This window comes from Pseudomonas sp. YuFO20 (assembly GCF_035064975.1).
GTDB lineage: Bacteria > Pseudomonadota > Gammaproteobacteria > Pseudomonadales > Pseudomonadaceae > Aquipseudomonas > Aquipseudomonas putida_AE.
In genome coordinates this window covers 1-56,665 of record NZ_JAXDEO010000034.1, presented here as the reverse complement: position 1 = coordinate 56,665, position 56,665 = coordinate 1, and the positions used below count along the sequence as shown (strand labels likewise).

Genomic DNA, 56,665 nt, shown 5'->3' with positions numbered 1-56,665 from the left:
TGAAGGCGCGTATGGTAACGGCTCAACACCGGTCAGGGAACGTCAATAGCCTTCCGTCTGTAGGAAATTTCCCAAGAACAGCTCATTACGCGCCAGGTAATTGGCAAACAATGGGCGGAATCCGTACTATCGCGCCCCTTCTAGTCAACTGTTACGGGAAGTGGGCAAGGATCGCGCCGCCTTCACGGGTGTGTCAGGCAAAAAATGGAAGATTGCTTACAGTTGGAACGCATGGGTATCGAATCGAACATCACTACACTCGTCAGAAGCAGGAATGTCTACTGGTTGAGCCGCTCCACGCTGGAAAAACGGTTGAGCTTTTTCCTGCCTTTTTATCGTGTGGGTGGCTTTAGCATCGTCACCACCGACCTGGCGTCCAATGCCTCGTTCGTCAGTTACGTGCGCCATCACCGACTGACGGATCTCGATACCGGAGCCACGGTTGATGTGATCGAAAAGTCGATTCGCAAAATTCTCTTTATCCCCAGCCTCGAGTCACGCTTCTATCGGGAGCGCAACGTGCTATGGGGAAGCGTTCATTTCAAGCATCCCATTTGCCTGGGCGTCATTGAGACGCCGTGGGAAAGCCTGATTTTTACCAGTTACGTGCAAGGGCGTCCGCCACGCCTGGCAGCTATCGCCAAGATCATGGCACCGGGCATTGCCGAGATCGAGAATCTGTCCAGCCGTTATCTGGGGTTCTCGGCCTGGTGGCAGGCTCCCAAGTTCTGGACCATGGATTTTTTTCGGCCTTGGTATCTAGTGCGGCCGCGCTTCAATTTCGAGCGCTATTTGCACTCCCTTGACGAACTGGCTCGGGACGATCAGCGTTTTGCCGACCTGCCAAATCGGCTCCGCGCGTTGCGGCCGATCTTGCGTCGCGAGGCCAAGGGGGCAAAAAACAGTCAGCGCTGTTTTTGCCATATGGATTACTTGCGCAAGAATTTCTTCCAGTCGCCCCAGGGTCTGCAGATGATCGACTGGAGCGAGTTCAAGATCGGGCGTGTCGGCTTTGACGGTGGTTCCTATGTGAGTGCGGTATTTCGGCGCAGCGACATGGAACGCTTCATGACCGTTCGCGCCGAGTTCCTCGCTACCTATGTCGAGGTGCTGGACTCGCGGTTCGACCGGCAACAGGCGCTGCGCAACCTGGATTACTTGTTCCTGCAAAACTCCCTCTGGTATTTCCTGCGGCCTACGACCATTGCTGACTATAAGCGGCGGGGCAAGATGGATCTGTTGCATGCGAAATACGAGTATTTGCTGGCGCTTCCATTTTCTGGCCGTTAGGCGAGTCAATACGGTCGTTGAAGTGAGGACGCCTTCGCTGGCAAGCCAGCTCCTACAAGGATGCGTAAGGCGTTGGCTTTGTTTATTTGCGGTTGTCAATCGCACTGTGAGAGCCACGGATGCCGCTCATCGGGCCGTTGGGTGGACGACCTGCTGGCATTTAATCAAATCTCGATTTATGTGAAAAAGTCGCCAGATTCTTCGTACTTTTGTGAATGGCTACCCTCCATTTGTATTATCATTCGAGTCAAATTTCATTGAGCATCTCCTGCAGGCACACGCACTGATGCATGCCTGACTATGAGTGCGCCCGTTACGGATATCCGCTGTTTTTTATGGACAATGCCGCTCCACCGCGTCGCTTTTTGCTGATTCTGTCTAAAGGTGCGCAACAGATCCCTACCCTCCCCGCCTTGCTGCCCGAGTATCGGCTGCTGTGTGGAACGGTGGGCGACATTGCCCAGGCTGATGAGGTATTGGCGTGGGGACGCAAACCCAGCGCGCTACGTGCAAAGGCGGCTGCCGATGCTGCCGGGTTGCCGCTGATCACGGTCGAAGACGGTTTTTTGCGCTCGGTGGGCCTGGGGGCTGAAGACCCGCCGCTGTCGCTGATCGTCGACCCGCTGGGCATCTATTACGATGCCAGCAGCCCTTCTCGCCTCGAACAACTGATTCCCCTGCCGCTGACCCAGGCACAGGTGCTGCGTGCCCGTGCCTTGCAGGCGAGCTGGTGCGAAGAGCGTGTGTCGAAATACAACGGCGCGCGGATCGATCGTTGTGTGTTGCCGCAGCCCTGCGTGCTGGTGGCCGATCAGACCCGTGGCGATGCCTCGTTGCAAGGCGCCACTGCTGCCGATTTCCAACGCATGCTCGACGCCGCGCTGACCCGCCATCCGCAGAGTACGGTGGTGGTCAAGGTGCACCCGGACGTGGTGGCCGGGCGCAAGCAGGGGCACTTCGACCTGGCGGCGTTGCGCAAACATTCTCGGGTGCAGGTGATCAGTGACAACGTGCACCCAGCCGAGCTGCTCTCTGCTGTCCAGGCGGTGTATGTGATGACCTCGCAATTGGGCTTCGACGCCCTGTTGTGGAACGTGCCGGTGCACACTTTTGGCATGCCGTTCTATGCCGGCTGGGGTTTGACCCTTGATGCGCTGCCCGCGCCTGAGCGACGCCGGCCGGTCAGTCTTGAGCAATTGCTGCATGCCGCGCTGGTGGAATACCCGCGTTATGTCGACCCGGAGACGGGGACGCCGTGCCAGGTCGAGACTGTGTTGGAGTGGCTGGGGCTGCAGCGAAGAATGCGCAGTCGATTGCCCCATGCCTTGCAAATGGTCGGCTTCAGCAAGTGGAAACAACCCTTGGTGCTCGACTTTTTCAATGGGTCGTCCATTCGGTTTCTCGGGCGTTTCTCCCGTCGTCGCGTGGCCGCTCCGGTCATCACATGGGGTTGCCAGCACGACACGCCCCTGTACGCAAAAGCGGGTAGCCACCTCGGCCGCGTCGAAGACGGCTTCCTGCGCTCCGTCGGCCTGGGCGCAAAAAAAACCCGCCCGTTGTCCTGGGTCTTCGACGACCTGGGCATCTACTACGACGCCACCCGCCCCTCCCGCCTGGAACACATCTTGCAAAACGAGCCCTGTGCACCGGGCTTGTTGCAGCGGGCGGCGGCCTTGCGCGAAGCGATCTGCAAGGCCGGCGTGACCAAGTACAACCTGCCCGGCACCCCGTGGAAACGCCCCGCCGGGGTCGAACGGGTGATTCTGGTGCCGGGCCAGGTAGAGTCCGACGCGTCGATTCGTTATGGCGCGCACCGGATCCGCCGCAATCTGGATTTGCTCAAGGCGGTGCGCGAGCGTCATCCGATGGCGTGGCTGTTGTACAAGCCGCACCCCGAAGTACTGGCCGGCACTCGCGAGGCCGGCGTAGATGAAGAACGCACCAGCGACTGGTGCAACCAGGTGGTGGGCGATGTGCCTTTCCACTCACTGTTGTCCGAGGTCGACGAGGTGCATGTGCTGACTTCGCAATCGGGATTCGAAGCTTTGTTGCGCGGCGTGCCGGTGACCACTTATGGCCAGCCGTTCTATGCCGGTTGGGGGTTGACCGTGGATCGCGACCTGAGCCCGGACGTCCAGGCGCGCCGCACGCGGCGCCTGAGCCTGGATGAGCTGGTGGCCGCGACCCTGATCCGCTACCCGACTTATGTCAGCCGCATCACCCGAAAATTTACGACTCCTGAACGAACGCTTATCGAGATCCAGAACTGGGATGAAGTACCAACGCAAGGAAGAACTCCAACATGGCGAGAGATGATTCAGCGTTTGCTCCTTACGGTTTTGAAACCACGCCTTCGCAAATCCTAGTTCCCCTGCAGCGCTCCCCACGCCCGGTACGGGTGAAGCCGCGTAACTCGTTCCTGTTCCTGCAGGGCGTCAGTTCGCCGTTTTTTTCGCGCCTGGCCCAAGCCCTGCGCAACGAAGGTCAACGGGTCAAGTCCGTCAGCTTCAACATGGGCGATACCCTGTATGGCACCGGTGCGCGCGTATTTTATTCGGCGCGCCCCGAGCAGTTGGCGGATTTCTACAGCCACTGCTTCAAGGCAGAGCACATCACCGACGTGGTGTTGTTCGGCGATTGCCGTCCGGTGCATCAACCGGCGGTGGAGCTGGCCAGGTCGCTGGGCATTCGCGTGCACGTGTTCGAGGAAGGTTACTTTCGCCCCTACTGGATCACGCTTGAGCGCAATGGCGTGAACAATCACTCGCTGCTGCCCCGGGATCCGGAGTGGTATCGGGAGGTGGGCAAGTACATCCCGCGTTACCACAACGGCAATGCATTTCGCCTGTCCTTTGCCTCCCGGGCCCTGCACGACGTGATGTATCACGTCGGCGGCGCGCTGAACAAAGTGGTGTTCCCCCATTACAAGACCCACGCGCCGTTCAACGCGGCGGTGGAATATGCGGGCTACGTTCGCCAGGGCATTCGCCTGATGAGTGCCAAGGGCCGCGACTCCGAGGTGATCAGTGAGGTGGCGCGCAATCGCCACCGCACCTTCCTGTTGCCCCTGCAACTGGACAGCGATGCGCAGATCCGCGACCACTCGCCGTTCCGGCACATGAAGGATGTGCTCAAGCACGTGATGGGTTCGTTCGCCCGCCATGCCGGCAGCGATGCGCGACTGGTGGTGAAGAACCATCCGCTGACCCCCGGTATCGTCAATTACCAGCGCATCACCCGGCGCATTGCCCACAAGCTGGGCATCGCCGACCGCGTGGACTTCATCGAAAGCGGGCACATGCCGACGTTGCTGTCCCACGTCGCCGGCGTGGTCACGGTCAACAGCACCGTGGGCGGCTCGTCGCTGATGCACAACGTGCCGACCATCGCCCTCAGCGACCCGATCTACAACCTCAAGGGGCTGACCCACCAGGGCGGCCTCGACGAATTCTGGAACCACCCGGAACCACCTGACTCCACGCTTTTTCAACGCTTTCGCAGCACGGTGATTCACACCACGCAGGTCAACGGCGGTTTCTATACCCGCTGTGGTATCGACATGGCGGTGAACAACTCCCTGGAAGTGTTGATGGCCAAAACCTCGAAAATCGAACAGTACCTATGACGCTGCACAAGTCTCCACGCTGCATTCTCATCACCGGTGCCACAGGCGGCATCGGCGGTGCCCTGGCGCCGGCCTATGCGGCGCCGGGAGTGACCCTGATCCTGCAAGGCCGGCGCCTGGACCGCCTGGAAGAAATGGCCGCGCAATGCCGCGCCCTCGGTGCCCGGGTGTTGCTGCAACCGCTCGACGTGCAGGACCTGGAGGCCTTGCGGCGCTGGATCGGCGAGATCAGCGTGAGCGAGGCACCGGACCTGATCATCGTCGGCGCCGGGGTCAACACCTCCACCGGCGATAATGGCGAGGGCGAAATCTGGGAGTTGTCCCAGGCGCTGATCGAAATCAACGTGCTGGCGGCATTGGCCACGGTGCAGGCGGCGCTGCCGTTCATGCGTGCGCGCAAGTCCGGGCAGATCGCCCTGTTCAGTTCGCTGGCGGGCTGGCGCGGGCTGCCGGCCACCCCGAGCTACAGCGCCAGTAAGGCAGCGATCAAGGCCTACGGCGAAGCCATGCGCGACCTGGTGGCGGCGGACGGGGTGAAGATCAACGTGATCATGCCCGGCTACGTCGAATCGAAAATGTGCTTTGAAATGCCCGGGCCAAAACCCTTGCTCTGGGTCCCGGAGAAAGCCGCGCAAAGGATTCAGCGCGGCCTGGCGGCGAACCAGGCGCGGATCAGTTTTCCGTTCCCGCTGAACCTTGGATGCTGGGCCCTGGGGGTTATCCCGCCACGGCTGTCGTCGATCATTTTGCGGTGGCTGGATTACGGTGCCTGATGTGTTGAGTAGTGCGTTTGGTCTGGTGGTGGTGTTCGGGTTCGTCCTGTCGTGCGCCTTCGAAAAACTCCTGGTGCCCTGCCCCGGCTGGCGTCGCCCGTTGCGCGCCTGGCTGTTGCATGCCGGCGCCTGGGCGTTCGCCGTCGGCTTGCTGTACCTGATCACCGGCCGTGCCTGGTTCAGCGCGGTGAACGTGCTGGCCCTGTGGCTGTTGATCGTGCTGGTGAGCAACGCCAAATACCATTCGCTGCGCGAACCCTTCGTCTGCGCCGACTTCGAATACTTCAGCGATGCAGTGCGCTATCCGCGCCTGTACCTGCCGTTCTTTGGCATCGGCAAGGCCATTGGACTGGCCTTGCTGTTTGTCGCCTACCTGGCCTGCGGGCTGTATTTCGAACCGGTTGGCGCCAACGCCCGCGCCGTGGCGACGGGCACCTTGCTGGTTGGGTTGGCACTGCTCTGGCTGGGCGGATTGAAGCCGTTGCAACCGACCTTCGACGCCGCGCTTGACCTGGGTCGCTGGGGCCTGGCGGGCAGTTTGTGGACGTACTTTTTTGCCGCCCGGCGTCCCGTGGCGCTGGCGTCATTGAACTCGCCGTTTCTTGGCGAGGAGGCACTCCCCATGGCCGATGCCACCCTGGCGGACCTGGTGTCGGTACAGAGCGAATCGTTTTTCGATGCGCGCCGACTGTGGCCCGGCATTCGTGGGCAGGTGCTCAGCCAGTTCGACACCTTGCGCGATGAAGCGCTGGCCCAGGGCCGGTTGCAAGTGGCTGCCTGGGGGGCGAATACGGTGCGTACCGAGTTTGCCTTCCTGACCGGGATCAAGGTCGACCAGCTCGGTGTCCACCGTTTCAACCCTTATCGCCATCTGGCGCGCCAGGGCGTTGCCAGTATCGCCCTGGAACTCAAAAGCCGAGGCTACCGCACGGTGTGCGTGCATCCTTATGTGGGCAGTTTCTACGGTCGAGACAAGGTGTTGCCGGCGCTGGGCTTCGACGAATTCATCGATGTGCGCAGCTTCACAGAGCAGCAGAAGGCCGGGCCGTTTATCGGTGACTGCGCGGTGGCCGACAAGATCAGCGAACTGCTCGATGCCCCGGGTCGCACGCAGCCGTTGTACATCCATGCCATCACCATGGAGAACCATGGGCCGTTGCACTTGGAAAGCGTCGCGGCAGCCGATCTCGGACAATGGTTCGACCGTCCCCTGCCTGAAGACCTGCGCGACCTCGCCCCGTATGTGCGCCACCTGAGCAACGCCGACCGCATGCTCGGCCAGTTGCGCGAGCACTTGTTGGCGCGCGGCACCCCGACCGGGCTGTGTTTCTTCGGTGACCATGTGCCGATCCTGCCCGACGTCTATGGCGCCCTGGGTGAGCCGGATGGCGATACCGAGTACTTCATCTGGTCCAATACCGCACGTAACGGAAGTGCCCCTGCGGACCTGGGTGTCGAGCACCTGGCCAAGGCGTTCATCGACCACCTGGCGGCGGCGCGCGATGCAGCGTGAGCCCGTGCAAATCCTCCTTGCCTCCAGTACCTCGGAGCACACGCCTGCGATTGCACGCTGGATCACCTCGGGGCGCGGCTCGCTGGCGTTCATCCTCGGCGACGAAGATTGCCGTTTCCGCCTATTGGCGGACGGGATCAATTGGGACCGGGTAGTGCTTGCCTATCGCAGTGATGGCGCCGTCGGTTATGCGACGTTCAAACACCATCGACGCGGGCCGTTTTCACCTGGGTTGCGGCCCTTCGTGCGTGAGTTCGGCCGGTTGGGCGGCACGCTGCGCTACGGGCTGTTCATGATCAGCGAGTGCCGCGAGTGGTCCTACGGGTTTTACCTGTACGGCTTGCGCGTGCACAAAGTCGCCCGCCGCCAGGGCGTCGCCAGCACCTTGTTGCAGGCGGTGTTCAAGCAGGCGCTGGGCAGCGGCCATGAAAAAATCGAGCTGGAAGTGCAGGCGAAAAACCTCGCCGCCCGGGCGTTTTATGTCCACCACGGCTTTGTGTCGATACGTACCAAGAGCTGGCTCAGCCGCCTGATGCCGATCCCCACGGTCATCAATCTGCGCCGCAGGTTGTCGTCCCGCCCATGAGTGCCCACGAAATGCATCGACCCGTCGCCCTTGAGTCCCTGGTGGAAGGCCCCGGCTGGGTGGGCATCATGTCGCAGTGGGTGATGTGGAAGGTCTTTCACCTTAGCGAATTCCTGGACCCTGAAGGGACGCCGCAGTGGCTGTGGCGACGCGGTCAACAGCGGCCGGCGGGATTGAAGGCGATTTCCGGGATCGGCTACAAAAGCTCGTCCGACCATGCCCGGGTGTTGTGCAAGCGCTGGGGTATTCCCTATGTGGCGCTGGAGGACGGCTTCTTGCGTTCTTCGTCGCTGGGGGTGGAAGGCGATACGCCGATGTCGATGGTGGTCGATCCGATCGGTATTCACTACCTGGCCGATCGGCCTTCGTTGCTGGAAAACATTCTGCAGGCGCCTCACAGCCTGAGCGCAGAGGATCTGGCCACCGCACAGGAGTTGATTGCGCTGATGCGCAGCAGTGGCATCGGCAAGTACAACAATGCGCCGGACCTGGGCGATGACGATCCGCTGGGTCGGGATCGGCCGTTGGTGCTGGTGGTGGATCAGACCTTCGGCGATTTTTCGATTCCCGGTGGCGGGCTGTGTGAAGCGGACTTTATTCGAATGCTCGATGCGGCCCTGGCGGAAAATCCCGAGGCGGATGTGCGGGTGCGGATTCACCCGGATTGCGTCAGCGGCCATAAGAAGAGCTGCCTGCTCGATGCCGCGCTCGAGCGCGGCCTGGTGCTGGAGAGTCGTCATGTGTCCTGGGCCTCCCTGGCGCGCCGGGCCCAGCGGGTGTATGTCGGCACCAGCCAGGCTGGGCTTGAGGCGTTAATCCAGGGCATCCCGGTGACCTGTTTTGGCCTGCCGTTCTATGCCGGTTGGGGTTTGACCGATGACCGCCTGGCCCTCCCCCGCCGCCAGGCACGCCCGACCCTGGAGCAATTGGTGGCAGCGGCGTATATCCGCTATTGCCGTTATGTCGACCCTTTGACCGACCAGCGCTGCGACGTCATGACTGTGGCCCGGCAATTGGCTCGGCAGAAGCAGCAGGACAGTCAGTTTGCCGGGAGCGTGACGGTGGTTGGCGTGCCTCGGCGTGAGCGGTTGGCGATGCGCAGGTTGCTGAATAGCCGCTGGGGGGTGTTGACGTTTGCTCGCGATAACGCCGAGTTGCTCCCGGCGGTGGCTCGTGAAACGGGCAAGTTGTTGGTGTGGCATGCGTGCCAGTCTGGCGACCTACAAGTTCGTGCAGAGGCCCATGGCGTGCCGCTGTGGCGTATCCGCCCGGATGCGTTGGAGTTGCCGTGTGGCGAAGAACAACCTCTGGCACAGATCCGTGGATTGCCTTGCAGCCCGCAACAGGCTCAAGCTCACAACGCCCGCCCGAAAACCAGCCTGCTCGAGGGCTGTGCACGGTATCGACAGGTTCGTCGGTACCTCAAGGGTATGCTCTGACGATTGTCGGCTGTCTTGATTCTTGTATCGGGCTTGAGGGCCTCTTCGCTGGCAAGCCAGCTCCTACAAAAAAATCGTGGCATTGCCCGGGACCTGTAGGAGCCGGCTTGCCGGCGAAGGCGGTCTTGAATTTTGTATTTGGCTTGAGGGCCCCTTCGCTGGCAAGCCAGCTCCTACAAAAAAATCGTGGCAATTCCCGGGACCTGTAGGAGCCGGCTTGCCGGCGAAGGCGGTTTTGAATTTTGTGTTGGGCTGGCGGGCCTCTTCGCTGGCAAGCCAGCTCCTACAAAAAAACATCGAGGTAATTCGCAGAAACTGTAGGAGCCGGCTTGCCGGCGAAGGCGGTCTTGAATTTTGTATCGGGCTTGAGGGCCTCTTCGCTGGCAAGCCAGCTCCTACAAAAACATCGTGGCATCTGGCTTAGTCATATCCGGAACCAAACCTTTTCAATGTTAAATTTCCTGCGCACTAGCCTTACCTTTTTCGACTGATCAAGGAGGGCAAGGGATTGTCCATTCGATCACATGCCAACCATCTGCGCTCCGGGCGCTACTCGCAGTCCGGACAGATATACCTGCTCACCGCCGTTACCCGCCTGCGCGAACCGCTCTTCAGCGATTGGCGTGTCGGACGGTTGGTGGTCGAGCAATTTCGTCAGGCCCAGACAGAGGAGCAGGCCAATTCCCTGGCCTGGGTGGTGATGCCTGACCATTTTCACTGGCTGATCGAGCTCCAGAACAACACGCTGGCTGGCTTGATGAGGGCGACCAAATCCCGTTGCGCGAGGGCCGTGAATGCCCGCTTAGGTCGGTCGGGGCAGATGTGGCAGAAAGGTTTCCATGACCGGGCGATTCGTCGCGAAGAGGATTTACGGGCCGTGGCGCGTTACATCATTGCCAATCCATTGCGGGCTGGCCTGGTCAGGCGGGTACACGATTATCCATTGTGGGACGCCATTTGGTTGTAGGAGCCGGCTTGCCGGCGAAGGCGGTCTTGAATTTTGTGTTGGGCTGGCGGGACCCTTCGCTGGCAAGCCAGCTCCTACAAAAAACATCGTGGCATTGCACGGGACTTGTAGGAGCCGGCTTGCCGGCGAAGGCGGTCTTGAATTTTGTATTTGGCTTGAGGGCCCCTTCGCTGGCAAGCCAGCTCCTACAAAAAAATCGTGGCAATGCCCGGGATTTGAACTGCCCCCCAAAAGTTGGACACCGATCCTGACTTTTGGGGTGTTCCAATGGGCAAGTATTCCGTTCAGTTCAAAATCACAGCTGCTGAGGCCTACATCCACGGCGACGATGGGTTTCGAAAAATCGCCAATCGCTACTCAATTGATTGCAGTCTCCTGCGTCGTTGGGTTGCCGCTTTCCAAGCCCGAGGCAGCGCGGGTCTGCAAGCGAATGGTCACCACTACAGTGCGGCGTTCAAGCTTTCGGTCGTTGAATGTATGCACAAAGAACGACTTTCCTGTCGCGAGGCCGCCACCCGTTTTGGGCTCGGTCAGTCTTCGCAGGTGGGCATTTGGGAGCGCCAGTATTACAGTGGCGGTCTTGATGTACCCAAGAGAAAAAAGACTGTCTCCATGCCAAAAAAATCGCCCGTCCCCCCTCAATCCCCGCTCGTAGATGATGATTTGAAAAGTCGGGAACAACTCAAGGCCGAGCTTGAATATCTGCGCATGGAGAACGCCTATCTAAAAAAGCTCGAGGAAATAAGGGAGGCTCCGAACAGGAGCCATCCCCCCAAGAAAAAACGCTCACCGTGATGGCGCTGCGCTCGAGGTTTCCTTTGGACGGCCTGCTCAGGCTGGCCAATCTCGCGCGCAGTACCTTCTACTATCAGGTCGGCGCGCTTCAGAAGCCTGACAAGCATGCAGACCTGAAAGCCACCATCCAGAGCCTCTACCATGAGCATGAGGGGCGTTTCGGCTATCGACGTATTACCCTGGCGATCCGCAAAAAAGAGCCGGTCAACGAAAAAAGGGTTCAGCGTTTGATGGACGACATGAACCTCAAATCGCTGGTGCGTCCAAAAAGATATCGGTCTTACAAAGGTCTGGTCGGCAAAATAGCGCCGAATTTGCTGGAGCGTAACTTTCTCGCGCAACGGCCCAATCAGAAGTGGGTGACCGATGTTACGGAGTTCAAAGTCGGGCTGAAGAAGCTCTATTTGTCGCCCATCATGGATCTGTACAACGGCGAGATCCTGGCCTACCAGATCGCTACGCGACCGAGTTTTGCCTTGGTAACCGAGATGCTGGATAAGGCTATTGAACAGCTGCAAGGCCCGGTGAATCTGGTGCTCCACTCCGATCAAGGTTGGCAATACCAACAACCGCGATACCAGCGCGCGCTGAAGGATCGAGGCATAAAGCAAAGCATGTCGAGAAAAGGGAACTGTTTGGACAATGCGGTGATCGAGAGTTTTTTCGGAACACTGAAGTCCGAGTTTTTCCACCTCAAGCGTTTTGAAAGTGTAGAAGAGCTCCAAACAGGCCTGGACAAGTACATCCATTACTACAACCATGACCGAATCAAGGCAAAACTTGGCGGACTGAGTCCTGTGGAATACAGAACCCGATCCGTTGGCTAGCGACAAAGACCGTCCAACATTTGGGGGTCAGTTCAGGTTTGTTGGGTGTGAATGTTGAACTCCCGATCCTGGGGCTGACTCCTAATTCACAACACACTGCACATGACCCAGTTGTGGCGATGACCCACCAACAAGCCGGCGCGATATTCCAAACCGATCTTCCAGCCCGCCTGGACCGCTTGCCGTGGGGCCGCTTTCACACCCTGCTGGTGGTCGCGCTGGGCATCACCTGGTTGCTCGACGGCCTGGAAGTGACCCTGGCCGGCTCGGTGTCCGGCGCGCTGAAAAACAGCCCCGACCTGCGCATGAGCAACTTCGATATTGGCCTGGCCGGTGGCATCTATATCGCCGGCGCCGTGGTCGGTGCCTTGCTGTTCGGCTGGCTGACCGATCGCCTCGGGCGGCGCAAGCTGTTCTTCATGACGTTATGGCTGTATGTCGGCGCCACGGCGGCCACGGCGTTTTCCTTCAATCTGGAAAGCTTCCTGCTGTTGCGCTTCCTCACCGGCATGGGGATTGGCGGCGAATACACGGCAATCAATTCGACGATCCAGGAATTCACCCCGGCACGCTATCGCGGCTGGGTCGACCTGACCATCAATGGCACCTTCTGGTTAGGCGCAGCCCTGGGCGCCGGCGGGGCCATTGTCCTGCTCGACCCGCAGGTGGTCGGCGGCGACCTGGGTTGGCGCCTGTGCTTCGGCATCGGTGCCGCGCTGGGCCTGGTGATCCTGGTGATGCGCCTGTGGCTGCCGGAAAGCCCGCGCTGGCTGCTGATCCATGGTCGGCACGATGAGGCGCGACAGATCGTCGAAGGCATCGAAGCGCGTCTGCGCGAAGAAGGCCATGAACTGCCGGCCGTGACCGCCCAACCCCTGCGCCTGCACGCGCGGGACCATACGCCGCTGGCGGAGATCTTCCATACCCTGTTCGTCAGCTTCAGGCGCAGGGCGCTGGTGGGGATGACCCTGATGGCTGCGCAGGCGTTCTTCTACAACGCGATCTTCTTCACCTATGCGCTGGTACTGACCGATTTTTACCAGGTGCCCGCCGAGCAGGTCGGCTGGTACGTATTGCCCCTGGCACTGGGCAATTTCTGCGGGCCGCTGCTGTTGGGGCGCCTGTTCGACGTGATCGGCCGACGGGTGATGATCAGCTTCACCTACGCGACGTCCGGGATCCTGCTGGCGCTCAGTGGTTATGCCTTCGAGCAGGGCTGGCTGGATGTCACCCAGCAAGCCGCGGCATGGATGGTGATCTTCTTTTTCGCCTCGGCAGCGGCCAGTTCGGCCTACCTGACCGTGGCAGAAACCTTCCCCCTGGAAATCCGCGCCTTGGCCATCGCCGTTTTCTACGCCTTTGGCACTGGCCTGGGCGGCATCATCGGGCCGATGCTGTTTGGCCAACTGATCCAGACCCAGCAACGCGGCAGTCTGTTGATCGGTTACCTGATCGGCGCGGCGTTGATGTGTGTGGCGGCGCTGGTGCAAGGGGTTTGGGGCGTGGCGGCGGAGCGGCGGGCGTTGGAGCAGGTGGCCCGGCCGTTGTCCCAGGCTGCGGACCCATGAACAGAATCAAAGCCCACCGCCGAAGCGATACTGCCAGATCATGCCAACAGCATCGAATTCGCTGCCGGTGCGGGTATATCCGCCATTACTTGCATTGAGCTTGATCGAATGGTTGCGGTTCAACGGCAGCGTGAGGGTGCACCCGTAGCGGGAGTTTTCCTGATAATCGTGGTTACTGACCCCATCAACCGAGCTTTTACCACCTTCGAACCAGGTCGCATCCAGCGAAGCCCAGACACCGTTGTCAAATGCATAGATAAGATGCCCCTGTACCTGGTAAATCGGGTCCTGGGACAGTACGCGGTCGCCGAGTAATTGGTCATTGTCGGTGAAAAACGTGCCCGCGCCCGACAGTTCCAGGGTCACTTGCCCCACACGCTTGGAAACCCCGAGTTCAGGCTTGAACGACCAGCGATTGTTGCCGAGATTGATCAGCCGGCTGTTGTCGTATTGGCCCAGTGGCGCCGTGACCGCCAGGCTGGCGCCGATGATCACATCCTGTTGGTAGCTGGGGAACTCGGCCAGGGACATCGCCGGGGCGCCATACAGGTTGACCGAAAAACGAAACCTGGGGTCGATCAACCCGGTGACATCACGCTTCCTGGGCTCGCCGGCAAGCAGCGCAGAGCCGGTCAATTTCGCCTCGGGCACGACGACATCGAACTTCCCCGAACGACCCCAGACGTCCAGGGACCGGGCAAAGGCGAACACGACCGTCTCGATCTTGAGCTTGGCATCTTCGAGCGGAATCGAGGGATTGGCCGTCACGTTGCCATGCAGATCGCTGTAGCCGAGGAGCAAAAAATTGATACCGACCGGCGTATTGGCATAGGACCTGGGCTCGAGATCCTCTGCCACTGCACCGGTGGCGAGCATGACGAGCGAAGCGGATGCGAACCGAATCAACCTGACGACGCAGAGAGTGTGTTTCATCCACATTCGCTCGCTTGCTGTGAGGACCTCCGGGGTTCTATGAGTTGTAGCGCATCTGCATTTGTTTGGCACTGAGCAAGCGGTTAATGATGCGATGCGGGGAAGGGGCACTGTTGGTGCCCCTCGTGAATCAGCGCACCAGGCAAGGCTGCTTGTTGTTGAAGCTCCACCCAGGAATCAGGAACTGCATGGCGACGCTGTCGTCCCGCGCACCCAGGCCCATGCCTTTGTAGAGTTCGTGCGCCTTGGCCACGGCGTCCATGTCGATGTCCACGCCCAGGCCATGCCGGGTCGGAACCTTGACGTAGCCACCTTCGATTTTCAGCGGCTCCCGGGTCAGGCGCTGGCCGTCCTGCCAGATCCAGTGCGTGTCGATCGCGGTGATCTCTCCCGGTGCGGCGGCGGCAACTTGAGTGAACATGGCCAGGGAGATATCGAAGTGGTTGTTGGAATGAGAACCCCAGGTCAGACCCCAGTCGTGACACATCTGGGCGACACGGACCGAGCCCTGCATCGTCCAGAAATGCGGATCGGCAAGCGGGATATCGACCGATTGCAGTTGAATGGCATGGCCCATTTCGCGCCAGTCGGTGGCGATCATGTTGGTGGCGGTCTTCAGGCCCGTGGCACGGCGGAATTCGGCCATGACCTCGCGGCCCGAGTAGCCGTTTTCCGCACCGCACGGGTCTTCGGCATAGGCGAGGGCGTGGTGCTGGTCCCGGCACAGGCGGATGGCTTCCTTGAGCGACCAGGCGCCATTGGGGTCAAGGGTAATGCGGGCGTCAGGAAAACGTTCGGCCAGCGCGGTGACCGCTTCGATTTCTTCATCGCCACGCAGCACACCGCCCTTGAGCTTGAAGTCGTTGAAGCCGTATCGGGCCTTTGCGGCTTCGGCAAGGCGCACGACCGCTTCGGCGGTCAGGGCTTTCTCATGGCGTAGCCGCAACCACTCGTCTTCAGCGTCGGACTCGTTGCGGTAGGCCAGGTCCGTGACAGTGCGGTCGCCGATGTAGAACAGGTAGCCGAGCATTTTCACCGCATCGCGTTGCTGCCCTTCGCCCAGCAATGCAGCCACCGGAACTTCGAGGAATTGACCCAGCAGATCGAGCAACGCGGCTTCCATCGCGGTCACCGCATGAATGGTGATGCGCAGGTCGAAGGTCTGCAGGCCGCGACCCGCCGCATCACGGGAAGCAAAGGTGCTGCGCATCTGATTGAGGATGCGTTGGTACTGGCCGATGGGCTGGCCGATCACCAGGCTGCGAGCGTCTTCCAGGGTTTCGCGGATGCGTTCGCCGCCCGGTACTTCGCCCACGCCGGTGTGACCGGCACTGTCCTTGAGAATGACAATGTTGCGGGTGAAGAACGGCCCGTGGGCACCGCTCAGGTTGAGCAACATGCTGTCGTGCCCCGCGACGGGTACGACCTGAAAACTGGTGACGACAGGGGACTGGGTGGTGTTGGCAGTATGTTCAGCGTTCATGGCAAATTCCTGCGTAATAAGGTCGGTCAGCGATCAATGGGTTCAGTGAGCTTTGCTCAGGGTCGCACCCGTTGCAGCGGCGTTTGGCGGCGTCAGCAGGGACGATGCTTTCGGCGAAGTCCTGGCGAAGAACACCAGGATCGCGGCGAGTACCGAAGTGCCGGCCAGCCCATAGAGGCCGCCCTGGATCGACCCGGTTGTCTGTTCCAGGAAACCGAAGGTCGTGGGGGCGACGAAACCACCCAGGTTGCCAATCGAGTTGATCAGCGCGATGACGGCGGCGGCGATGCGGGCATCCAGGTAGCCCTGGGGGATTGGCCAGAACAGCGAAGACGCTGACTTGAAGCCGATGGCCGCGAAACAGATGGCGACGAAAGCGAAGATCGGCCCGCCGGTGGTGGACAGGAACATGCCAGCCGCTGCAATCAGCAGGGCAGTGGCGACCCAGGCTTGCTGGAACTTGAACTTGCTCGACAGGGCGGCAAACGAGTACATGGCGATGATCGAGATCAACCAGGGAATCGAGTTGAAAAACCCGACCTGCACATCGCTCAGGTCGCCCATCTTCTTGATGATGCTGGGCAGCCAGAAGGTCGCTGCGTAGATCGTCAATTGAATGCAGAAGTACAAGGCGCAAAACAGCAGGATCTGACGATCCTTGAGGAGCTTGCCAATGGTCGGTTTCACGGTGGTCAGCGCTTCACGCTCGCGTTGCTCCTGATCGATGGCACCGACCAGTGCGTCTTGCTCTTCACGGGTCATCCACTTTGCATCATGAGGTTTGGAGTCAAGCCAGAACCAGACGAAAAAGCCCAGGAATACCGAGGCCAGGCCTTCGATGGCGAACATCCATTGCCAGCCGTGAAAACCGAAACCTTCGATCTGCAGCAGGGCACCCGACAGCGGGCCTGAAATCAGCGAGGCAACGGCCGAGCCACTGAGGAAGATGGCGATGGCCTTGCCGCGCTCGACGCCTGGCAACCAGCGGGTGAAGTAATAGATCACGCCAGGGAAGAAGCCTGCTTCGGCGACGCCCAGCAGAAAACGCAGGATGTAGAAGTGGGTTTCGTTCTGGATGAAGGCCATCAGCGTGGCCACGATACCCCAGGTGAACATGATGCGGGTCAGCCAGATGCGGGCACCGACTTTTTGCAGCAGCATGTTGGAAGGTACTTCGAACAGCGCATAGCCAATGAAGAACAGGCCTGCCCCCAGGCCGTAGGCGGCAGCGCCTATACCGAGGTCATGTTCCATGTGGGTGCGCACGAAACCGATATTGACCCGGTCGATGTAGTTGAGGATGAACATGATCACGAACAGCGGGAGTACATGCCTCTTCACTTTGCTCACGGCGCGCGCGAGAACCGAATCACTTTCTGGAACCACACATGCATTGCTTGAATTGTTCACAATTCAAATCTCCCACTGATTATTTTTATGCGGGTTTTAGCGTCACACCGGCGGCTTGTTGGGATCTTTGATGCGCCTCGTGTTGATAGACATCATACAAGTGGTTTTTCTAGTTCGCAATGCGATGGTCTGCGTTTTTGTCGTCGTGCTGCGCGATGAGAAATAGCTTGGTGTGAATTTCGCCCAGTATTATCTGGTGTTTATGCGCCTGAATTGAAGTTGTGCGGTGAGGTTTTTCACATCGGTCAGAGGAGAGGCTGTCACTCGGTTTTCGATTGATTAGGTGTGTTGTCATACAAGCTAGGGCCGTGTTGGCCCAACGAAGTACGTGCACAGTTCGCCAGGGAGTCACGGGTGGGTGTTAAGCTCTCAAGAGCGAAATTCTGTGGACTCAAATCTATGCAAATTGAAAGCGGAACCCCTGTCCGTAGACGATCCGCCAACCTGGCCCAGGGTGTGGTCGAAGCACTGACCCAGCGTATTTTGCTCGGACAATTGAAACCGGGCGAAAAGCTGCCCTCGGAATCCACCATCGTTCTCGAGCATGGCGTAAGCCGCACCGTTGTCCGGGAGGCGATCTCCAAGCTGCAAGCTTCGGGGTTGGTCGAGACACGACACGGCATCGGCACGTTTGTGCTGGAGCAGAAATCGCAGCCAGGGCTACGCCTGCATGTGGATACGGTCGCCAGTGTCAGGAGCATGCTGGAGCTGAGGCTGGGCCTGGAAGTGCAGGCTGTTGCGCTGGCGGCTGTTCGTCGAACTGACGATCAGCTCGCTCGCATGCGCCAGGCCTTGAATGATTACCAGGCTTCGCTGGCTAACAACGACAGTTGCGTCGAGGAGGACAAGCGCTTTCACCAGATCATTGCCGAAGCCACCGGCAATACTTTTTTCACGGAAATCATGCAGCACCTGGGCAACGCCATGATTCCTCGTAACCAGGTGAAGGTCGACGAGCGTGGAAGCGCGGACTTTTCACAATTGGGGCATCTGGCGAGTCTGGAGCACGAAGCGATTTTCAACGCGATCAAGCGCCAGGATCCCGATGCAGCTCGGGCTGCGATGGTGCTGCACTTGACCAATAGTCGGGATCGGTTTTCGGGAAACTGAAAAATTGTTGCGCCAGATGGCGAAATTCAGCACGGCGTTCAGGCCCGTGCCAGCGGCTGAATGACGGCTTCCCGGCAAAAAGATGGGATTCTGGCCGCAAAGGTGAAAGGGGATCAGACAGCTGCGTGCGGTCCATAGTGTTTCGGATGCACGCAGCTTGCTCAACTCGACAGCACTACAGCAACGAAATCGAGTAGCTGATAAACAGTCGGTTTTCGTCAAACTCATTGGTGCTGAACGTTTTGCGAATGCTGGAGTTTCGCCATTTCACGGTCAGGTTTTTCAAGGCACCCGACTGCACGACGTAAGCCAGTTCCGATTCCCGACCCCATTCCTTGCCATCGGTAATAGCGCCCGAGTGCACGTTGTCGCCACTCAAGTAACGATTCATCAGGGTCAGGCCAGGGACGCCGACCGTGACGAAGTTGAAATCGTGACGGACCTGCCAGGAGCGCTCCTGGGCGTTATCGAAACTGGAGTTGTAGCTGTCGTTGGCCAAGGTACCGCCGCTGGCACCGTTGACCCGCATCCACGCGGTATCGCCGGTAAGCTTTTGCAGGCCGACGTAAAACGTATTGCCGCCCAGTTTTGCCGAGAACAGGCCGAAGGCGGTCTTGTTGTCCATGTCGCCAGCCAGATGGGCACCGTCTTCCTTGCCGGTGAAAAAGCCCATGTTGGCGCCGAGCGTCCAGTCGCCCACGGGTTGGCTGTGGCTCAGGCTGAAGTACTGTTGCTGATAGATGTCCTTGAGTTCGTCGTACCAGAGCCCAACGGTCGTGCGCTTGTCGTTGAAGGTGTATTCACCGCCACCGAAGTTGAATCGATCGGAGGTGAACGCCGCTTTGCCGTTCATGGACATGTCTTCCATGCTCGCATCATTGCGCGGGCTGTTCTGTCTGATCTGACCGCCATACAACGTCAGCCCGCCGATTTCCTGGGAGGTGACCTGCGCGCCACGAAAGGTCTGCGGCAACGAACGACCATCATCGGAACGCAGGATCGGCAGGGTGCTGACCCATTCGCCGACTTTTACCACCGTTTTTGAAACCTTGGCCTTGGCGGCAACCCCCAGCCGTCCGAAGTTGTCAGCGGGGCGCCCATCATCATGAACCGGCAAAAGCTGAGTGCCGGCGGTGCCTTTGCCGCCGTCGAGCTTCTGCGAATAAAGCCCCAGCACATCAACGCCGAACCCTACCGGCCCAGGGGTGTAGCCGGAGCGTGCATCGAGGATAAAGTTTTGCGTCCATTCCTCCGCCTTGTTCTGCGGTGCGGCACTGTTCGGGTAGGCGGGATTGACGAAGTTGCGATTGATGTAGGCATTGCGCAGATTGAGCGTGGCAGTCGAGCCTTCGATGAATCCGCTGTTTTCATCGGCGTGAGCGACAGTCGCCGAGCCGGCACTGAGTGCCAGGGCCAGGCCGATCAAAGAGTAAGGTGCGGGCACGTTGCGGCTGAAACGGGTGTGGCGCATGGGGGATGTCTCGCGGTGAATTATTATTTTTTTCAGGGTTTTTTGCAGTTGGCGACTGAATTTCAGGCGCAAGCGGCCCTGGCAACAATCTGCCAAGGGACCGCCGTGTGAGCGTCTGGGGAAGGGGTGTCAGTGGTTGGCAACCTGACGACGCAGCAAGTCGTCAATGGCCCGGATGGCGAGGGGATATCCATCGGCGCCCATGCCGCAGATCACCGCATTGACCACACCCGACATGATCGAGTGGCGATGCAGTTCGTCCCGTGCATGGATGTTCGACAGGTGCAGCTCAATCAGTGGTGCGTCGAGCAACTTCAGCGCATCCAGGACCGGAATCGAGTGAAACGAAAGGCCGGCCGGGTTGATGATCACGGCAGCGCCTTGCTCGAAGGCCTCTTGAATCCAGTCGACCATTACGCCTTCGTGGTTGGTCTGGCGAAAGTCGATGACCAGATCAAGCTCTTCGGCCAGCCTCTCACTGCGTTGGCGGATTTGTTCGAGTGTGGTGTGGCCGTAGATGTGCGGCTCACGACGACCCAGCAGGTTGAGGTTTGGGCCGTTGAGGATGAAGACGGTGCGGTTCATGGTCGTCCTGCTGCGTTATTTGGAAAGAATGGCGGTAGCGCGAGTGTCGATCTCGTCGTCTTTGGCGACAGCGTTCAGGTCGATGCCGCGGGTTTCCGGGCCGATGACGATCATGGCCAGCGAGATCAGGTTGATCACCGCACACAGCGTCACCAGAGGCCATGGCGAGTTGTTCGACTGGCTCATCAGATAGACCGCGATCATTGGCATAGGGCCGCCGATCACCAGGTTGGCGCCGGTGTAGGCCAGAGCCGAGCCGGAGTAGCGCACCTGGGTCGGGAAGGCTTCGGCGAAGGCCACCGGCTGGATGCCGCTCTGGAACTGGGTGAAGCCCAGGAACAGCCCCATGATTGCCATGATGGCGGGAACGTTCAGTGTGTTGAGGATCGGGAAGTACACGAACAGGATCAGCAAGGTCATGCACGAACCAAATGCCAACGCCTTTTTACGGCCCCAGCGATCGGACAGATAACCACCGGCCAGCGCACCGAAAATCGCACACATGTTAGCCACCATCAGCGACATGAAGCCTGTCGACTGGCTGAAGCCCAGATGCTTGGTCAGGTAGCTGAGGGAGAAAATCACGATCAGGTAGAACAGTGCAGCGGGCGAGCAGAAGAAAAACATCAGGCGCAGGATGGTTTTGTAATGGCTGCCCAGTGCGGATTTGAGCGGGCTCTTTTCCTGTTTGACCGGGGTCTTTTTCAACGCGACGAAGGCCGGGGTTTCATCGACTTTCAGGCGGATGAAGATCGCGACCACCACCAGTACGAAGCTCATGAGGAAGGGAATTCGCCAGCCAAAGCTTTCGAACTGCTCGCTTGAAAGCGTCGCCGCCAGGCCCATCAACACGCCGTTGGCCAATATCTGACTGAGCGGTGAGCACAGGCCGAGCATGCCGGAATAGCGGCCGCGGCGATCGGGGGTGGCGTGTTCCAGCGCCATCAGTTGCGCACCGGTGGACTCCCCACCCAGCGCGAAGCCCTGGATAATCCGCAGCAACACCAGCAGGATCGGCGCCCAGATGCCAACCTGACCGTAGGTGGGCAACAGGCCCATCAATACCGACGCCAGGCCCATCATGCTCACGGTGGCCAACATCAGGTTGCGCCGGCCCAGTTTGTCACCGAGGTAGCCGCAGGTAATGGCGCCCAATGGCCGAGCGGCCAGGCCGACACCGAAGGTTGCCAGCGACGCGAGCAGGCCGGCTGTCGGCTCCATGGCCGGGAAAAACAGCTTGGGCAGGATCGTCGCCGACACCGCGCCGTATAGCGTGAAGTCAAACCATTCCAGGGCGGTGCCGATCGTTGCGGCGGTCACCGCTTTGCGAGGCATGCGCGAATCATGAGTCTCTTGATGGGGTGTGCTCATAAAGGTGCTCGTCATTGTTTTTATGGTGTCGGGATACCCATACGATTTCGATGCAGCTGCAAGGAATCGTCGAAGTGAGTAGACGTTAGCGCATCCCGCTTGCAAAATAATTATCGAAATCACGATAAATAGATAAGTCAGCCTTATGGGTAGCGATTATGGAACTGCGTCACCTGAAAGCCTTTGTGATCGCCGCCGACCTGCAGCACTTCAGCCGCGCGGCTGAACAACTGGGTATCGCGCAACCGGCCCTGAGCCAATTGATGCGCACGCTTGAGGCGGAGTTGGGGTTGGCATTGTTCCGGCGGGAAAACCGCGGCGTGGCGTTGACCGCTGCCGGCGAGGCGTTCCTGCCCCATGCCCGGCAGTCCATCGAGGCCAGCGAGCTGGCGATTGCCGCCGCCCGGCGTGCCCGGCGCGGTGAAGTCGGCGAAATCAATATCGGTTATCACTCGGCCCTGTTCGAGGCCAATTTGCCGCAATTGCTGCGCCATTACTTCAGCACGTTTCCCGAAGTCAAAGTGTCCCTGGTGGACGCCGGTATTCGCGCGCAGTTCGACATGTTGCTCGACCACAAGCTTGACCTGGCCTTTGCCAGGGTGTTCAAGGATCACCTGCCGGACCGGCTGCGCACCCATCACTTCAGCCAATCCAGGCTCGTCCTGCTGATCCCGGACAACCATGAACTGGCGGACAGTTTTACCGGTGAACTGGCGACACTGCGGCATGAGAAGTTCGTGTTCTTGCAGGACAGCGCCGGCATTGGCCTGACCTCCCACACGCTCCAGGCCTGCCGGCAAAACCAGCTGCACCCCGAGAACATCATGCATGTGCCATCGCTGATGAGCATTCCCGGGCTGGTGGCCGCGGGTATCGGCCTGAGCATCGTGCCCGAAACGATGACCCGGCTGACCATGCCCGGCATACGGATCGTGCCCCTGGCGCAACCGGAAATGGTCAGTGAACTGTCGCTGATTTCACGGATTGATGAACGATCGAGCGCGGTTTTGCATTTTATCGAAGAGGCCCATGGGTGGGGGTGACCTTTCCCATGGGGCGGTGTTCACTGTCATGCGTCGTCAGAAGTCGAAGAACACGGTTTCCGCTTCGCCTTGGACATGGATATCGAAGCGGTACGCCAGCTGGCCATCGACCGTGCAGCGCCGGGCGATCAGGGATTCGCGCCGATGGGGTTGTTCGATCAGGTTCAGCACGGGATCCACGGCATTCGCCTCGGGTTCGTCGTCGAAGTACAGTCGGGTCTGCAAGTGAATGTTGATGCCCCGGGCAAACAGCGCCACGTTGACATGCGCAGCCATGGCCACGCCCGAGGCGTTTTTCACCACGCCAGGCTTCACGGTCTTGATCGTCCATTCACCGACATCGGTCGTCGCGGTGCGGCCAAAACAATTGAAGGGTTTTTCCAGGTCGAAAGCGCTGTCGTAGACGCCTTCGTGATTGGCCTGCCAGCACTCCAGGAAGGCGTCACGAATCAGGTGACCATTGCCGTCATACACGTGGCCCAGCAATAAAATGTGCTCACCTGGCGCGCCGGGTCTGGCCATTTCATTCCAGATCTCCTGCTCACGCGGCGCGTTGCCGGCAGCTTCCAGCGCCAGGCCGATATGGACATAGGGGCCGGCGGTTTGCGACGGGGTTTCAGGCAGCAGTTGAACGGGCATGTGCAGGCCTCCTCAGCAGTTTTCGAAGTGGGTCTTGCGCTGACCGCGCAGGACGATATCAAAACGATAAGCCAGGCAATCCATGGGATTGGCCATGCCCATGTCCAGCCGGGCGATCAGACTCTGCACCGCGTCCTGATTGGCGATCGACTTGACGATCGGGCACATGGGGATCAGCGGATCACCTTCGAAATACAGCTGGGTAATCAGGCGCGTGGCAATCGACGGGCCACTGATGGAGACATGGATATGCGCAGGGCGCCAGTCGTTGGGGCCGTTGCGCCATGGGTAGGGGCCGGGTTTGACGGTGCGGAAGCTGTAGTTGCCATCGCGGTCGGTCAAGGCCCGGCCAACGCCGCCGAAGTTCGGGTCAAGCGGGGCCAGGTAGCTGTCTTTCTTGTGCCGGTAACGACCACCGGCATTGGCCTGCCACATCTCTACCAGGGTGTTGGGAATCGGCTTGCCGTACTGATCGCAAACCCGGCCCGCCAGGATGATGCGTTCGCCGATGGGCAGGCCGCCATGATTGAAATTCAACAGCAGATCGTTATCGTGCCGGCCCATTTGCAGATGGGAAAAATCCGGGCCGCTGGTTTCGGATAAGGATTGCGGGATGCTCACCAGTGCCTGGCGGGGAGAGCGCAGGATCGAAGTCTTGTAGTCAGGCGTCAGGGCCTTGGGATGCCAATTACGGTCACGAATGACGAAGCGGCTGTCGTGCGCATCAGACATGTCGTTTTTTCCTGTTGTTATGGGTGGACAGAAGCCGGTACTGCGTTGGCAGCGTTCCCAGTTTCCGCTTGTACAACCCATCGCAAAATTGAAAAAATCGACCTTATGCATATCCAGATGGTTATGGATATTTGCCCTCACGATAGTCCTGCCCGACCTCGCGCAGTGCCTCCACACACCACTGCGCCGCTGGCGCCAGCGCCAATGCGGGATTGGTGCAGAACCCCACGGAACCACCGGGCTCACGCATCCCCAGGTCCAGCTCCACCAGCTCGCCTTGCCTCAAGTCCTGCCTGACAGCGTCCAAAGGCGCGACCCAGATGGCCTGGCTGCTTTGTACGTAGCGCCGACTCAGGGCCACCGACAGGGTTTCCAGGCGTTGGCGTGATGGGGTTATCCCGTGTTGCACAAACAGGCTGTCGGCGAATTTGCGGATCGTCGTTCCCGCCGACGGCAGTACCAACGGATAGTCCTCGAGATTTTTCTGCCCGGGCAGATCGGTGAGCACCGGATGGCCGCTACGCACCACCAAGGTCATGGATTCGCTGTAGAGGTGCTCGAACGCCAGCCCGAGAATCAGTGGGCTATCGGTCATCCTGCCCACTACAAGGTCCAGCTCACCGACACGCAACCGCGACAGCAGGTAGGCACTTGGGCCGGTCACGACACTGACCACCAACGCCGGGTGGCGCTCGTGCAGACGGCACACCACTTCAGGCACCAACAGGCTTTCGACGGTGGACAGCACACCAAGCTGCACGCTGATGGGCTCATGCACACCAGAGCGCAAACTGTTGACCCCGTCACGCAACGATTGCACGCTCGGCCCTGCGTAGCGCAAAAAGGCCACGCCGGCCTCGGTCAACGTCGAGCCCTTTTTACCCCGTTCAAACAGCGTGGCATCCAACAGGTTTTCAAGCTCCTTCAGGGTCTTGGAAAGCGCCGGCTGGCTGATTGCCAACTTGTCGCAGGCACGCGCCAGGCTGCCCTGGCGCGCCACCTCGAGAAAACACAGCAGATGACGGAATTTGATGCGGGTATCGATGTTCAATCGGTTCTCTGCCTTTGTGGTTTGGCCTCTATTATTGTTGGATTAGCAGCGTTTGTGTGGGTTGTCACCCGACCCATTACGCAATTCAGGCGTATATTGGTGGTGTCGATCCAGACATTCGAGACGATAGTCAATCGTCGGTGGTGTGACACGCGATCGCGCAGGGGGACCAGATTTCCCGGAGCGTTTGGAGGTGTTACGTGAGCCAGTATCAACGACTCTTACTGATAGCCGGTCCAGCCATGCGCCACACCCCGGCGTTGGAGCGAGCTGTCGCCATTGCCGAAGCCACAGGCGCTGCCCTGCATATCACGGTGTTTATCGAAGACTCCAACCTCCTGGGCTTGAGGAGCGCGGGTGCACGTTTTCGTGAAGCCTGCCAGCAAGAGAACGAAATATGGTTGAAGGATGAGGCCGATCTATTCCGCGAGCGCGGGGTCAAGGTGAGTACCGAAGTGCTTGTTACGCGAACCGCGCTGCAAGAAATACTTCTGCACGTGGCAGAAATGCAGCCGGATCTGCTTATCAAGGACGTGCAGCACGAGTCAGCGCTCAAGCGCGTTTTCATTACGCCTCTGGATTGGCACCTGTTGCGTGAATGTCCGGTGGCTGTGCATCTGGTCAGCGAAGTCAGGTGTCCACTTCCGCGGGTGGTAGTGGCGGCGGTCGATCCATCACAACCCGAGACTCAGATCACTGGCATCAACGAACGCATCATCCAGGCGGCAAACGGATTGGCGATGCAATGCAGTGCGCAACTGCATCTTTTGCATGCCTACGATCCATCGTCGACCCATATATCCGACGCAGGCGCCGGTGCCGTGACGATGCCCGGTTTCAGCAGCGAAGTGCGCAAGTCACTGCAAAAGAAATTTATCGCATTGGCCGACCACTACGGTGTGCCCACTGAGCGGCAACACTTCGTTGAAGGTCCACCAGGCAAAGCGCTGGCCGACTTTGCAGCGCATCACCGGGCCGATGTGATCGTCATGGGAAATGCCCACCGCAAGGGGCTGGGTAAATGGGTGGGCAGTACGACGGAGCATGTGCTGTATCAAGTGCCCTGTAACATTTTCGCCGTTACCGGGTCTGCGGATGAGTGAATGGATTCGCTATGAAATGACTCGCAAAGAGCGCCTCAGCGACTGGGGCGGGATTTTTCGTGGGCTATTCTGCTCGCTGTGCAATTCACAGCTTGTAGCCTATCTGCCGCAACAGGTTCTTGCGCCACAGGATGTCTTCGTCGCCCTCAATGTCAGTGGCACAGAAACCATCCCAGCCCACGCTGGCCAGCCCGCTGCTGGATTTGAGTTTTCAGGCCGCAGCCCTCACACCTGCGCCTTTGCCCTCTACCGGAATGTCATGCAGGGAAATCCGTGATGTCTCAGGCAATGCCAGTCCCCCCGCCAGCGCCAGCAAGGCAATGGCGATCAGGTAGAACGCCGGCGACAGGTTGCTGCCGGTGGTGCTGATCAGCCACGTGGCCACCAAGGGCGCGGTGCCGCCGAAAATCGTGTAGGCCATGTTGTAGGTGATTGCCGAGGCGGTGTAGCGAGTGCGGGTCGGGAAGGTTTCCGAAAGCAGGGCCGCGGTGACCACGCCACACAACACCGCGCCGACCGCCAGGAGCATCACGCCGGCGACGGATGCTGCGAATGAGCCGGAGCTGGCCATCAGGAACGCCGGGTACACGGCCACGATCAGCAGCGCGCACGCGGTCATCACCGTCATTCGCCGCCCGACCCGGTCCGAATACAGACCGGCCAGCGGGCAGATCGCTGCGGCGAACAGCAAGGCGATCAGTGACACCAGCAAGGCTGTTGCGCGACTCAGGCCACCCGCGACCTGCAGGTAGGTCGCGAAGTAGGTGGTGAACATGTAGAACGACAGCGCTGTGAGCGACACGAAGGCGCCCAGGCAACAGATGGCCGCGCCATGGTTGCGCAAGGTTTCCTTGAATGGGGAGTGGGCGACGGCATGTTCCTCGGTCACCGCCTGGAAGGCCGGTGTCTCATCGAGCTTCCAGCGCAGGTACAAACCCACCAGGCCCAGCGGCGCGGCAATCAGGAACGGCAGGCGCCAGCCCCAGCTGCCCATCGCTTCGGCGGATAAAGACGCCTCGAGTGCGTAGGCCACCACGGCTGCCGCGGCGAAGGCGGAGAACGTCGATACCGGGATGAAGCTGCCGTACCAGGCGCGTTTATCGTTGGGTGCATGTTCCATCAGATAGGCGCAGGCACCGGCGTATTCACCGCCGGCGGAAAAGCCCTGGGCGCAACGGATCAACGACAGAAGAATCGGCGCCGTGACCCCGATCGCGGCATAAGTGGGCAGCAGGCCGATCAGGGTCGTCGCACCGGCCATCAGCAGAATCGTCATCGCCAGGGTGCGCTTACGGCCGATCCGGTCGCCCAGCATGCCGAAGAAAATCCCGCCGAGGGGTCGAAACGCAAACGCCACGGCAAACACCGCAAAGGTCTTGAGCAGCGCGGCACTGGCATCGCCGCTGGGGAAAAACTGCTGGGCGATGGTCGTGGCCAGGAAGCCGTAGACGGCGAAGTCGAACCACTCGACGAAATTGCCGATGCCGGCAGCCACGATCACTCTTCTCAGGGTTTTCGGGCTGACTTGTTCCGTAGTTGTGCTCGTCATGCTTGACCTCGACAGTTCGTCAGTAAGCTAACGATTATCGAGGCAGGCGCTGCAGCGGTTGGCTTCAAAAGTGTCATCCACGTAGTCAGGACCGACTTCGCCGGCATCAAGTGTGCGAAAGGTTGAAATCACTGCTTTGGCTTTAATGGATCCATTAATAGTCAAAAATCAGCAAAAAGCTTGACGTATGTCAGGATTATCCGCTCAAATGGATCCATAAAAACAAGCCTGTCCGGAGAATCCCTATGTATCCGAAAAACACCTGGTATGTCGCCTGCACCCCTGACGAGATCGCTTCCAAGCCCCTGGGGCGGCAGATATGCGGTGAGAAAATCGTTTTCTATCGTGGGCAGGAAGGGCGGGTGGCCGCCGTTGAGGATTTTTGCCCACACCGCGGCGCCCCCCTTTCGCTGGGGTATGTCGAGAACGGCAACCTGGTCTGTGGCTACCACGGGCTGGTCATGGGCTGTGATGGCAAGACCGTCGAAATGCCGGGGCAGCGCGTACGGGGTTTTCCGTGCAACAAGACTTACGCCGTTGAAGAGCGATACGGTTTCATCTGGGTCTGGCCGGGTGAGCAGGACAAGGCTGACCCTGCGCTGATCCATCATCTGGAATGGGCGGTCAGCGATGAATGGGCCTACGGTGGCGGGCTGTTCCACATCAATTGCGACTATCGACTGATGATCGATAACCTGATGGACCTCACCCACGAAACCTACGTGCACGCCTCGAGCATCGGCCAGAAAGAGATCGATGAAGCGGCGCCGGTCACCACCGTCGAGGGTGACGAGGTGGTCACCGCGCGGCACATGGAAAACATCATGGCGCCGCCGTTCTGGCGCATGGCCCTGCGGGGCAACAACCTGGCCGACGACGTGCCGGTAGACCGTTGGCAGATCTGCCGCTTCAGTCCACCCAGCCACGTGTTGATCGAGGTGGGCGTGGCTCACGCCGGTAAAGGCGGTTACGACGCCGAGCCGCAACACAAGGCTGCGAGCATCGTGGTCGATTTCATTACCCCGGAAACCGAGACGTCGATCTGGTACTTCTGGGGCATGGCGCGCAATTTCAATCCGCACGACGAAGAACTGACCGCGACCATCCGCGAGGGCCAGGGCAAGATCTTCAGCGAAGACCTCGACATGCTCGAACAGCAGCAGAAGAACCTGCTGGCCAATCCCCAGCGCAACCTGCTCAAGCTCAATATCGATGCCGGTGGTGTTCAGTCCCGGCGCGTGCTGGAGCGCATCATCGCCCGCGAGCGCGCGCCGGCAGTCGAGCTGATTGCCACGGCCAACTAGTCCTTGGGCGCTACGCCAGTCCTTTCCTATTGATCTTGTTCTCGGCCACTGCGGTGGCCGGTCCTGAAGGTGCACCATGATTGAAGTCGTCGTGACATCCCGCAACAACGAAGCGCTGGATATCTGCAGCTACGAGTTGGCCTGCGCACAAGGCGGGCAATTGCCCGGTTTCAGTGCCGGGGCCCACATTGACGTGCACTTGCCTGGCGGGCTGATCCGCCAGTACTCGCTGTGCAATCACCCGCAAGAGCGCCATCGCTACCTGATCGGCGTGCTCAAGGACACCGCCTCGCGCGGCGGTTCCCAGAGCCTGCATGAGCAGATCAACAACGGCGACCGACTGTTCATCAGTGAGCCGCGCAACCTGTTCCCGCTGGTGGCCGAGGGGCAGCGCAGCCTGTTGTTCGCCGGTGGCATCGGCATCACCCCGATCCTGTGCATGGCCGAGCAACTGGCCCACAGCGGCGCCGATTTCGAGCTGCATTACTGTGCGCGCTCCAGCGAACGTGCGGCGTTTGTCGAGCGACTCAAAGGCGCCTCCTTTGCCGATCGCGTGCACCTGCATTTCGACGAAGAGGCCGATTCGCGCCTGGATGCCGCCAAGGTCCTGGCCAATCCGCGGCCTGACCTGCACCTGTATGTCTGCGGGCCTTCAGGGTTCATGCAGCATGTGCTCGACAGCGCCAAGGCCCAGGGCTGGAGCGACGAGCAGTTGCACCGTGAGTACTTCGCCGCGGCGCCGGTGGATACCAGTGCCGATGGGGCGTTCCAGGTCAAGCTGGCCAACAGCGGGCAGGTGTTCGACATTCCGGCCGACAAGACGGTGGTCCAGGTGCTGGAAAGTCACGGTGTCGAGATTGCGCTTTCCTGTGAGCAGGGCATCTGCGGCACCTGCCTGACGCGTGTGCTGGATGGGGTGCCGGAGCACCGTGACCTGTTCCTCACTGAAGAAGAGCAAGCAGCCAATGATCAGTTCACGCCTTGCTGTTCGAGGTCCAAGTCCAAGCTGTTGGTGCTGGACCTCTGATCCCGCCGATCACTCGCCGCGGGCGATCACTTTCATCCGGTCGCTGTTGCTGATCGCCCCGAAGACCTCGGCGTAACGCAGTGTCGCATTGGCGTGTTCGCGCATGATGGCTTCTGCGCGTGCGCCCTGGCGGCTGACCAGCGCGTCGAACACCGAGTGGTGTTGCATGTGGGCGAAGTTGAAGCGCCGGTATTCGCGCGCCAGGTCCTGGCGATCGATCGCCAGCGCCGACACTGAAGCGAAGGGGCGATGGTCGTTGCGCGCCAGGGCTTCGGCAATCGCCGGGTTGGCGCTGCTGTCGACGATCACCTGGTGAAAGCGCATGTTGAGGTCATGGAACGCCTCGAGGTCTTCTTCCGTCACGTAGCCCTTGTCGAACAGCGCATCGCCTTGCACCAGGCATTCGCGCAGCGCCGCCTGTGCTTCTTCACTCAAGCCGCGTTCGGCGCTCTGTCGCGCCGCCAGACCTTCCAGTACCCCGCGCACCTCCACGGCGCCGGCGATATCGTCGGCACTCACCGAACGCACCTGATAACCCCGGCCACCATGGCGCACCAGCAAGCCTTCCTGTTCCAGGGTCAGGAACGCCATGCGCACCGGCATGCGCGAGACGCCGAAGCGTTCCGCCGTCGGGATCTCCATCAGCCGTTCGCCGGCCGCCAGCTCGCCTGAGGCAATCATTTTGCGCAGTGCGACCAGCACCATTTGACCCGGTTTGCTCATGCAGGCGACTTCCAGAAGTTGGTTCGCCATAGTAACGCAAGGAGGGGAGAGATACAGGGGCGACGAGCGCCCCTGGCGGGAGGATCAGAGGGAGAGGGGGTAACTGACGATGACGCGGGTCTGATCGAAGTCGCTGTTGAAGCTGCGCCGGTTGGTGGCGTTGTTGACCCGCACGCTGAGGTTTTTCAGTGGGCCGCTTTGCAGGGTGTAGCTGACCTCGGTGTCGCGTTCCCATTCCTTGCCATTGCTGCCGGCCTTGGTGGTGGCGTTGTCGCCGTGACCGTAGCGGGTCATCAGCAGCAGGCCGGGGAGGCCGACGGCGACGAAGTTGTAGTCATAACGCGCTTGCCAGGAACGCTCGTCGGCGTTGCTGAAGTTGCCGTTGAACATGTCGTTGCCCAAGGTGCGCCCGCTGCTGCCATACACGGACATCCAGCCGGTATCGCCGCTGACCTTCTGCAGCCCCAGATAGAGGGTGTGGCCCCCCAGGTTGGCCGAGAACAGCCCGTAGGCGGTATGGCTTTGCACATTGCCGATCAGGGCGCTGCCGTCATCCTTGTCGATGAAGTAGCCCAGGTTCGCACCGAGGGTCCAGTCACCGACTTTCTGTTTATGCAGCAGGTTCAGATAGCTTTGCTGATAGATGTCTTCGAGCTGCGAATACCAGGCGCCGATCTGGGTCTGTTGTTCGTTGAAGCGGTATTCGGCGCCCGCATAGTTGAAGGCGTCCGACATGACGGTGGGCGCAGCCCAGGCCGAGAGGTCTTGCATGTTCGAGGAGTTGCGCAGGCTCACCGAGGTGTATTGACCGCCTTGCAGGCTCAGGCCGGGAAGCTCCCGGGACACCAGCATGGCGCCCTGGAAGGTCTGCGGCAGCAGGCGTCCGTCGTCGTAGCGCAGCAGGGGAATGTCCGGCATGAGCTCGCCAAGCATCAGCTCGGTGTCGGAAATACGCATTTTTGCCGCCAGGCCCGCGCGCCCGTAGTCGTCGGCGGCGCGACCATCGTCATGCACCGGCAGCAGCTCCGAACCACTGCGTTGCGGGCCGCTGTCGAGCTTGACGCCCAGCATCGCGATGCCGTCCAGGCCAAAGCCGACAACCCCCGGGGTATAACCGGAACTGAACTTGAGGATCGCGCCCTGGGCCCATTCTTCGATCTTGCTCTTGCTGGCACCGGGATCGTTGAAGTCGCGATTGAAATAGTAGTTTCGCAGCGTCAGGCTGGTCTTGGAATCTTCGAAAAAACCGCTGCTTTCAGCGTGCGCCGAAGGCATCAGGGCAAACGCTATTGCACCGCCGAGCAGGGCCCGGGGCGGGAGAGGGAAGCAAGTCATTATTGTTGTTTTCCTGGAGGATGTTGTCAGTAGCGAGGGCAGGGCCTCGCTACCGCTTGGTAATGTTCAGGCCTGGCTGGGTTGGGTGGCCGGTTGCGCCGGGGCGTTGGGCCGCAGTTGCAGCAACACGGCAGCGGCAATCACGAAGACCACGGCAAACACCCCATACAGGTGCAGTGGCTGCCAACCGCTGTCGAGCAACAGGCCGGCGACGGTGGGCGACAGGATCGCGCCGATGCGCCCGATACCGATGCCCCAACCGACCCCCGTGGTGCGCACGGAAGCGTCGTAGACAATCGGCGACAGCGCGTACAAGCCCGCCACGCAACCGTTGGCGAATAGTCCGATCAGCAGGCCCAGGCCCAGTGCCATGGATACCGATGAAGCGGAGCCGACAAACAGCACCAGCAGGCCCGCGGTAATCAGCATGAACAGCGACAGCACCCGGGTCAGCCGCCAGCGCGAGGCCAGGCCGCCGATCAACGCGGCGCCGAAGATACCGCCGACGCTCAGCAGCACACCGCCGCTGATGCCTTGCTGTGCCGACAGCCCTGCCGAGACCAGCAGCTTCGGCGTCCAGCTCATCACGAAGTAGAAGCCGAACATCACCAGGAAGAACAACAGCCAGATCAACAGGGTGGTGCGCCGTGAATCCGGCGAGAGCAACTGCGCCAGGCGGCCACGGCCTGAAGTCGGTGCCGAAAGGGCCACGGGCAGTTCGCGCAATGCGGGCTGGCCGAGGCGGGCGGCCAGGCGATTGATGCGGACCAGGGCATTTGCGGGGCGACGGGCGATCAGGAAGTCCAGGGATTCAGGCAAATACAGCAGCACCAAAGGAATCACCGCCAGGGTCACGGCGCCCCCGAAGATGAACACCGAACGCCAGCCAAAGTGCGTCAGCAACCACACCGACAACAGCCCGCCCAGGGTCGCGCCCAAGGCATAACCGGTGGATTGCAGGCTCACCGCCAGCCCGCGCCAGCGCTTGTTGGCATATTCGCTGGCAATCACGTTGCTGCTGGCCAGGATTCCGCCGATCCCCAGGCCGGTCAACCCGCGCAGCAGCGCCAGTTGCAGCGGCGTCTGGCTGAGGGCCGACAACAGCATGCCGGCACCGGAAAGCAGCAGGCAAAACAGGATCAATGGCCGACGTCCATAACGATCCGCCCACGGCGCAATGAACAGCGAGCCTGCCGCCATCCCAAACAATCCGGCACTCAGCAGCAAACCGATCTGCGCGCCATTCAAGCTCCATTCGGCAGACACCGAGGAAGCCGTGAAGGCCATCACCAGCACGTCGAAGCCATCGATCATGTTCAGGACAATGCAGATGCCCACGGCCAGCCACTGGAAGCGCGCCATCGGGCGCTCATCTACCACGCTCTTCAGGTCGACACTCATGGCTGCCCCTCGAGACGAGGCTGGCTAAAGGTAAAGCGAGAAAGGCACACGAAGCTGGGTGCAAGCCGAAGCCCGAACCCGATTGAGAAGTCATTCATCCCGACACCCTTGTTATTTTTATGAGCGGGCAGGCGCTGTACCTGACACCGTGCAGTGCCAGTCAATCAATTTATGGATCCATTGAAAAGTGTGATTTTTTGGGGTTTTCACTTTTTTACTTTATTTATTAGATTAAATCCTTTTAAAACATACAGTTAACTGTTTTTATAAACCGTTCGATTATCGGTCGATTTTTATATTTCGTAGTAAAGGATCCAATGCGAATGGATGTGAATCAGATCGCACGCGCCAGGATGGCTTGCGCGCGACCAATCTGGGCGTCGCGCTCGGATTGTTCCTGATGGCCAGCGCCACTTCATTGCCGGTATTTTTACTGGCGTGGTCAATCATCGGAATCGGCATGGCGCTTGGTTTGTATGAAGCTTTATTCGCCTGTCCGGGGGCACTGCACGCGGAGCGCGCAGGCGGTGATTCGAAAGCAATGACCGTTCACCCACTTGCCTTCTTCAGCCCTTTCAAACGCACTTTCGCCCTTTGCACAGCGGCCATTTTTTCAGGCCGTTTCATGCGTTTCCACTGCCTGATGTCATCCTTGCTGCGCCCGCAGCTTACACACAGATCGCCGCTCAACTGGCAAATCGATATGCAGGGATTTTCGATTTCCTTGGCCATCGTCAATGACCCCTGGACGCGCCGAATTGCGCCAGGCGCTTGTCCCAATCACCACCATGGGTGCGTTGGCACTCCTCCTCGGAGTCGAAGCGGACAGTGTGATCTGATGGCTTGAGATCAATGTCTGCCTCCTTCAGCGCGATGGCCGTCAGCTCAAGAATCCGCACTTTTGCGCTCGCCTCGGCAAGTTTCTTGTCGGCCAGCGTTTCGAACACCCAGGTCACCCTCAGCGTTCGCGCAAGGTCGCTCAAGTCGGCCGTATGGGTGAGCCAGGTAAAGCCTTTGATTTCAGCTTTTGCTGTTTCGCAGGCGTCGGTCAGCGTCGCTATCAAGCGGCGCTCGATCCGTGCCAGTTCACGTTTGCCCATGGGCATGGCGGGCTCCTTTAGAGATAAAAATGGGGGCGCTTTCGAAAATCAGGCAGATCGAAACTCGACCGTCAGGTGGCTGACTTCGTGAACGGGTTTAAGTCGTTCACGAATACTTTCGGCATTCGCCGAAGCTTGGCCAATGACGCTGACGATAGCGGCACGCGCCTCTGGCCCAACCCGCCACACGTGCAGGTCGGTGATGGTTGCATCGCCATGCCTCTCAACCAGTTCGCGGATCTCCTCTGCAACCTGCTCATCGGTTTGATCCAGGAGAACGCTTGCGGTGATGCCCATCAAGCTCCATGCCCAGCGCGCGATGACAATGGCACCCACGATGCCCATGACAGGATCCAGCCATACCCATCCGAGGTACCGGCCAGCGAGCAATGCAGCAATCGCCAGGACGGAGGTCAGCGCATCCGCCAAGACGTGGAAGTAGGCTGATTTCAGGTTGTTATCGTTGCCGTGAAGTCCGTGGCCATGATGGTCGTGATGGTCGTGATGGTCGTGATGGTCGTGAGGGTGGTCATGACTGTGACCGTGGCCAAGCAGAAGTGCACTCACGATGTTGACGATCAAACCGACAATCGCAATGAGTGTCGCGGTGCCGAACTGGACCTCCGTCGGCTGCAAGAGACGCATGACTGACTCTACGCCGATGACCAGGGACACCACGCCGAGAATGAGCGCCGATGCGAACCCGCCCAGGTCCCCGACCTTTCCGGTACCAAAGCTGTAACGCTTGCTCGAGGCGTGGCGCTTTGCGTAGCCGTAAGCCGCCGCCGCGATACCCAATGCACCGGCATGGGTCGCCATGTGGAAGCCATCGGCAAGTAACGCCATCGAGCCTGTGATGTATCCGGCGGTGATTTCACCCACCATCATCACCAGGGTAAGCGCTACGACCCAGAGAGTGCGTCTGGCATTCTCATCGTGCGAAGCGCCTAGAAATACGTGGTCGTGCACGTGATTGATCGGGGAGCTGCTCATGACCCTGTACCTGCGGGATTCAGGTCTGTTTGAAGGAGCGCTCGTGCCGGGTTCTCTTGATCAGGAGGCATCAGGGTTTTCCCACTCTGCTTGAGCCACAAACCAAACTCGCGCATCACGCTGACGACGGGCCGCAATCGGTCGCCTTCCTCGGTCAGTTCGTACTCCACTTTCACGGGAACTGTCGGGTATACCGTGCGCTTGAGCAGCCCGACTTCTTCGAGTGCCCGCAGGTCGAGGGTCAGCATCCGTTGCGAGATGCCCGGGACATCCCGACGCAGCTCGTTGAACCGCTTGGGGCCGTCGAGCAGATAGGACACCAGCAGCAGACGCCATCGGCCACCCAACAAGCGCATGGCTTCCTCCACGGAACAGCCCGTCACGTTCTTTTTCATGGCGTTTTCCCCAGGGTATACCAAGTATATTTTATGTACCTAGATGATAAAAAAGTGCCTTCTTCCATTTATATACCTTATCCCTAAGATGAGGCTGCAGCACTTTTCGGATGAAAGTGCAGGACCAGATCCGCTTAGGAGATCGATTGTGAAGCTTTACTACATCCCTGGCAGTTGCTCCCTTTCCCCGCATATCGTCATCAATGAACTGGGGCTTGATGTCACGCTGCTCAAGGTGGATCACCGGCAGCACACCGTGGACGGTGCCCTCGATTACTTCGCGGTAAACCCCCTCGGCTATGTGCCGATCCTTGAACTGCCCGACGGCACCCGGTTTCGCGAAGGACCGGTGATTGTGCAGTACCTGGCCGACCAGCGACCGGAATCCGGATTGGCCCCGTCCAACGGCACACTGGAACGCTATCGGTTGCAGGAGTGGCTGAGCTTTTTGACGTCGGAGATTCACAAGGGCTTTATTCCCCTGCTCTATGCAGGATTGGCCGGCAAGTACGTGGACACGGTAAAACCGAAACTGCAGGCACGTTTTGCGTGGGTCGATCAACAACTGGCCGGCCGCCAATACTTGCTCGGCGACACCTTCACGGTCGCCGATGCCTACCTGTTTGCCCTGACGGGGTGGGGGCAGGCCCAGTGGCTGAAGTCCTATTACAAAGCTGACATATACTTCGATGGCCTGAGTCATCTCCAGGCCTGGTACGCCCGGGTGCGCCAGCGTCCAGCGGTGCAGAAGGCGCTTGAGGTAGAAGGATGGGTGTGAGGGCTGCCTACTCGAGTAGCGACAGCGACTTGAGCAGATCCTGAAGGCCCTCAGGTACCAGAGGGGAGGCGAGGCTGAAATCCGTGCTGTCGCACCATCTGGCGATGAACGATGCCCCGTCGCTTTCGTGTCCTGTCAGTTCTTTTGCTTCGTAGACGCGTTCGTCATCGAATGTCGCGTCATAGACCTGAACGATTTCGTGCCCCGGCTTACCGGCATAGGTGAAGAGGCTTTCCAGTGTACCCAGCAGACGCACGCCATGAACCGACAAGCCCAGCTCTTCCTGCACTTCCCTGACAATGGCATCGGCACTTCTTTCGCCAAACTCGATACCGCCACCGATGGGGCGGTAAAGGGTTCGTTGGTTTTCGTTGTCGTGGAACTGGTTGACCAGGATCTTGCCGTGATGATGAAAGATACAGAGGGCGAGAGGGCGGATGCGATGTTCGGACAACGGTGGAACTCCTTTGGGGTGTTGGACAAGTCCGTTTTGAAGGGGTGGTGATCCAGGTAAGGAACCCGCGCATCAATCATGGTACAACCGGCCCTGGCAGAGAACGATAACGTTGTGCTGCCTGAGGTGTTCTACAACGACAAGGAGTCCCTTCATGAAGATGAACCCATTGGTTCCAGAGATGATTGTCTCTGACGTGCAACGCAGCCTGGCATTCTACTGCCAGGTACTTGGCTTTCAGGTTGAATACGAAAGACCTGAGCACAAGTTCGCTTTCCTGTCTTTCCAGGGCAGTCAATTGATGCTCGAAGAGGATGACTTGCAGGCGTCTCCCTGGCGGGTTGGTCCTCTGGAATCACCCTATGGCCGAGGGATGAATCTTTCGATCCGCTGCGCGGATGCCAACGCCTTGGCCAGGGCCATCGAAGGCGCCGGCATTGCACTGCGCAGACCCATTGAAGAGTGCTGGTACCGCGATAACGAGCGCGAGCATGGAGAGCTCAATTTCCTGGTGCTGGATCCGGATGGCTATCTGTTGCGATTCAATCAAAGCCTGGGTGTCAGGGCTGTCGATACTGGTCCCTTGCCCAACCGCAACCTCCTGTAGGAGCAAGCTTGCTCGCGATGGAGTCAGGGACAACGCATGAATCCAGCAAACATGCGTTATTCCTGGTTTTCAACGGTGATCCCAAATCGGCCAGACAGCTCCTTTCGCCCTTTGGGCGTCAATGCAAGTGCCCGGCTATCAAGGTCCTGGATAACCCACTTGCGGTTTAGAGCTGTCTGTAGCAAAGCCGCTCCCAGCGCTCCACCCAGATGAGGACGCCGCATGCTCCAGTCCAGGCATGAGCAAGCGAAACGACGTCGCTGTACCCTTACTTTCGCGATTTCCATACCGAGACCAACCATCGCTGCTTCGCCGCTGTCAGTCAGCTGATACACAGGGTCACCCGCGTCAGACACCATCAACCACCCTGAATCGATGAAATGATCATGCAGATGAACCGCCAAGGTTCCGGCCAAGTGGTCATAACAGGTACGCGCAAACTGCAATCGGTTAGGGGCGGTTGAAACAAACCTGGCGTTCGCGGATTGGCTAACCACCATGAGGGCTTCAAGCGCTTGCGCCACTTGTTTGTCCGCCAGACTATAGTAGCGATGCCGTCCCTGCGTGTGCAGCTTGAGCAACCCGTCCTCCTTGAGTCTGGCCAAATGCGCGCTCGCGGTGGAGGTACTTACGTCGGCGATTACGGCCATTTCGGTACTGGTTCGCGCGTGACCATCCATCAGCGAGCAAAGCATTTTCGTCCTCGCAGGTTCCGCAATAGCGCCGGCGATCCGGGAAAGGGCAAGCTCATTGCCTTGGCAATCCATATTTCGTTCCTGAGCGAATCGTCAGCGTGAAGGGTGTCCGATAGTAACTGTTCTTTGTTAACAGGACTCCAAAATGACGCCATTAGAAGCAGCCACCCATGACGATCCTTATGGTTACTACTCGCGCCTCAGGCAACAGAAGGAACTGTTCTTCGATGCGGATCTTGGTTTATGGATTGCGAGTGGGGCCACAGCGGTCGAGGCCATTCTGGGGAATCCCGATTGTCGAGTGCGTCCACTCCACGAGCCAATTCCTCCTGCCATTGCACAGGGCGCCGCCGGACTTGTTTTCGGTCGGTTGATGCGCATGAACGAAGGGGCACGACACCGGTGTCCCAGGATGGCATTTGAGCCCGCCCTGGCCTCTATCGAGATGGAAGGCGTCGCCGACATTGTGTCACGGCTGGTCGCGACACTTGATAAGTCGCTCGAAACTACGGACGAGTTGATGTTCACGTTGCCGGTTTGCGTCATTGCCTCCTTGATAGGTCTGCCATCCTCGCGAATGCAAGATGTCGCGAAGCTGACACGGGATTTTGTCGCCTGCCTATCGCCGTTAAGCGATGAAACGCAACTCGATAAGGCCCATTCCGGAGCCATTCAACTTGGCCAGGTATTCAGCGCGCTGCTGAATGACCCTGAAAGTGATAGCGCTTTGTTGACTCGAATTCGCAGCGAAAGCAAAGCTGCTGAATGGGAAGATCCAGAAGCGTTGATTGCTAACCTGATCGGCTTGATGTCACAGACCTGTGAAGCCACAGCAGGCTTGATTGGCAATACCCTCGTAGCGCTCCATCGTAATCCTGACCTGATTGAAGACGGGCAACCGACGCCGATGCTCGTCGCAGAACTGGTGGCCGAGGTAGCGCGCTACGACTCGCCAGTGCAAAACACCCGGCGATTCGTTGCGAAGCGATGCACGATTGGCGATAGCGTCCTGGAAGCGGGGGATACCGTTCTAGTGCTACTCGCTTCAGCCAATCGAGATCCCTGCCTGAACCCCGACCCCGATAGCTTCCTGCTCAAGCGAAGTAAAAGACGAACCTTCAGTTTCGGTTCAGGACGACATGAATGCCCAGGTCAGCAACTGGCGTTGGCGATCGCCTCTGAAGCGATATTGCTGTGGTTGCAACGCCAGTCTTTCCCCTCTGCGCGATCGTATCGGTGGAGTTATTTGCCGTCCCTTAATGGGCGCATTCCTAAATTCCATCCCACTCAGGAAACTCAGCAATGATCGCCGTTATCTTTGAAGCCTGGCCACGCGAAGAGCAATACCAGCGCTACCTTGACCTGGCTGCTGAACTGAAACCTTTGCTGGCAGAGTTGGATGGCTTCATTTGCGTGGAGCGTTTCCAAAGCCTGAGTGAGCCAGGAAAGGTGCTGTCGCTGTCATTCTGGCGTGACGAAGAAGCTATCCAACGGTGGCGCGGTCTTGAACTGCATCGTGCGGCCCAATTGGCAGGCCGTAAGCAGGTTTTCAACGATTATCATCTGCGCATTGCCCATGTCGTACGAGACTACAGTCTTGACGATCGTGCTCAAGCGCCGAGTGATAGTCGGCAAGCTCATGAGAGGACTGCATGATCGCGGTTTTCATGGGGCTGGTTGTTCGTTTGGCAGTTTTCTGCGGAAAGTAAATCGGCCGGTTGAATCTGCGCACCATGAAAGCCGTTGGCCCATAATCTCAGTGCTTCGTTGTCTTGCTCGAATCAAACCCTTGGGTGGCATCGATTATTTCGCCGCAAGCCTGGCTCAAGCTGTCGTTGGCTGAGGCCGGGCGATTTGGTAGTTTCCCCATTCATCACCCATGAGGCATCAGGATGACGCTCATATTAAGGCAAGCCTGCGTTACCGACATTCCGTCGATATACCGGGGCGAGCAGGATTCATAGCTGCCAACGGCTGGCGATAACCCCTCGGACAAAAAACGAACCCGGCGGACCAATCACGCACCGATTTTCGTCCGAGCGCAATCTGTCATATTCGGTATTACTTCATTGCAGATAGTAGCCAGCCCATCGCTTGATCAATGAGGCTGAACTGTGTTTCCACGTCTTCTGTGTTCGCTGTCCGTTTTGACTCTGTCCATCGCTACTGCCCAAGCCGCCGTGACTAACGTCCTCGAGACTCCCCACCTGCGCAGCATTGACAACTTCCGTGATCTCGCGGGGGTTACCACCGCCTACTCCACGGCCCGGGATGGCACGATGCGCAGCGGGGTGTTCTATCGTTCCAACGCGCTGACCCCGTCTGCCGCGGATCTGGCTACGCTGAATTCCTTGGGCATCAAGGCCGTCTACGACCTGCGCACCCCCAGTGAGATTGCCGGCACACCCGACACGATGCTCACCGGGGCGAGCTACGAAAACATCGACATCATCGGCAGCACCACATCCGGTTCGAACATCACCACGGTCTCGTTCAAGAGTGCAGCCGATGCCATCGCGATGATGGAGCAGACCAACCGGGCGTTTGTCAGTGACGCCGGGATGCGCAGCCAGTTCACCAGGCTGTTCAATGAACTGGCCAGTGTCGACGGTGCCGCGTTGTTCCATTGCACCGCCGGCAAGGACCGAACCGGTTGGACCGCCGCCGTGTTGCTGAGCATTGCCGGGGTCGACAGTGCCACCATCATGAGTAATTACCTGGCCACCAACGACTACACCGCCGCGCGCGTAGCGGCGACCCTGGCGAGTATGCCGCCGGCGATGGCGGCCATTTATGCGCCGCTGCTCGGCGTCGAGGCCAGCTACTTGCAAGCCGGCCTGGACGAGGTGACCGCGCAGTACGGCAGCATGGACAACTACCTCAAGCAAGGCCTGGGTCTTTCCCAGGAGACGATCCATGTGCTGCGCGGCAAGATGGTCTACTTCAACAGTCTGCCCGGCCAGGCGGGTCTGCTTGGCAACGCCGCCGCCGGCGCGCAGCTTTTGCAACAGCTGCAGAACAGCAGCCTCTCGGGCACTTACAGCGACTACAACTACTATCTGCAGTCGGCCATCGATGCGGGCGACCTGGCGGGCGTCCAGTCCACGGTCGGCGGTCAGGTGCACGCCGACGCGGCGAGTTACCTGCTGCGTCAGGGCGCGATGATCGAACAGGCGGCTGCGCCGTTTGCCAGTGGCACGGACCTCAAGGTCGGCCAGTACCGCTTGTGGTCCACCGCATTGGCGGGCTACCTGGGCACCGATGGTTCGTCCCAAGCCTCCAGCAGCAACGAGCACAGCCAAGGCATGATGGTCGGCCTGACCCAGCGCTTCTCCGAACAACTGAGCGCCCATGCCGGCTTCGGCTACAGCAAGGGCAACGTCGGCGGCGCGGGTGGCGAGGCGGATACCGACTTCAGCTTTTTCAGCATGGGCGCACGCTTCGCGCCGGACGGTCTGGAACGCGGGTTGTTCGTCGACGCCGACGCCAGCGCCGGCTACATCGACTACGCCAGCAAGCGCGACCTCGGCGGCGGCCTCGGCACCGCCAAGGGCGAAAGCCATGGCAATCTCACTGGAGCAACCCTGGCACTGGGCTACCGTGTGCCGGTCAGCGGCGTGACGCTCGAACCGAGCCTCGGCGTGCGCATCAGCCATCTGAACTTGTCGGGTTTCCAGGAGAAAGGCAGTGAGCTGGCCCTCGACGTCGACAGCATTGACGAAACTCGCCGCAGTGCCGTGGCCAACCTCAACGCTGCATTCGCCCCGATCGGCATGGGCGCCTGGCAACTGGTGCCGGGTGTCCAGGTGGGCTATGAGCATGTGCTCGGCGATCATCAGGTCGACAGCGAAGGGCACCTGCTGGGCCTGGATATAGAGCAGCGCGCCGCGTTCGATAACCGCGACCAGTTCACCGCAGGGGTCAACCTCATGGCCAATCTCGGCGCGTTGAGCGTGGGTGCCGAAGTGGGGGCGAGCGGTGGCGGGGACAGCCACGGCTACAGCGGCGGGCTCAAGGCCAGTTATCTGTTCTAGGGAAACACTTCGGGTTCGGGCCGCTATCGTTTGGCGGCCGGAGCCTTAGTGCCGCGCTCGCGTGCGCAGTCCTGATTTCAGTTCTGCGGGGCTGATGCCATAGGCGCTCTGGAAATACTGGCAAAACCTGCCGACATTGCTGAAGCCCAATCGCAGCGCCACTTCAGTCACGGAAGGCGAATCGCGTTGGGCGAGCGCTTCGTGGGCGCGCTGCAAACGCACCTGCCGCTGGTACGCCACAATCGAGCTCCCCACGAATCGCCGGAAACCTTCCTGCAGTGCTCGCTGGCTGACATGGGTCAATCGGGCCAGATCCGTTCCGCTGAGCAGATGCTCGGGGTGCGCCTGAATGTGCTCAACCGCCAGCTTCACATGCCGTGGCGCGATCAACGGAGCAGGCTGCCTCAGGGCTTGGGTGAAATTATGCGGCCAGGATTCCAGCACCGCGTCCAACAACATCTCTCGCAGCCGCGATGGCATCAGTGTTCCGGTGTTGATCAGCACATCGAACTCGGCGCCGGTGGCCAGATCGATCAATGCCTTGAGGCCCTGGAAAATCGAGACCTTCAAATCAACCACAGGCTCGAACACCAACCGTTCAACAATTGGCTTGCCCAATAGCGTCGACAGTCGTTCTGTGAGCATCGCACGCTTTATCGACATCCCGTGCTGCGCGTGATTGTCGATAAAACGCATCGAACGAATATCTGATTTGTCGATTGCCAGCCCGACCTGTGAATCACCTACCGACTCGCAGAGGTGATTGAAGATGATTTTGCCGGCGGTAGGAATGACGAAGGTGATTTCGTCCTGGGGATCGGGAAAGACCACCGAGAAGTCGCCACGGTAATGCATGCGGCGAAAGCTGACACCCTCGTGCCGGCCGTAGACGCCGCCGATGATGATGTTCGAGGGCAAGGGCGGAGTATCGGAATAGCGATTACCGAACATTTTCGCGAACAGCGCGCCGAAGTCATCGCTGCGCATGTCGTTGGACCTGAGGATGATTTGCTGGCAGGACGGAGTTGAGGACACCTTGGCTGGCACCTTGTAGTGAGGCTTTATGTCGGAGTGAAGTGCGCGAGAGCAGGGAGGGTAGCGTGCAGGGGTGACAGGTTTGTGACGGCCCGATGCCCAGGGCAGACCTGAAAAAAACGCGCTATTCCCACTTTATGTCGCTTTTTAAGCTTGCTGAAACGTTTCTTCAAGTCTATAAAAATGCCACAACTCCAAGAAAGGCTGCTGCCATGACCCCGCTCAAACTCTTTGTTGCCCTCAGCGCAATGTCCGCTGCCTCCCACGCCATGGCCTGGGACTACGTTCTGCTCGACACTGACAAAGCCGCCCAAAACTGGCAGATCACCAGCCAGCAACTCGGCGTAAAAACCGACAAACCCTTCAGCGTCACCCTGCGCACCTTGCATGGCGGGCGGCAGGAGGGCGTCAGCATCGTCGACATCGATAACGGCACGATGAAACTCTCGGTAGTGCCGACTCGCGGAATGAACGTCTTGCAGGCCTCGGTAGGCGATGTGAGGATGGGCTGGGATTCGCCGGTCAAGGAAGTGGTCAATCCGTCCTTCATCGAACTCAATGGCCGCGGTGGTCTGGGCTGGTTGGAAGGCTTCAATGAGCTGGTCACCCGCTGCGGATACGAATGGGTCGGCCACCCAGGCGTCGACAACGGCGAACTGCTGACCCTGCACGGTCGGGCCGCCAATATTCCTGCGAACAAAGTCACCCTGCACATCGATGAAAAACCACCGTACGCCATCACCCTGCGCGGCGAACTCAAGGAGCAGGCGTTCAAGAAGGTCGACTTCTCCGTCGCGACCGAACTGGTCACCGAACCCGGCAGCGTAGTGTTCGCCCTCAACGACACCCTGACCAACAACGGTGACTATCCGAAGGAATACCAGGCGCTGTATCACAGTAACTTCAGCACCCCGTTCCTGGAGCAGGGCGCTCGTTTCGCCGCGCCGGTGAAACAGGTGTCGCCGTTCAACGACAAGGCCAAGGGTGATCTGCCCGACTGGCAAACCTACCGCGCACCGACCAAGGACTACGACGAAACGGTTTACAACGTGGTGCCGTATGCCGATGCCAAGGGCGATACGTTGACCGTGTTGCATGACAAGGCCGGCAGCCTGGGCGTTTCGGTCGGCTTCAATACTCAGACACTGCCGGTGTTTTCCCTGTGGAAAAACACCGATACCCAAGGCCAGGGCTATGTCACGGGGCTGGAGCCGGGGACAAGTTTTTCCTACAACCGCCGTTATCAGCGGCCACTGAACCTGGTACCCACAATCGGGCCGAAGGAACACAAGCAGTTCCGCATCAGCTACAGCTTGTTGGCGGATAAGGCGGCTGTGGATAAGGCCTTGAAGCAGGTGAGCGATATTCAGGGTGGGCGGGAGACTGAGGTGCGGCAGACGCCGTTGGTTGATCTGACCAAGGGGTAAGCATTGTCGGCCGACATTGCAGCCCCTCGGCCAAATGTTCGCGTCTGATCCCGTCGGCTTGTTCAAGGTCCGCCAGTGTACTCGCGACCTTGAGCAGTCGATCGGCTGCTCGCCAGCAGACGCTCATAAAGTCGAAACCCGTGAAGAGGCCTCCATCGAGGCATTCTCACACCACAGCTTTGGCGTCAGCCTTGATAGCTGATTCCCTTTGGACGTGGCGCTCAAGGCAAACTGAAAATGGCTGCGGAGCAAAAAATTCACTGACATACGGTATTGAATTAAATAATTCATTGATTTACTCTCGATCCCACGTTGTACGAGATCAACCGCTGTTAGCACCTAAAAAAACAAACAATCGGGAGCAAACATGAAAGCGAAAGTGATGTTGGGATTGTTCATGACCGCCGCAGTTTCACTGCCAGCCTGGGCCGCGGACTGGACCGTAGGTGCTAACGTTGGCAACGTGCCCTGGGAGTTTCAGGATTCCAAAGGTGAGTTCGTCGGCTTCGAAGTCGATGTTGTAAAAGAGGTGGCCAAGCGCGCCGGAAAAAGCGTCGAGTTCGTCAATATTCCCTTCAACGGCCTGTTCAGTGCCGTGCAATCCAAACGTGTTGAAATCGCCATCTCTTCAATCACTATTACCCCTAAACGTTTGGAGTCGGTAGCCTTTGCGCAGCCGTACTTCGACAGCGACCAGTCGCTCACCGCACTGACCACTTCCAAGGTCAAGAGCCTGGCCGACATGAACGACAAGGTGGTGGGTGTCGACACTGGCTCTACCGGTGACATGTGGATCGGCCAACACAAGGACGAGTACAAGTTCGCCGATGTCTCGCGCTATGAAGGGCTATCGCCGGCCATGCTCGATCTGGCTTCCGGACGAATCGATGGCTACCTCAGCGACATCCCGGCGGTGCTCTACTACATCAAGGACAAACCGCAATATTCCATCGTGGCGCGTATTCCCACGGGTGAACGCTACTCGCTGATGCACGCCAAAGGTTGGGCGATGAGCGATCAGGTCAACGACATCATCAGCAAGATGAAAGAAGACGGCACCCTGGGGAAAATCCACAAACAGTGGTTCGGCGCCGACGCCAATCAAGACTCGAGCACCATGAAAGTGACCGCCGTCCTCAAGTAAGCCCTGCTGATGATGCATGTAAGTGGCGACGCCTGTTCGCCACTTGTATTGACCGAGGTATCCCATGGATCTTTTGCAGACATTCTTCAACTGGAACGTGCTCGTCGATTCGCTTCCGCTGATGATGCGCGGTTTGGGCGTGACCATTTTGCTTGGGGTGGTGAGCATTGCCCTGGGCCTGGTGGGCGGGCTATTGCTGGCATTGCTGCGGTTGTACTCCTACGCACCTGTTCGAGCGCTTGCACGTATCTACATCGATATCATGCGCTCCATTCCACTGCTGGTTTTACTGGTACTCATCTACTACGCGCTGCCTTTTGTCGGCATTCGTCTGTCGTCTTTTGCGGCCGCTGCCAGTGCGCTCTCGCTTGTCTCATGCGCCTACAGCGCGGAGATTTTTCGTTCGGGCATCGAGGCCATTCCCCGTGGCCAGTTCGAAGCATCGGCCTCTCAAGGCATGAGTTTCTTCAACACCATGCGTGACGTGGTTTTGCCGCAGGCTATCCGCATCGTGATGCCGCCCATGACCAGCAATTGCATCAACGTGATGAAAGACACGGCGCTCGCCTCAGTCGTAGCGATGCCTGACTTGCTGAAGCAGGCAACCCAGGCGCAGGCACTGGCAGCTAACCCGACACCGCTGGTTGGGGCAGCCTTGCTGTACCTCTTGCTGCTGCTGCCGCTGGTGCAGATGGTCAGCTGGGTTGAGCGTCGTAATGCCTCTGGAGGAAAAACCGCATGAGCACGTTGATCGACATCGAAAAGCTCGACAAGTACTACGGCAATTTCAAAGCGTTGAGCGATATCAACCTGCAGGTTGAAGAAGGTGAAGTGGTGGTCATTCTTGGCCCGTCCGGCTCGGGTAAATCGACCTTGATCCGTTGCATCAACCTGCTTGAGAACTACCAGCAAGGCCATATCCGCGTGGCCGGCGAGCGTGTTGAAAACGGTCCGCGACTGGCCGCCATCCGCAGCGAAGTGGGTATGGTGTTTCAGAGCTTCAACCTCTATCCACATCTCACTGTTCTCGACAACGTATCACTGGCGCCGATCCGTGTTCGCGGGCTGAGCCGGCGTGATGCGCACGCCAGGGCCAAGGAGCTATTGGTGAAGGTCGGCATGGGCGATCACGCGCATAAATACCCGAGCCAATTGTCCGGTGGCCAACAGCAGCGTGTTGCCATTGCCCGCACCATGGCCATGGAACCTCGCGCAATCCTGTTCGACGAACCGACTTCGGCACTGGACCCGGAAATGGTCGGCGAAGTACTCGATGTCATGCAGAACCTTGCTCGCTCCGGCGTCACGATGGTCGTGGTGACTCACGAAATGGGCTTTGCCCGGCGGGTCGCCGACCGGGTGATCTTCATGGAAAGTGGCCGCATTGTTGAGCAGAACATCCCTGAACCGTTTTTTACCGCACCTAAGGAACCTCGTACAAAAGCGTTCCTTCAGGCCATCCTGCACCATTGAATCCGGCTGGAGAAAGTAGAGTGAATCCTCTCGATATCGATTACGTTCGCAAGCAGTTTCCAGGTCTGGCCGATGGTTATGCCTACATGGATAACGCCGGTGGTTCGATGGTACTGAACACGGTGGCCGAGCGGGTCTGTGATTACCTGCTGAACAACAGTGTGCAACTGGGTGCTTCCTACCAACCTTCCGTTGCCGCTGGCGAGCGAGTGATGCAGGCGCGCCACTCGGTCATGCAGTTGATCAACGCCGAGCACCCCGAAGAAGTGATCATGGGCGGCTCGACCACCCACTTGTTGCAAATACTGTGTCGCGCCATTGCCCCGTCAATCGTCCCAGGTGATGAAATCATCGTCACCAATTGCGATCATGAGGCCAACATCGGTCCATGGGTCAAACTGTGCGAAAGCCGTGGTGCGACCTTGCGCGTGTGGAAGGTCAATCTCGACAGTTGTGAGCTGGAGCTGGATGACCTGCAGGTCTTGCTCAATGACAAAACCCGTTATGTGGCCATGACCCACACCTCGAATATTCTCGGCTCGGTCAATCCAGTCGCCGAGGTTGCGCGGCGTGTCCATGCGGTGGGTGCGAAACTGTGCGTTGACGCCGTCGCTTATGCGCCACATCGTCTGGTGGATGTGCAGGCGAGCGGCGCCGACTTCTACGTCTATAGCTTCTATAAAACATTCGGCCCGCACTTTGCCGTGCTCTGGGGGCGTCGCTATCTGTTGCTGGAGTTGCCGAGCCTTAACCACTTCTTTATCGGTCAGGATGTGGTCCCTTACAAATTGCAGCCGGGCAACGTCAACTACGAGTTGTCATTCGGTTGCATTGGTATTACCGACTATTTGCTCGACATCAGCACCCGGCTTGGCGCACAGGGCAGCGAGCGCAAGTGCATGCAGGCTGCGTTCGATGCCTTCGAGGTGCAGGAGGATTTGCTCGCCGAGCGTCTGCTGGCATTCTTGCGCCAGCGCGAGGGCGTTCGGATCATTGGTAAAGCGAATACCCACAATCGAGTGCCAACGATCAGTTTCGTGGTTGAGGGCGTTCAGTCAGAGGCTGTTGTGCGTAGCGTCGATGAGCACCGCATTGGCATTCGTTTTGGTGACTTCTATGCGCGGCGACTTATCGAAGCCCTTGGGCTAGGCCAGTTTGGCGGGGTAGTGCGGGTGTCGTTGGCGCATTACAACACGCTGGAAGAAGTCGACCGCCTCATCACTGCGCTTGATCAAGCAATCACTGCGTTGCGTTGACAGGCGCACACACTTCCAATTTTACGAGCCTTCACTATGGCCTTACCTGAAACCCTTGCAGAGCTGCGTGACTGTATAGCGGCCCAGCACGAACAACTGACCGGTCGTCTGCGCGATGCTGCCCGATTCCTGATCGACAACCCGCATGAGATCGCACTCAACACGGTGGCCGAACTGGGTAAGCGCTCGAGCATCGCGCCTTCCGCTTACATTCGGCTGGCCCAGGCCCTTGGCTTTGCAGGTTTCAAGGATTTGCAGCGGCTGTTCCGTGCACCGCTGCAACAGGCAGCCGACACTCACAGCGAGCGTATTCGGCACTACGGCGGTGAGACGTTGCTGGAGGACCCGAGTGACGTCGGCGGGATTCTGCGTGAGTTCAGCCAGGCCAATATCGTTTCCCTGGAACACCTGGCCGAAGGCGGCGAGCAGGCCAATATCGAAGCCGCCATCGCCCACCTGCAAGTCGCGCGCACTACGTTCGTCATCGGCATGCGCCGTGCCTTTCCGGTGGCGGCGTATCTGAGCTACGCATTGAGTCGTGTCGGCCGGCGAGCCGTGCACATCAGCGGTGCTGGCGGCACGTTGCCGGAGCAGGTCAGCGCCATTGCCGATGATGATTTGTTGATAGCCGTCAGCTTTCCGCCGTACGCCAAGGACACCGTCGAGGCTTGTCGTCAGGCGCGGGAAGCAGGCGTGACGCTGGTGGCGATCACTGACAGCGTTCTGAGCCCTATCGGGCAAATGGCCGATACGGTGATTGAGGTCAACGACGCCGAATTACTGGGCTTTCGCTCGCTCACCGCTTCGTTCTGTATTGCCCAAACCCTGGCCATGGGGCTGGCCTTCAGCGAGTGGCAATCGGACAGCACCTTCAACCATGACCGGCTGAAAGATATCGACTGCTAAGTCGCGACTTTCGCCACGCACTTATAAAACCCGTCACTTCAGGAGAATATCCCGATGGTTTCACCTGCACGCGATTTAGTGGGTTACGGTAGACAACGCCCACAAGGCACCTGGCCGAATGGCGCACGTTTGGCCATCAGTTTGGTGATCAACTACGAAGAAGGCTCCGAACGCTCGCTCGCCATGGGCGACCCGGACCAGGAATCCATGACCGAATGGGGCAGCTATTCAATACCCGACGGCACACGCAATCTGGCGATGGAATCGATGTACGAGTACGGTTCTCGCGTCGGGATCTGGCGAATCCTGGATATTCTCGACCAGCAATCGGTTCGCGCGACTTTTCATGCCTGCGCAGTGGCCTTTGAGCAGAACCCTGATGTTGCACGCGCTGCAGTTGCAGGTGGTCATGAAATTTGCAGTCACGGCTATCGCTGGGAGGAAGTGTTTCGCCTGACCGAAGAACAGGAGCGTGAACACATGCGCCTGGCCATCGAATCATTCGAACGCACCTGCGGCAAGCGTCCGGTCGGCTGGTATTGCCGCTATGGCGCCAGCGTCAATACCCGTCGGCTGGTCGCTGAAGAGGGCGGTTTTCTCTACGACTCCGATGCCTACAACGACGATGTTCCCTACTTTGTCGAGGTCGAGGGCAAGCGTCACCTCGTGGTGCCTTATACCGCTGACGTGAACGATTTCCGCTACTGGAATTCTCCGGGGTTGTCGCAGGCATCGGACTTTTTCGAATACATGAAAGAAAGCTTTGAGGTCCTTTACGAGGAGTCGGCTGAAGGGCCACGCATGATGTCGATCGGGCTGCATCCACGCATGGTGGGCCGTCCGGGGCGAGTAAGGGCGATCAAGCAATTCATTGAGTATGCCAGGCAACACGGCGGTGTCTGGTTTGCTACGCGGGAAGAAATCGCCCGTGCGTGGCTTGAACGAACCTGATTGAAGACACGCGCCGCCTGACCGGCTGGGGCCGGTTACTTCTGCAAGAGGCCTGATATGCAACCTTTTGATACGGTGATTCGCAACGCCCGCGTGGTAACCGCCTCAGACACGTTCACCAGCGATATCGGTATTCGTGATGGGCGCATCGTCTCCCTTGGCCTGGACCTGCCGCAAGGTCTCCAGGAAATCGACGCGGCAGGCCGGCATGTCACCCCCGGTGGCATCGACAGCCATGTGCACCTCGACCAGCCGACTGGCGACGGCTCGGTGATGGCTGATGACTTCTTCAGCGGCACGGTCTCGGCGGCCTGCGGCGGCACCACCACCGTCATCCCGTTCGCCTGCCAGCAGAAGGGCGAAAGCCTGCGCTCTGCCGTCGATGACTACCATCGCCGGGCGGGTAACAAGCCGGTGATCGATTATGCCTTCCACCTGATCGTCACCGACCCCACCCCGCAGGTGCTGCGTGAAGAACTGCCGGCCCTGATTGCGGAAGGCTATACATCGTTCAAGATCTACATGACCTACGATGCGCTGAAGCTGGGCGACCGGGAGATTCTCGAGACGTTGTCGGTCGCGCGCCGTGAGGGCGCCATGGTGATGCTCCACGCCGAGAACAGCGATTGCATCGCCTGGCTTACCGAGCGACTACTGGCGGCCGGGCTGACTGCGCCGCGCTACCACAGCGCGTCGCGGCCGATGCTGGTGGAACGCGAAGCCACCCATCGTGCCATCGCCCTTGCCGAGCTGGTGGACGTGCCGATCCTGATCGTGCACGTGTCGGGTCGCGAGGCCGTGGAGCAGATTCGCTGGGCCCAGAGCCAGGGGTTGAAGGTGTACGCCGAAACCTGCCCGCAGTACCTGTTCCTGACCGCCGACTCTCTGGGGTGTGACGACAGCTTCGAAGGAGCCAAGTGCATCTGCAGCCCGCCGCCGCGCGATGCGGCAAACCAGCAGGTGATCTGGGATGGCCTGGAGAACGGCTCGTTCGAGATTTTCTCGTCAGACCACGCACCCTTTCGCTTCGATGGCCCGAATGGCAAGAAGGCCCACGGAGAAGAGGTGTCGTTCGACCAGATCGCCAACGGCATTCCCGGTGTCGAAACCCGCATGGCGCTGCTCTGGTCCGAAGGCGTGCGCACTGGGCGCATCACCGCGCAAAGCTTTGTCGCGCTGACCTCCACCAATGCCGCCAGGATGTATGGGTTGTATCCGCGCAAGGGCAGCATCGCCATTGGTGCCGATGCCGACCTGGTGATCTGGAACGAAGGTGAGTCGGTGCACCTGCGCAACGAAATGCTGCACCACAACGTCGATTACACGCCTTACGCCGGCATGACGCTGAGCGCCTGGCCGGCCATGACCCTGTCTCGCGGTGAGGTGGTCTGGGACGGCGCGCCGCGCGGTGAGGCGGGTCGCGGCCGGTTTCTGCCGTGCGAGCGCCCGGCGCCCGCGCAACTGCGCCGACGCAAGACTGAGTTGCAATGGTGAGTGCGGTCGCGCAGGTGGCCAGCCGAAGCCGTGGCGCGGCACTTTAAAGATCATCGTTTTTGTGAAATCACATCGCCCATGTATTGATTCAAATCGCGCAGATCCTTAACGCTCCATGCATGCGGCGATAGCTTTACACCATTCTCGCGCAAGGTTCTTGGAATCAAGTCGCCATTTGGGCGAAGTATTATCGAAGAGACAATCACGCCCGGATAATCATTCAATCGTTTCTTGAAAGCGGAGGATGTCAGATCAGGCGTAGGCGGATTGCTTTTATTGGCCAGTGGTCCTGTTGCCTTGATATCTGTTCCGTGGCACATGCTGCATCGCTGTAGATAGAGATTTTTTCCATTGGCATTCTCCGCGAAGGCCAGTGAAGTTTGCGTCAGCGATAAAATTCCCAGCGAAGCGATGAATACTATTTTCATTGTTTTTATCTTCCTTGATGGGTTCAGCGTCGATTGGACGCGATTTGGTGCGCGGGAAAGATATCAGCCGTCGCGTCGGCACCCAAGCGCACTGATCGACCCTTGGCCGGGGTCGATCAGGGGATTTTCTCAGAAACTCCAAGTGAGCATACCCGGGATGAAAGTCATTTCATGCCTGCTCTCAGGCCCCATTGTGTGTCCCGGGCCGAGCGGCCAATGGCGAGCGGGGCGTCAAGATGGCCAAGGCAACCGCCACGATGAAGAGCGCCGGCACGTCACCTGCCAGGTGCTGGCATCGTAAAGTGCGATGCCAGGTATCTGGATTTATCGTTTGTCTTGTGAACACGAATAATCAAATCCAGACGTCGTTCAAAGCCGTCCGCTCACCCCCTTCGTGACCGGTATTCAGAACCCCTCGCGGCTCGATCATCATGATTTTCGCTTCTCCGTGCGCTGCTGTCCTGTGCTGCATGCCACGAGGCACGACATACAATTCGCCCGGGTGTACATGAACGCAGCCCTGCGGCAGGTCGATGCGCAAAATGCCTTCGAGCACCAGGAATGCTTCATCCGTCTGTGGGTGCGAGTGCCAGACGAATTCACCTTCGATTCGCACGACCTTGAATTGGTAGTCGTTCATTTCTGCGACGACCCTTGGGCTCCACTGTTGCTCGATCAGCGAAGCCTTTTGGGCCAGGTTCACAGGGTGTGATGCGCGTTGCTGAGTGAAGTCGGACATGACGGATCCTCTGTAGTTGAAGCCGTCAGCCTATCGAACCAAAAGCATGCAGTTCTTGTAAGATCCTGCAAGTCAGCAGGTGGAACGCAAGCGTTCAAGCCAGCGCAAAGGCGACACGCCGTAGCTGCGAGTGAAGTGCCGGGTCATGTGGCTCTGATCGTGAAAGCCTGCGGCCAGGGCGGCATCGACCAGGGTGAAGCCATCGAGGATCAGCCGACGAAAACTGTCCAGGCGCCGAAGCGTGACAAAGCGGTAGGGACTGGTGCCGTACAGTGCCCGGAAGTCCCGTGACAGACTCCACTGTTCGCGTCCACTGGCCTGTTCCAGCATCTCCAGTGTAATGCCCTGGTGAAGGTGCTCCATGATGAACGCCCTCGCGCGCTCGGCCGAGCGGTAATCGAGGCGTTTGCGGCCGCGTGGCTTGCCACCGACCGCACGCAACGCCATCGCCAGGTCGTATAAGGCGTCCTGCTCCTCAAGAATTTCCAGAGGATGATCCAGGGCCTGCACGAAGGCTTCACTGGCGCGGTACAGACGCAGGTCGCATGACAGTCCGCCAGCAATGAAGGGCAACGGCTCACCGCCGAGAACGTTTTGAATAAGCGCCGGATCGATGTAGGCCATGCGGTAGCGAAAACCCGCATCAGTGCCCGCCATGCCGTTATGGACTTCGTCAGGGTGCAGCACAAGTGTGTTGCCCGGCACGCCGTGGCACAGCGCACCCTTGTAGTGAAAACTCTGCACGCCAGCGAGGGTGCGGCCGATCGAGTAGGTATCGTGGCGATGTGGGTCGTAGCCATGGCTGCCGAACCATGCTTCGATGCGCTCCACGCTGCCAGGTTGAGCGCTACGTATGACCCAATCCGAGGTGGCTGGCCGACCTGCTTTTCCGTTCATGATCAGACTTTTCCGCTGGTGCGTCATCTTGAAGGGTATACGGCATCTAACTTGCGGAACTATACCGCTGCCTCAGTTCAATTGTCCTTTGAGCGTTCGTTACGGGTCGAAATCAGCTTCGTTGAGCAGTGCCTCATAATCACTTGCTGCAGCGTTTCACCTCTACTTGTATCCTTGTTCAAGGACGAATGGCTGCCGCTATCGGCTTGGCCCAATAGTCGCTGGAACGGAAAAGCGGACTTTCCATAAGGTAGTAACGTGAAGCGTGATACCCATCTTGTTGTGCTTTTGCTGTTGGTTATCGGTTGCTCCCTGGCGTCACTGACTGTCTGGAAGGTAGTGGCCTCTCGAGATAAAGCTCTGGAGGAAGTGGATGTCCATGGCTTGAACCTGACCCAGGCACTTGCGACTTACTCCGAAGGCATTGTCCGGCAAAGCTCGCTGCTGTTGCTCGGGCTTGTCGAACGCCTGGAAACCGAAGGCAGCGGCCCTGCGCAGATTGAGCGGCTCAGTGCATTGGTCGATCGCCAGGTGCCGCTGATGCCACAGCTCAGTGGTATCACGGTCTACGATGATCAGGGTCGCTGGTTGATGTCCTCGAACCGGCCGATTCCCGCCGGGGCGAACAGCGCTGATCGTGCCTATTTCATTCATCACCGCGACGATCCCTCCCGCGAGATCTTTATCGGTCCGCCCATCCAGAGCCGTACCAATCACGAATGGGTGATCACCGTCAGCCGTCGTTTCAATGATCCTCGCGGCGAGTTTGCCGGCGTAGTGGCGGTCACCCTGGGGGTGGAAAACTTCCTGCGCCTGTTTGGCAAGATCGACGTCGGGCAGGAGGGCGCTATCGGCTTGTCCTATACCGACGGTACGCTGCTGGTTCGTTATCCTTTTCGCGAACAGGACATGGGGCGCAACTTTTCCAGGTCCCCCATCTTCGCCAAGTACCTCGTCGATCGATCAGTCGGCACCGCGTCGTTTACCTCCAGCCTGGACGGCGTGGAGCGGCTATACGCCTTTCGCCAGAGTGATCAGCTGCCGCTGGTCACGACTGTGGCACTCGGCAAGCACGAAGTCCTCGCCGCGTGGCGAACGGAGGCATTGCTGTCCGCGGTGGTGGTGACGGGGCTGCTGGGACTGACCGGTCTCATCGGTTGGTTCCTGATCCTGGATATCCGTCGGCGTACCCGGGCCGAGGATCAGTTGCGCGGGGCCCAGCAGCAGTTGCTCTCATCTAATCGGCAACTTGAGCTGATTGCGATGAAGGATGCCCTTACCGGTCTGGCCAATCGGCGCTGCTTCGATGAGAGCCTTGCCATGGAAGCCCGGCGAGCACAGCGTGAGGGAACGACGCTGGCATTGCTCATGATTGATATCGACTACTTCAAGCGCTTCAACGACTCGCTCGGGCATGTGGCTGGAGACGCCTGCCTGCAGACGGTTGGCAGGATTTTCGAGGCGTGCGTAAGGCGACCATCCGATCTGGTGGCACGTTATGGCGGAGAGGAGATCGGCATCATCATGCCTGACACCGACAGTGACGGTGCCGCGGCGGTGGCGCAACTTATCCTTGACCGTTTGCAGCATGAGAATATAACGCACCACTCCAGCCCGTTCGGACGGCTGACGGTGAGCATCGGGATTGCTGCAGCCACGGGGTCCCAGCTGGACCCTCTGCAAGGCTTGATCGAGGTGGCAGACCAGGCGCTTTATAACGCCAAGGCGCTGGGGCGTAACCGGTTTGTGAGGGGGGGAGGGTGACAGGTTAAGCGGGCGTCAGGCCGTTGCTCCCGTAGGAGCTGCCGTAGGCTGCGATCTTTTGATCTGGCTTTTAAAAGATCGCAGCCTCGTTGCACTTGGCAGCTCAGGTTTTGCGGGTGTATGTCGGGTTTGCGGCGCGACACACATCTGTAGGAGCCGGCTTGCTGGCGATGCGAGGGTGAAGCTGCTGCCGTCTTCGCTGGCAAGCCAGCTCCTACAGGTTTTGCGGGTGTATGTCGGGTTTGCGGTGCGACACACATCTGTAGGAGCCGGCTTGCTGGCGATGCGAGGGTGAAGCTGCTGCCGTCTTCGCTGGCAAGCCAGCACCTACAGGTTTTGCGGATGTATGTCGGGTTTGCGGCGCGACACACATCTGTAGGAGCCGGCTTGCTGGCGATGCGAGGGTGAAGCTGCTGCCGTCTTCGCTGGCAAGCCAGCTCCT

Annotated in this window: 52 protein-coding genes and 4 pseudogenes; 30 read left to right on the top strand and 26 right to left on the bottom strand. The window is 59.2% G+C overall.

All coding sequences use genetic code 11. The features are described 5' to 3' along the window. The first annotated feature begins 231 nt into the window (after positions 1-231). From SOP85_RS19560 to SOP85_RS19515, 10 genes are all read left to right on the top strand, one after another. Positions 232-1,290, top strand: coding sequence for a phosphotransferase family protein (locus tag SOP85_RS19560; RefSeq protein WP_323627927.1), 1,059 nt, complete (start codon positions 232-234; stop codon positions 1,288-1,290). Positions 1,291-1,580: 290 nt separating this feature from the next. Then, positions 1,581-3,656 (top strand): capsular polysaccharide biosynthesis protein, encoded by a 2,076-nt coding sequence (locus tag SOP85_RS19555; RefSeq protein WP_442967925.1) that lies wholly within the window; start codon positions 1,581-1,583, stop codon positions 3,654-3,656. Further along, positions 3,593-4,915 carry a capsule biosynthesis protein gene (locus SOP85_RS19550; RefSeq protein ID WP_323627925.1) on the top strand — a complete coding sequence of 441 codons (1,323 nt, stop codon included), beginning with the start codon at positions 3,593-3,595 and terminating at the stop codon, positions 4,913-4,915. Before SOP85_RS19555 ends, SOP85_RS19550 begins: the two co-directional genes overlap by 64 nt. Then, positions 4,912-5,688 carry an SDR family NAD(P)-dependent oxidoreductase gene (locus SOP85_RS19545; RefSeq protein ID WP_323627924.1) on the top strand — a complete coding sequence of 259 codons (777 nt, stop codon included), beginning with the start codon at positions 4,912-4,914 and terminating at the stop codon, positions 5,686-5,688. Before SOP85_RS19550 ends, SOP85_RS19545 begins: the two co-directional genes overlap by 4 nt. A gap of 4 nt (positions 5,689-5,692) precedes the next feature. After that, the gene (locus SOP85_RS19540) at positions 5,693-7,201 is read left to right on the top strand and encodes an LTA synthase family protein (protein ID WP_323627923.1); all 1,509 of its coding nucleotides are present in this window, start codon (positions 5,693-5,695) and stop codon (positions 7,199-7,201) included. Then, positions 7,191-7,787, top strand: a complete 597-nt coding sequence (locus SOP85_RS19535) for a GNAT family N-acetyltransferase (protein ID WP_323627921.1) — start codon at positions 7,191-7,193, stop codon at positions 7,785-7,787. Before SOP85_RS19540 ends, SOP85_RS19535 begins: the two co-directional genes overlap by 11 nt. Then, positions 7,784-9,226, top strand: coding sequence for a capsular polysaccharide export protein, LipB/KpsS family (locus tag SOP85_RS19530; protein WP_323627920.1), 1,443 nt, complete (start codon positions 7,784-7,786; stop codon positions 9,224-9,226). The genes SOP85_RS19535 and SOP85_RS19530 overlap by 4 nt, the downstream gene beginning before the upstream one ends. Positions 9,227-9,734: 508 nt before the next feature. Next, positions 9,735-10,193, top strand: coding sequence for an REP-associated tyrosine transposase (locus tag SOP85_RS19525; RefSeq protein WP_323627919.1), 459 nt, complete (start codon positions 9,735-9,737; stop codon positions 10,191-10,193). 267 nt (positions 10,194-10,460) lie between these two features. Next, positions 10,461-11,815, top strand: a protein-coding gene (locus SOP85_RS19520) for an IS3 family transposase (protein ID WP_442967923.1) whose coding sequence is annotated in 2 segments (ribosomal slippage) — positions 10,461-10,917 and positions 10,917-11,815 — 1,356 coding nt in all. Because the reading frame shifts where the segments join, the coding sequence is not laid out codon by codon here. Positions 11,816-11,934: 119 nt separating this feature from the next. Next, positions 11,935-13,383, top strand: coding sequence for an MFS transporter (locus SOP85_RS19515; RefSeq protein WP_323607661.1), 1,449 nt, complete (start codon positions 11,935-11,937; stop codon positions 13,381-13,383). A 6-nt stretch (positions 13,384-13,389) separates the two neighbouring features. Here the strand turns inward: SOP85_RS19515 and SOP85_RS19510 are convergent, their stop codons facing one another. The 3 genes from SOP85_RS19510 to SOP85_RS19500 all read right to left on the bottom strand — a co-directional run bounded on the left by SOP85_RS19510 (position 13,390) and on the right by SOP85_RS19500 (position 17,209). Then, on the bottom strand, positions 13,390-14,316 hold the full coding sequence (locus SOP85_RS19510; protein WP_323627917.1) for a transporter: 927 nt from the start codon (positions 14,314-14,316) through the stop codon (positions 13,390-13,392). Positions 14,317-14,446: 130 nt separating this feature from the next. Continuing rightward, the gene (gene gudD / locus SOP85_RS19505; RefSeq protein ID WP_323627916.1) at positions 14,447-15,799 is read right to left on the bottom strand and encodes a glucarate dehydratase; all 1,353 of its coding nucleotides are present in this window, start codon (positions 15,797-15,799) and stop codon (positions 14,447-14,449) included. Between the two features lie 42 nt (positions 15,800-15,841). After that, on the bottom strand, positions 15,842-17,209 hold the full coding sequence (locus SOP85_RS19500) for an MFS transporter (protein ID WP_323627915.1): 1,368 nt from the start codon (positions 17,207-17,209) through the stop codon (positions 15,842-15,844). 399 nt (positions 17,210-17,608) lie between these two features. Here SOP85_RS19500 and SOP85_RS19495 point away from each other — a divergent pair, with 399 nt between their 5' ends. Beyond that, positions 17,609-18,319 carry a FadR/GntR family transcriptional regulator gene (locus SOP85_RS19495; RefSeq protein WP_323627942.1) on the top strand — a complete coding sequence of 237 codons (711 nt, stop codon included), beginning with the start codon at positions 17,609-17,611 and terminating at the stop codon, positions 18,317-18,319. A 175-nt stretch (positions 18,320-18,494) separates the two neighbouring features. Here the strand turns inward: SOP85_RS19495 and SOP85_RS19490 are convergent, their stop codons facing one another. From SOP85_RS19490 to SOP85_RS19480, 3 genes are all read right to left on the bottom strand, one after another. Beyond that, positions 18,495-19,790, bottom strand: a complete 1,296-nt coding sequence (locus SOP85_RS19490) for an OprD family porin (protein ID WP_323627912.1) — start codon at positions 19,788-19,790, stop codon at positions 18,495-18,497. Between the two features lie 129 nt (positions 19,791-19,919). Next, positions 19,920-20,375, bottom strand: a complete 456-nt coding sequence (locus tag SOP85_RS19485) for a type II 3-dehydroquinate dehydratase (RefSeq protein ID WP_323607667.1) — start codon at positions 20,373-20,375, stop codon at positions 19,920-19,922. A gap of 15 nt (positions 20,376-20,390) precedes the next feature. After that, complete coding sequence (locus SOP85_RS19480) at positions 20,391-21,746, bottom strand: MFS transporter (protein ID WP_274076368.1); 1,356 nt, start codon at positions 21,744-21,746, stop codon at positions 20,391-20,393. 158 nt (positions 21,747-21,904) lie between these two features. Between SOP85_RS19480 and SOP85_RS19475 the strand changes: the two genes are divergently transcribed. After that, on the top strand, positions 21,905-22,789 hold the full coding sequence (locus SOP85_RS19475) for a LysR family transcriptional regulator (RefSeq protein WP_274076369.1): 885 nt from the start codon (positions 21,905-21,907) through the stop codon (positions 22,787-22,789). A 36-nt stretch (positions 22,790-22,825) separates the two neighbouring features. Here the strand turns inward: SOP85_RS19475 and pcaG are convergent, their stop codons facing one another. The 3 genes from pcaG to pcaQ all read right to left on the bottom strand — a co-directional run bounded on the left by pcaG (position 22,826) and on the right by pcaQ (position 25,211). Then, positions 22,826-23,428, bottom strand: a complete 603-nt coding sequence (pcaG, locus tag SOP85_RS19470) for a protocatechuate 3,4-dioxygenase subunit alpha (RefSeq protein WP_274076370.1) — start codon at positions 23,426-23,428, stop codon at positions 22,826-22,828. A gap of 12 nt (positions 23,429-23,440) precedes the next feature. After that, positions 23,441-24,160: a protocatechuate 3,4-dioxygenase subunit beta gene (gene pcaH / locus SOP85_RS19465; RefSeq protein WP_323627911.1), complete on the bottom strand. Its 720-nt coding sequence runs from the start codon at positions 24,158-24,160 to the stop codon at positions 23,441-23,443. 121 nt (positions 24,161-24,281) lie between these two features. Beyond that, positions 24,282-25,211, bottom strand: coding sequence for a pca operon transcription factor PcaQ (pcaQ, locus tag SOP85_RS19460; protein WP_274076372.1), 930 nt, complete (start codon positions 25,209-25,211; stop codon positions 24,282-24,284). Between the two features lie 200 nt (positions 25,212-25,411). On the opposite strand from pcaQ, the gene SOP85_RS19455 reads away from it, so the two are divergent. Next, on the top strand, positions 25,412-26,314 hold the full coding sequence (locus tag SOP85_RS19455; protein WP_274076373.1) for a universal stress protein: 903 nt from the start codon (positions 25,412-25,414) through the stop codon (positions 26,312-26,314). A gap of 85 nt (positions 26,315-26,399) precedes the next feature. Here SOP85_RS19455 and SOP85_RS19450 read toward each other — a convergent pair. Both SOP85_RS19450 and SOP85_RS19445 read right to left on the bottom strand, forming a co-directional pair. Further along, positions 26,400-26,492: pseudogene (locus tag SOP85_RS19450) on the bottom strand (adenosine-specific kinase); the annotation flags it as partial. 33 nt (positions 26,493-26,525) lie between these two features. Next, the gene (locus tag SOP85_RS19445) at positions 26,526-27,863 is read right to left on the bottom strand and encodes an MFS transporter (RefSeq protein ID WP_323627910.1); all 1,338 of its coding nucleotides are present in this window, start codon (positions 27,861-27,863) and stop codon (positions 26,526-26,528) included. A 245-nt stretch (positions 27,864-28,108) separates the two neighbouring features. Between SOP85_RS19445 and SOP85_RS19440 the strand changes: the two genes are divergently transcribed. Both SOP85_RS19440 and SOP85_RS19435 read left to right on the top strand, forming a co-directional pair. Next, positions 28,109-29,167 (top strand): aromatic ring-hydroxylating dioxygenase subunit alpha, encoded by a 1,059-nt coding sequence (locus tag SOP85_RS19440; protein ID WP_323627909.1) that lies wholly within the window; start codon positions 28,109-28,111, stop codon positions 29,165-29,167. Between the two features lie 76 nt (positions 29,168-29,243). Further along, positions 29,244-30,194: a PDR/VanB family oxidoreductase gene (locus SOP85_RS19435; RefSeq protein WP_323627908.1), complete on the top strand. Its 951-nt coding sequence runs from the start codon at positions 29,244-29,246 to the stop codon at positions 30,192-30,194. A 9-nt stretch (positions 30,195-30,203) separates the two neighbouring features. Here the strand turns inward: SOP85_RS19435 and SOP85_RS19430 are convergent, their stop codons facing one another. The 3 genes from SOP85_RS19430 to SOP85_RS19420 form a co-directional block, all read right to left on the bottom strand. After that, positions 30,204-30,917: a GntR family transcriptional regulator gene (locus SOP85_RS19430; protein ID WP_274076467.1), complete on the bottom strand. Its 714-nt coding sequence runs from the start codon at positions 30,915-30,917 to the stop codon at positions 30,204-30,206. An 84-nt stretch (positions 30,918-31,001) separates the two neighbouring features. Continuing rightward, the gene (locus SOP85_RS19425) at positions 31,002-32,192 is read right to left on the bottom strand and encodes an OprD family porin (protein WP_323627940.1); all 1,191 of its coding nucleotides are present in this window, start codon (positions 32,190-32,192) and stop codon (positions 31,002-31,004) included. A 126-nt stretch (positions 32,193-32,318) separates the two neighbouring features. After that, positions 32,319-33,653: an MFS transporter gene (locus SOP85_RS19420; protein WP_323627905.1), complete on the bottom strand. Its 1,335-nt coding sequence runs from the start codon at positions 33,651-33,653 to the stop codon at positions 32,319-32,321. Between the two features lie 358 nt (positions 33,654-34,011). On the opposite strand from SOP85_RS19420, the pseudogene SOP85_RS19415 reads away from it, so the two are divergent. Continuing rightward, positions 34,012-34,203, top strand: a pseudogene (locus SOP85_RS19415) (MFS transporter); the annotation flags it as partial. On the opposite strand, the gene SOP85_RS19410 reads toward SOP85_RS19415, so the two are convergent. From SOP85_RS19410 to SOP85_RS19395, 4 genes are read right to left on the bottom strand one after another with little or no spacing between them, the layout of a single operon-like run. Beyond that, on the bottom strand, positions 34,203-34,385 hold the full coding sequence (locus SOP85_RS19410; RefSeq protein ID WP_323627902.1) for a DUF1289 domain-containing protein: 183 nt from the start codon (positions 34,383-34,385) through the stop codon (positions 34,203-34,205). The pseudogene SOP85_RS19415 and the gene SOP85_RS19410 overlap by 1 nt on opposite strands. Positions 34,386-34,387: 2 nt before the next feature. Continuing rightward, complete coding sequence (locus SOP85_RS19405; protein WP_323627901.1) at positions 34,388-34,759, bottom strand: hypothetical protein; 372 nt, start codon at positions 34,757-34,759, stop codon at positions 34,388-34,390. A 42-nt stretch (positions 34,760-34,801) separates the two neighbouring features. Continuing rightward, a complete protein-coding gene (dmeF, locus tag SOP85_RS19400; protein WP_323627900.1) occupies positions 34,802-35,746 on the bottom strand; it encodes a CDF family Co(II)/Ni(II) efflux transporter DmeF in 945 nt (314 codons plus the stop codon). Next, positions 35,743-36,141 (bottom strand): winged helix-turn-helix transcriptional regulator, encoded by a 399-nt coding sequence (locus SOP85_RS19395; RefSeq protein WP_323627899.1) that lies wholly within the window; start codon positions 36,139-36,141, stop codon positions 35,743-35,745. Before SOP85_RS19395 ends, dmeF begins: the two co-directional genes overlap by 4 nt. A gap of 148 nt (positions 36,142-36,289) precedes the next feature. On the opposite strand from SOP85_RS19395, the gene gstA reads away from it, so the two are divergent. After that, a complete protein-coding gene (gene gstA / locus SOP85_RS19390; protein ID WP_323627897.1) occupies positions 36,290-36,919 on the top strand; it encodes a glutathione transferase GstA in 630 nt (209 codons plus the stop codon). A gap of 7 nt (positions 36,920-36,926) precedes the next feature. On the opposite strand, the gene SOP85_RS19385 is transcribed toward gstA, so the two are convergent. Beyond that, a complete protein-coding gene (locus SOP85_RS19385) occupies positions 36,927-37,373 on the bottom strand; it encodes an NUDIX hydrolase (RefSeq protein WP_323607688.1) in 447 nt (148 codons plus the stop codon). 154 nt (positions 37,374-37,527) lie between these two features. On the opposite strand from SOP85_RS19385, the gene SOP85_RS19380 reads away from it, so the two are divergent. Continuing rightward, positions 37,528-37,980, top strand: a complete 453-nt coding sequence (locus SOP85_RS19380; protein WP_323627896.1) for a bleomycin resistance protein — start codon at positions 37,528-37,530, stop codon at positions 37,978-37,980. A 56-nt stretch (positions 37,981-38,036) separates the two neighbouring features. On the opposite strand, the gene SOP85_RS19375 is transcribed toward SOP85_RS19380, so the two are convergent. Further along, positions 38,037-38,747 carry an ArsR/SmtB family transcription factor gene (locus tag SOP85_RS19375; protein WP_323627894.1) on the bottom strand — a complete coding sequence of 237 codons (711 nt, stop codon included), beginning with the start codon at positions 38,745-38,747 and terminating at the stop codon, positions 38,037-38,039. A 73-nt stretch (positions 38,748-38,820) separates the two neighbouring features. Between SOP85_RS19375 and SOP85_RS19370 the strand changes: the two genes are divergently transcribed. The 3 genes from SOP85_RS19370 to SOP85_RS19360 all read left to right on the top strand — a co-directional run bounded on the left by SOP85_RS19370 (position 38,821) and on the right by SOP85_RS19360 (position 42,709). Further along, positions 38,821-39,981 carry a cytochrome P450 gene (locus SOP85_RS19370; protein WP_323627893.1) on the top strand — a complete coding sequence of 387 codons (1,161 nt, stop codon included), beginning with the start codon at positions 38,821-38,823 and terminating at the stop codon, positions 39,979-39,981. Beyond that, the gene (locus SOP85_RS19365; RefSeq protein ID WP_274076399.1) at positions 39,978-40,331 is read left to right on the top strand and encodes an antibiotic biosynthesis monooxygenase family protein; all 354 of its coding nucleotides are present in this window, start codon (positions 39,978-39,980) and stop codon (positions 40,329-40,331) included. Before SOP85_RS19370 ends, SOP85_RS19365 begins: the two co-directional genes overlap by 4 nt. A 458-nt stretch (positions 40,332-40,789) precedes the next feature. Next, positions 40,790-42,709, top strand: a complete 1,920-nt coding sequence (locus SOP85_RS19360; RefSeq protein WP_323627892.1) for a tyrosine-protein phosphatase — start codon at positions 40,790-40,792, stop codon at positions 42,707-42,709. 45 nt (positions 42,710-42,754) lie between these two features. Here SOP85_RS19360 and SOP85_RS19355 read toward each other — a convergent pair whose 3' ends face one another. Beyond that, positions 42,755-43,696: a helix-turn-helix transcriptional regulator gene (locus SOP85_RS19355; protein ID WP_323627938.1), complete on the bottom strand. Its 942-nt coding sequence runs from the start codon at positions 43,694-43,696 to the stop codon at positions 42,755-42,757. Between the two features lie 260 nt (positions 43,697-43,956). Between SOP85_RS19355 and SOP85_RS19350 the strand changes: the two genes are divergently transcribed. Further along, positions 43,957-45,171, top strand: a complete 1,215-nt coding sequence (locus SOP85_RS19350; RefSeq protein WP_323627891.1) for an aldose 1-epimerase family protein — start codon at positions 43,957-43,959, stop codon at positions 45,169-45,171. Here SOP85_RS19350 and SOP85_RS19345 read toward each other — a convergent pair. Continuing rightward, positions 45,170-45,286, bottom strand: a pseudogene (locus SOP85_RS19345) (hypothetical protein); the annotation flags it as partial. The gene SOP85_RS19350 and the pseudogene SOP85_RS19345 overlap by 2 nt on opposite strands. A gap of 252 nt (positions 45,287-45,538) precedes the next feature. Here SOP85_RS19345 and SOP85_RS19340 point away from each other — a divergent pair. The 7 genes from SOP85_RS19340 (at position 45,539) to hydA (ending at position 52,395) form a co-directional block, all read left to right on the top strand. Next, entirely contained in the window at positions 45,539-46,315 is a 777-nt protein-coding gene (locus tag SOP85_RS19340; protein WP_274076402.1) for a transporter substrate-binding domain-containing protein, read from the top strand. A 64-nt stretch (positions 46,316-46,379) separates the two neighbouring features. Beyond that, positions 46,380-47,057 (top strand): amino acid ABC transporter permease, encoded by a 678-nt coding sequence (locus SOP85_RS19335; RefSeq protein ID WP_027923846.1) that lies wholly within the window; start codon positions 46,380-46,382, stop codon positions 47,055-47,057. Then, the gene (locus tag SOP85_RS19330; RefSeq protein WP_274076403.1) at positions 47,054-47,788 is read left to right on the top strand and encodes an amino acid ABC transporter ATP-binding protein; all 735 of its coding nucleotides are present in this window, start codon (positions 47,054-47,056) and stop codon (positions 47,786-47,788) included. Before SOP85_RS19335 ends, SOP85_RS19330 begins: the two co-directional genes overlap by 4 nt. Before the next feature lie 20 nt (positions 47,789-47,808). Further along, positions 47,809-49,044, top strand: coding sequence for a cysteine desulfurase-like protein (locus tag SOP85_RS19325; RefSeq protein WP_323627890.1), 1,236 nt, complete (start codon positions 47,809-47,811; stop codon positions 49,042-49,044). A 36-nt stretch (positions 49,045-49,080) separates the two neighbouring features. After that, the gene (locus SOP85_RS19320; protein WP_274076405.1) at positions 49,081-49,950 is read left to right on the top strand and encodes a MurR/RpiR family transcriptional regulator; all 870 of its coding nucleotides are present in this window, start codon (positions 49,081-49,083) and stop codon (positions 49,948-49,950) included. Between the two features lie 54 nt (positions 49,951-50,004). Then, positions 50,005-50,901 carry an allantoinase PuuE gene (locus tag SOP85_RS19315; RefSeq protein WP_274076406.1) on the top strand — a complete coding sequence of 299 codons (897 nt, stop codon included), beginning with the start codon at positions 50,005-50,007 and terminating at the stop codon, positions 50,899-50,901. A 57-nt stretch (positions 50,902-50,958) separates the two neighbouring features. Next, positions 50,959-52,395, top strand: a complete 1,437-nt coding sequence (gene hydA / locus SOP85_RS19310; protein ID WP_323627889.1) for a dihydropyrimidinase — start codon at positions 50,959-50,961, stop codon at positions 52,393-52,395. A gap of 50 nt (positions 52,396-52,445) precedes the next feature. Here hydA and SOP85_RS19305 read toward each other — a convergent pair whose 3' ends face one another. The 4 genes and pseudogenes from SOP85_RS19305 to SOP85_RS19295 all read right to left on the bottom strand — a co-directional run bounded on the left by SOP85_RS19305 (position 52,446) and on the right by SOP85_RS19295 (position 54,459). Then, the gene (locus SOP85_RS19305; RefSeq protein WP_274076408.1) at positions 52,446-52,823 is read right to left on the bottom strand and encodes a c-type cytochrome; all 378 of its coding nucleotides are present in this window, start codon (positions 52,821-52,823) and stop codon (positions 52,446-52,448) included. Between the two features lie 181 nt (positions 52,824-53,004). Continuing rightward, positions 53,005-53,112: pseudogene (locus SOP85_RS31415) on the bottom strand (DUF6632 domain-containing protein); the annotation flags it as partial. A gap of 63 nt (positions 53,113-53,175) precedes the next feature. Then, positions 53,176-53,562: a cupin domain-containing protein gene (locus SOP85_RS19300; protein WP_323627888.1), complete on the bottom strand. Its 387-nt coding sequence runs from the start codon at positions 53,560-53,562 to the stop codon at positions 53,176-53,178. A gap of 72 nt (positions 53,563-53,634) precedes the next feature. Next, positions 53,635-54,459, bottom strand: a complete 825-nt coding sequence (locus tag SOP85_RS19295; protein WP_323627887.1) for an AraC family transcriptional regulator — start codon at positions 54,457-54,459, stop codon at positions 53,635-53,637. A gap of 258 nt (positions 54,460-54,717) precedes the next feature. Between SOP85_RS19295 and SOP85_RS19290 the strand changes: the two genes are divergently transcribed. Continuing rightward, positions 54,718-56,223 (top strand): GGDEF domain-containing protein, encoded by a 1,506-nt coding sequence (locus SOP85_RS19290; protein ID WP_323627884.1) that lies wholly within the window; start codon positions 54,718-54,720, stop codon positions 56,221-56,223. The last annotated feature ends 442 nt before the right edge of the window (positions 56,224-56,665 follow it).

Bases quoted from the DNA above. Each gene is read 5' to 3' on its own strand.
- SOP85_RS19420 (WP_323627905.1), bottom strand. From the start codon at position 33,653: ATGAGTGTCGACCTGAAGAGCGTGGTAGATGAGCGCCCGATGGCGCGC.
- SOP85_RS19560 (WP_323627927.1), top strand. From the start codon at position 232: ATGGGTATCGAATCGAACATCACTACACTCGTCAGAAGCAGGAATGTC.
- SOP85_RS19435 (WP_323627908.1), top strand. From the start codon at position 29,244: ATGATTGAAGTCGTCGTGACATCCCGCAACAACGAAGCGCTGGATATC.
- SOP85_RS19425 (WP_323627940.1), bottom strand. From the start codon at position 32,192: ATGCCTTCGGCGCACGCTGAAAGCAGCGGTTTTTTCGAAGATTCCAAG.
- SOP85_RS19380 (WP_323627896.1), top strand. From the start codon at position 37,528: ATGAAGATGAACCCATTGGTTCCAGAGATGATTGTCTCTGACGTGCAA.
- SOP85_RS19335 (WP_027923846.1), top strand. From the start codon at position 46,380: ATGGATCTTTTGCAGACATTCTTCAACTGGAACGTGCTCGTCGATTCG.
- SOP85_RS19350 (WP_323627891.1), top strand. From the start codon at position 43,957: ATGACCCCGCTCAAACTCTTTGTTGCCCTCAGCGCAATGTCCGCTGCC.
- SOP85_RS19555 (WP_442967925.1), top strand. From the start codon at position 1,581: ATGCCTGACTATGAGTGCGCCCGTTACGGATATCCGCTGTTTTTTATG.
- SOP85_RS19550 (WP_323627925.1), top strand. From the start codon at position 3,593: ATGGCGAGAGATGATTCAGCGTTTGCTCCTTACGGTTTTGAAACCACG.
- SOP85_RS19330 (WP_274076403.1), top strand. From the start codon at position 47,054: ATGAGCACGTTGATCGACATCGAAAAGCTCGACAAGTACTACGGCAAT.
- pcaH (WP_323627911.1), bottom strand. From the start codon at position 24,160: ATGTCTGATGCGCACGACAGCCGCTTCGTCATTCGTGACCGTAATTGG.
- SOP85_RS19370 (WP_323627893.1), top strand. From the start codon at position 38,821: ATGACGCCATTAGAAGCAGCCACCCATGACGATCCTTATGGTTACTAC.
- SOP85_RS19495 (WP_323627942.1), top strand. From the start codon at position 17,609: ATGCAAATTGAAAGCGGAACCCCTGTCCGTAGACGATCCGCCAACCTG.
- SOP85_RS19510 (WP_323627917.1), bottom strand. From the start codon at position 14,316: ATGAAACACACTCTCTGCGTCGTCAGGTTGATTCGGTTCGCATCCGCT.
- SOP85_RS19515 (WP_323607661.1), top strand. From the start codon at position 11,935: ATGACCCACCAACAAGCCGGCGCGATATTCCAAACCGATCTTCCAGCC.
- SOP85_RS19475 (WP_274076369.1), top strand. From the start codon at position 21,905: ATGGAACTGCGTCACCTGAAAGCCTTTGTGATCGCCGCCGACCTGCAG.
- SOP85_RS19530 (WP_323627920.1), top strand. From the start codon at position 7,784: ATGAGTGCCCACGAAATGCATCGACCCGTCGCCCTTGAGTCCCTGGTG.
- SOP85_RS19545 (WP_323627924.1), top strand. From the start codon at position 4,912: ATGACGCTGCACAAGTCTCCACGCTGCATTCTCATCACCGGTGCCACA.
- SOP85_RS19440 (WP_323627909.1), top strand. From the start codon at position 28,109: ATGTATCCGAAAAACACCTGGTATGTCGCCTGCACCCCTGACGAGATC.
- SOP85_RS19430 (WP_274076467.1), bottom strand. From the start codon at position 30,917: ATGAGCAAACCGGGTCAAATGGTGCTGGTCGCACTGCGCAAAATGATT.
- SOP85_RS19355 (WP_323627938.1), bottom strand. From the start codon at position 43,696: ATGCGCAGCGATGACTTCGGCGCGCTGTTCGCGAAAATGTTCGGTAAT.
- hydA (WP_323627889.1), top strand. From the start codon at position 50,959: ATGCAACCTTTTGATACGGTGATTCGCAACGCCCGCGTGGTAACCGCC.
- SOP85_RS19365 (WP_274076399.1), top strand. From the start codon at position 39,978: ATGATCGCCGTTATCTTTGAAGCCTGGCCACGCGAAGAGCAATACCAG.
- SOP85_RS19375 (WP_323627894.1), bottom strand. From the start codon at position 38,747: ATGGATTGCCAAGGCAATGAGCTTGCCCTTTCCCGGATCGCCGGCGCT.
- SOP85_RS19535 (WP_323627921.1), top strand. From the start codon at position 7,191: ATGCAGCGTGAGCCCGTGCAAATCCTCCTTGCCTCCAGTACCTCGGAG.
- SOP85_RS19490 (WP_323627912.1), bottom strand. From the start codon at position 19,790: ATGCGCCACACCCGTTTCAGCCGCAACGTGCCCGCACCTTACTCTTTG.
- pcaG (WP_274076370.1), bottom strand. From the start codon at position 23,428: ATGCCCGTTCAACTGCTGCCTGAAACCCCGTCGCAAACCGCCGGCCCC.
- SOP85_RS19445 (WP_323627910.1), bottom strand. From the start codon at position 27,863: ATGACGAGCACAACTACGGAACAAGTCAGCCCGAAAACCCTGAGAAGA.
- dmeF (WP_323627900.1), bottom strand. From the start codon at position 35,746: ATGAGCAGCTCCCCGATCAATCACGTGCACGACCACGTATTTCTAGGC.
- SOP85_RS19320 (WP_274076405.1), top strand. From the start codon at position 49,081: ATGGCCTTACCTGAAACCCTTGCAGAGCTGCGTGACTGTATAGCGGCC.
- SOP85_RS19485 (WP_323607667.1), bottom strand. From the start codon at position 20,375: ATGAACCGCACCGTCTTCATCCTCAACGGCCCAAACCTCAACCTGCTG.
- SOP85_RS19410 (WP_323627902.1), bottom strand. From the start codon at position 34,385: ATGGCCAAGGAAATCGAAAATCCCTGCATATCGATTTGCCAGTTGAGC.
- SOP85_RS19340 (WP_274076402.1), top strand. From the start codon at position 45,539: ATGAAAGCGAAAGTGATGTTGGGATTGTTCATGACCGCCGCAGTTTCA.
- SOP85_RS19395 (WP_323627899.1), bottom strand. From the start codon at position 36,141: ATGAAAAAGAACGTGACGGGCTGTTCCGTGGAGGAAGCCATGCGCTTG.
- SOP85_RS19405 (WP_323627901.1), bottom strand. From the start codon at position 34,759: ATGCCCATGGGCAAACGTGAACTGGCACGGATCGAGCGCCGCTTGATA.
- SOP85_RS19300 (WP_323627888.1), bottom strand. From the start codon at position 53,562: ATGTCCGACTTCACTCAGCAACGCGCATCACACCCTGTGAACCTGGCC.
- SOP85_RS19305 (WP_274076408.1), bottom strand. From the start codon at position 52,823: ATGAAAATAGTATTCATCGCTTCGCTGGGAATTTTATCGCTGACGCAA.
- SOP85_RS19295 (WP_323627887.1), bottom strand. From the start codon at position 54,459: ATGAACGGAAAAGCAGGTCGGCCAGCCACCTCGGATTGGGTCATACGT.
- SOP85_RS19480 (WP_274076368.1), bottom strand. From the start codon at position 21,746: ATGAGCACACCCCATCAAGAGACTCATGATTCGCGCATGCCTCGCAAA.
- gudD (WP_323627916.1), bottom strand. From the start codon at position 15,799: ATGAACGCTGAACATACTGCCAACACCACCCAGTCCCCTGTCGTCACC.
- SOP85_RS19315 (WP_274076406.1), top strand. From the start codon at position 50,005: ATGGTTTCACCTGCACGCGATTTAGTGGGTTACGGTAGACAACGCCCA.